The sequence below is a fragment of the Streptomyces sp. NRRL B-1140 genome, from assembly GCF_001280065.1.
Taxonomy (GTDB): Bacteria; Actinomycetota; Actinomycetes; order Streptomycetales; family Streptomycetaceae; genus Streptomyces.
This window is the reverse complement of the sequence record NZ_LGEA01000095.1, coordinates 57,672-115,342: the sequence shown is the minus strand read 5'-3', so window position 1 is coordinate 115,342 and position 57,671 is coordinate 57,672. Positions and strand designations below refer to the sequence as shown.

Below are 57,671 nucleotides of genomic sequence, written 5' to 3'. Positions count from 1 at the left end.
CGCCCCGGCGACATCCTCGCCGAGATCGAGGCGCTGGTCGCCGAGGGCGTCTCCGAGATCACGCTGCTCGGGCAGAACGTCAACGCCTACGGCTCCGACATCGGCGACCGCGAGGCCTTCAGCAAGCTGCTGCGCGCCTGCGGCAAGATCGACGGGCTGGAGCGCGTCCGCTTCACCTCCCCGCACCCGCGGGACTTCACCGACGACGTCATCGCCGCCATGGCCGAGACGCCGAACGTCATGCCGCAGCTGCACATGCCGCTCCAGTCCGGCTCCGACCCGGTCCTGAAGGCGATGCGCCGCTCCTACCGCCAGGAGCGCTTCCTGGGGATCATCGAGAAGGTCCGCGCCGCCATCCCGCACGCCGCGATCAGCACGGACATCATCGTGGGCTTCCCCGGCGAGACCGAGGAGGACTTCGAGCAGACGCTGCACGTGGTGCGCGAGGCCCGCTTCGCCCAGGCCTTCACGTTCCAGTACTCCAAGCGTCCCGGCACCCCGGCCGCCGAGATGGACGGACAGGTCCCCAAGAAGGTCGTCCAGGAGCGTTACGAGCGGCTCGTCGCCCTTCAGGAGGAGATCTCCTGGGAGGAGAACAAGAAGCAGGTCGGCCGCACGCTGGAGTTGATGGTCGCCGAGGGCGAGGGCCGCAAGGACGACACCACCCACCGCCTGTCCGGCCGCGCCCCCGACAACCGCCTCGTCCACTTCACCAAGCCGGACCTGGAGGTCCGCCCCGGCGACGTGGTCACCGTGGAGATCACCTACGCCGCCCCGCACCACCTTCTCGCCGAGGGCCCGGTGCTGGACGTGCGTCGTACGCGCGCGGGCGACGCCTGGGAGAAGCGGAACGCGGCCGAGAAGGCCAAGCCCGTCGGCGTGATGCTGGGCCTGCCGAAGATCGGTGCGCCCGAGCCTCTGCCGGCCGTGGCGAGCGGCTGCGGCTGCGACTGAGCAGGGTCGCTGCCGCGCCTGCCTTGCCGGTCGTGGTGAGCGGGCGTGGCCGCGAATGAGTCCGACCGCTGCCACACCCATCTCGCCGGTCGTGGTGATCGGGCATGGCCGCGTCTGAGTCGGGTCGCTGCGGCCCTGTGCGGTGGCAGCGGCTCCTGAGAGTTACCCTGCCGATCATGCTTGTCGCCGCCGCTGCCTGCCCCTGTCCGCCCCTCCTGGTCCCGGAGGTCGCCGCGGGCGCCGCCCCGGAGCTGGATGTCGCGCGGGCCGCCTGCACGGACGCGCTGGGCGTGCTGGCCGCCGCCCGGCCGGGACGGCTCGTGGTCGTCGGGCCGGTCGGCGGAGCGGGAGTCGGGCATCACCCGGCGGGAACGACGGGGTCCTTTCGGGGCTTCGGCGTCGGCCTCGACGTGCGGCTGGGAGAGGGCGAGGGCGAGGACGCGGAAGCGCGCCTGCCGTACTCGCTCGCTGTCGGCGCCTGGCTTCTGGAGCGGACCGGGTGGTCCGACGCGCCGGTCGAGGGATTCGGGGTGGGGGAGTCCTCGACGACCGAGCAGTGCTTGCGGTCCGGGAGGGAGCTCGCCGCCCGGGACGAGCGGGTGGCGCTGCTGGTGATGGGGGACGCCAGTGCCTGCCGGACGCTCAAGGCCCCTGGCTACCTGGACGAACGGGCGGCGCCCTTCGACGCGCAGGTCGCACGAGCGCTCGGCGCTGCGGACCTGGCGGCCCTCACCACGCTGGACGCGGGGCTGGCCCACGAGCTGAAGGTGTCCGGCCGGGCACCGTGGCAGGTCCTGGCGGGCGCGGCCGAGGGCGCTGACCTCGGCGGCTCACTGCTGTACGAGGACGCTCCGTACGGAGTGGGTTACGTCGTCGCAGCCTGGTCGTAGCCCTGGCCGCAGAGGCCGGGGCGTGGCGCGGGCCGCAGGGGTGCGGGACGGGGCGTCACGCGCTCGTGGGACGAGGCGCGGGCCGCGGGAACGGTTGTGGCCCGCCCGGTCGCACGCCTCGCGGAAACGGCGGACGGCCGGGAGCCCTCGCGCTCCGCGGCCCTCCGCCGATGTGCCCTTCGGTGTGCAGACGCTCGCTCGGGCCATGGGCGCCGAAGCGGGCTCAGGACGTGGGCGGTGGTGTCCCCGGAGGCGGAGTGCCGCCCGTGTCCGTCGGCGGAGCCGCGTCCGGGGGAGCCGCGTCCCGGGATGGTGCCGTCCGGCCTGTGCCGGGCGGCTTCGTCATGCCGGCCGCGCCGGGCGTCGTCGTGGCGCCCGTCTCCGGTGTGCCGTCGTCATGGTGCGTGAGACGGCCCATGGCGCCCTTGGCCCGGCCCGTGCCCGACTGGATCCTGTCGCTGTACTTGCCCTTGGTCCTCTTGTCGACCGCCTGCGCGGCCCTGTCGAGACCGTGATGGATCTTGCCCTCGTGCCGCTGTGCGAGGTCGGAGACCTTGCCCTTGGCCGGGCCCAGCTTGGCTTTCACGTTGTCCATGAGACCCATGGCTCACCTTCCCTCGCACGGGGCGGTCACTTACGGGCGCCCTCACCGGCCTCGTTGTCGGCCGCCTTCTCGGTGGACTGCTGCTGGGGGATGTCCACGCCCTCGGACTCGGCGACCGAGGCGGTGGACTCGGCAGCCGGTTCCGCCGCTTCCGGGGCTTCGTCGTCGCCCTTCGCCCCGGCGGTCGGTGCGGCCTGGGCCGTCTGCGCCTCGGTCGTGTCCGCCTCGGTTCCGGCCTTCGCCGTCTCGGGCTGAGCCTCGGCTGCAGGCGTCTCCGCCGTGGCCTTCGACCGCCGGAGAAGTCGTGCAAAAACGCCCATATCCACTCCATACGTTACTCGTGCGGGCGAAATCCCGCGTTGCCCGGTGCGTCACTTTGCGCGGCCCGGGCTACCGCCTCTGCGATCCGGCGGCAGGAACCTCGCAACGGGCAACGACCTCGCGTCCGTCCCGTCACGTAACTCGTTCGAGACCACGGTTCGAGGTTTGCGAGACTGGGGCGGTGAGCAGTGCACCCCCCGCCCCCCGCGTCATCGCCGTCGTCGGACCGACTGCGGCCGGAAAGTCCGATCTGGGCGTCTTTCTGGCCCAGCGTCTCGGCGGCGAGGTCGTCAACGCCGACTCCATGCAGCTCTACCGAGGGATGGACATCGGCACCGCCAAGCTGACGCCCGAGGAGCGCGACGGCGTCCCCCACCACCTGCTGGACATCTGGGACGTGACCGTCACGGCGTCCGTCGCCGAGTACCAGCGCCTGGCCCGCGAGCGGATCGAGGCGTTGCTCGCCGAGGGGCGCTGGCCGATCCTGGTCGGCGGCTCCGGACTGTACGTCCGCGGGGCCGTCGACAACCTGGAGTTCCCCGGCACCGACCCCGAGGTCCGCGCCCGCCTGGAGGAGGAGCTCGTGCTGCGCGGCTCCGGTGCGCTGCACGCCCGTCTGGCCGCCGCCGATCCCGAGGCGGCCCGCGCGATCCTGCCGAGCAACGGCCGCCGGGTCGTCCGAGCCCTCGAGGTGATCGAGATCACCGGCAGGCCCTTCACGGCCAATCTCCCCGGCCACGACTCGGTCTACGACACCCTCCAGATCGGCGTCGACGTGGCCCGCCCCGAACTCGACGAGCGCATCGCGCGCCGGGTCGACCGGATGTGGGACGCGGGCCTGGTGGACGAGGTGCGCGCGCTCGAGGCGCAGGGGTTGCGCGAAGGGCGTACGGCCTCGCGCGCGCTCGGCTACCAGCAGGTGCTCGCGGCGCTCGCCGGGGAGTGCACGCTCGACGACGCGCGGGCCGAGACCGTACGTGCCACCAAGCGCTTCGCGCGCCGCCAGGATTCATGGTTCAGGCGTGACCCGCGGGTGCACTGGTTGAGTGGGGCGGCGGCCGATCTCACGGAACTTCCGCAGCTCGCGCTGTCCTTGGTCGAACGACCGGTCACAGCCTGATCACGTCATGGCATCGGGACGCCCAGGCCGTCATCCGGTGCTTCGGCGGCGTGCCATCATCGAGCTTCGATCGACCGAGCTGAGTCCTAGTTGGGAGGGCGCGTGGCGATGGAGGCCGGCCCTCGCGACACCGCACGAAGCACCGATCACATCACCGCCGAGCGGGATGGGACGGGGCGCGGGGACGCGTCGGAGCAGAACGTAGCGGAGCCGGACGCACCGGATCAGGAGGCGGAGCACCTCAGCTCCGACGGGCCCGACGAGACACAGGGTGTGACGGACGACGGTCCCGAGCCGGGCGAGATGTTCGCCGACGAGGTCGAGGTCGAGCTGCGCCCGCAGCGTCGGCTCCGGATCTGGCAGCTGGCTCCCATCGTGAGCCTCGCGGCACTCGGCTCCTTGATGTTCGCCTTCCCCCTCGCCTTCGACTTCGGCGACAGCGGGGCCGTCATCGCCATGCTGGGCCTGCTGATCTGCTCGTGCGCGGCCGGGTGGGGCATGATGGCCGCCCGCCGCGTCGGCTACACCTGGCCGGGCCTGCCGGCCCGCGGCTCCGGCCGCAGACCCGACTGGCGGGTCGTCCTCGCCTACGCCCTGGTCGTGGCCGTCGTGGTGGTCCTCGCCGTGTGGCGTGTGGCGCGGCTGCGCTGACCCCCGCGGGGCGGCCGGAGCGCTGCCACCGGCACGCCGAGGCGTTGTGGCAGGCACCGCTTACGATCGAGGCATGAGCACGCGGATCGCCTTCCTCAAGGGACACGGGACCGAGAACGACTTCGTGATCGTCCCGGACCCCGAGAACACCATCGACCTGTCCCCGGCCGCCGTCGCAGCGCTGTGCGACCGGCGCGCGGGCATCGGCGGTGACGGGCTGCTGCACGTGGTGCGGTCCGCCGCGCACCCGGAGGCGACGGGTATGGCGGCCGAGGCGGAGTGGTTCATGGACTACCGCAACGGCGACGGTTCGGTCGCGGAGATGTGCGGCAACGGCGTGCGGGTGTTCGCGCGCTACCTCCAGCGCGCCGGTCACGTGACCGAGGGGGACCTCGCGGTCGCCACGCGCGGGGGCGTGAAGACCGTGCACATCGCCAAGGACGGTGACGTGACCGTCGGCATGGGCCGCGCGGTGCTCCCCGAGGGTGAGGTCACGGTGAGCGTCGGCGAGCGCAGCTGGCCCGCGCGCAACGTCAACATGGGCAACCCGCACGCGGTCGCCTTCGTGGACGATTTGGCGCACGCCGGTGACCTGCTCTCCCCGCCGCCCTTCAGCCCGGCGACCGCATACCCGGACGGCGTGAACGTCGAGTTCGTGGTCGACCGCGGTCCCGGGCACGTGGCGCTGCGGGTGCACGAGCGCGGCTCCGGTGAGACCCGCTCGTGCGGCACGGGCGCGTGCGCCGTCGCCGTGGCCGCCGCCCGCCGCGACGGCGCCGACCCGAAGGCCACCGGCGCCCCCGTGACCTACACCGTCGACGTCCCCGGCGGCACGCTGGTCATCACCGAGCGGCCCGACGGCGAGATCGAGATGACCGGCCCGGCCGTGATCGTGGCCGAGGGCGAGATCGACACGGACTGGCTGGAGACGGCGACGTCCGTGTGAGCCCGGGGCCGATGTCCTGATACCACCCGGGCGCCTTCGGCCGGCGATCCGAAATCGCCGTTGATATTCGGCCACTTGGCGAGATCCGCATCACGGAGCCCGCTCAGTACAGGGGTACAAACCTCACATTCGTCCCTCGAATGGGTGATCAGTTTCACGCTCGGCGAGAGGCGGTCGGTCGGGCGTGGTGGGCTCGGTAGCATCAAGCACCGGCCCGGACGGGGGACCGAAGCCGCCCCCTGAGCCATGTCCGCTCGGGGGCGCCCGTCCGCCGGTTGACGCAGCCGGAGGTGCCCATGAGTGCGGAGGCCACGAATTCCGTGACCCCAGGCCAGATGCCGGGCGCGGTGTCGGGAGCGGTGACGCCGACAGCCACCCGCAGAAAGGCCCGCCCCCGGATCGACCTGCGCCGCCTGGGGCGCGCGGCCCTGCTCGGCCCGGCCGCCCGGGGCCGGCTGCCCGACGCCATCAGCCATGTCGTCGAGGCCCATCGCGCCCGCCACCCCGAAGCGGACCTCGAGCCCCTGCGCCACGCCTACATCCTGGCCGAGTCCTCGCACCGCGGCCAGATGCGCAAGAGCGGCGAGCCGTACATCACCCACCCCCTCGCCGTGACCCTGATCCTCGCCGAACTCGGCGCCGAGACCACCACGTTGACCGCGTCACTGCTGCACGACACGGTCGAGGACACGGACGTGACGCTCGAGCAGGTCCGCGACCAGTTCGGTGAGGAGGTCCGCTACCTCGTCGACGGCGTCACCAAACTCGAGAAGGTCGACTACGGCGCCGCCGCCGAGCCCGAGACCTTCCGCAAGATGCTCGTGGCCACCGGCAACGACGTCCGCGTCATGTCGATCAAACTCGCCGACCGGCTGCACAACATGCGCACCCTCGGCGTCATGCGCCCCGAGAAACAGGAGCGCATCGCCAAGGTGACACGTGACGTGCTCATCCCGCTCGCCGAACGGCTCGGCGTCCAGGCGCTCAAGACCGAACTGGAAGACCTGGTCTTCGCGATCCTGCACCCCGAGGAATACGCGCACACCCGGGAGTTGATCGTCCGCAACGCGGCCCGCGCGGACGACCCGCTCGCCGAGGTCGCCGACGAGGTGCGGGGGGTGCTGCGCGAGGCGGACATCCCCGCCGAAGTCCTCATCCGCCCGCGCCACTTCGTCTCGGTGCACCGCGTCTCCCGCAAACGCGGGCGGCTCCGCGGCTCCGACTTCGGCCGCGTCCTGGTCCTGGTGAACGAGGACGCCGACTGCTACGCCGTCCTGGGCGAACTGCACACCTGTATGAAGCCGGTGGTCTCGGAGTTCAAGGACTTCATCGCGGTACCGAAGTTCAACCTCTACCAGTCGCTGCACACGGCCGTGGCGCGTGAGGACGGCCAGGTCGTCGAGGTCCTCATCCGCACGCACCAGATGCACAAGGTCGCCGAGGCCGGCGTCGTCGCCCTCGGCAACCCGTACGCACCGGCCCCCGACGACCCGGCCGACGGCGAGCGCGTCGACCCCACCCGTCCCGGCTGGCTCTCCAGGCTCCTCGACTGGCAGGAGGCGGCGCCCGACCCCGACCACTTCTGGTCGACCCTGCGCGAGGACCTCGCCCAGGACCGCGAGATCACCGTCTTCCGCCCCGACGGCGGCACCCTCGGCCTGCCCGAGGGCGCGACCTGCGTGGACGCGGCGTACGCGCAGTACGGTGAGGACGCGCACGCCTGCATCGGGGCCCGGGTGAACGGCCGCCTGGCGACGCTGAGCACCGTGCTCAAGGACGGCGACACCGTTCAGCTCCTCATGGGCCAGGACCCGGCGTCGGAGCCCTCGCGGGAGTGGTTGGATCACGCGCACACCCCCGCGGCCCGGATCGCCATCCAGCGGTGGCTGACCGCCCATCCGGCGCAGGCGGAGTCCCAGCAGCAGAGCGAGGCACGTCTCGCGGAGAACCGGACCGGCGTCCGGCCGTCCGACGTACCCGAGCCGGAGGCGGCGCCCGACCAGCCCGCAGGCCGCTCCGCCACCGGCCACGTCCTCGCCGACCTGCCCGGCGCGGCCGTACGGCTCGCCCGCTGCTGTACGCCCGTACCGCCCGACGAGATCACCGGCTTCGCCGTACGCGGGGGAGCGGTCACCGTGCACCGTGCGGGGTGCGCCGCGGTAGCGCGCATGAAGGACGGGGGGCGTGCGGAGGTCGGCGTGCGCTGGGGAGAGGCCGCCGAGTGCAGAGTCACGCTGGTCGCCGAATCGTTCGTCCGTCCGCATCTGCTGGCCGACCTCACCGAGGCCATGGCCTCCGAGGGGGCCGAGATCGTCTCCGCGACCGTCGAGCCTCCCACGCAGCAGCAGGTACGGCACACCTACACCGTGCAGCTCCCCGACGCCGGCCATCTGCCCGGCCTGATGCGCGCGATGCGCGACGTGGCCGGGGTGTACGACGTCAGCAGGGCACAGCCGCAACCGCAGGGCGATTGACACGGTCGCTGCCGGTGAACGGCCTCCTGGAAGGGGGGACCGTCGGCCAGGCGCCGTCGACGTCCCCGGTCAGGGCCGCCCCGAGCCGGGCCGTCCTGACATCGGGCATCGTGGTGCCGATCTCGTGTGTGGAGCCGGGGCCGACCTGCGACGGCCTGCCCGGGAGGCCGGGACGGCATGGGGTCTCGCGGCCCAGGCCCTGGCGCCGACCGGTGTGCGGACGGTCATCGCGTCCAGCCGCGCCGACCCGCTGAAGGAACCGCCCAACCGCTGAACCGCCGGGGCGGCACCCGGCGCGGGCGCGCACCTACATACCCGACCGGCCGGGGCGGTGCGGGCAGAGCACCCGGCGCATGCCCTGATCCCCGGTTCGGGTGGGGCGGAAGCGCGCCGTCCGCGACGTTCCCCCGCGCGCTGATAGCCATGGGCCATGCTCCTGACCCCCCACAGCCCGGGCTCCGACACCGCCCGGCGGCGTCGGACCGCAGCCGCCCTGCTCACGTCGGCCGTCTCCGTCTGCCTCGTCGCCGCGACCGCCCCGGCCGTCCCTCTCGGAGTCGGTGACCGGCTCTTCCCGTACCTCGGCAACCCGGGCTACGACGTGGCGTCGTACGACCTCTCCTTCACCTACCCGGGCAGCAACAGCCGGCCGCTCGGGGCCGTCACGACCATCGACGCCTGGACGACCGCCGACCTGGACCGCGTCAACCTGGACTTCGCCCACGGCACGGTCCAGTCGGTCGAGGTCGACGGCGACCCGGCGGAGTTCCAGACCGCCGGCGAAGACCTGGTGATCACGCCCGAGAAGCCGGTGCCGGACGGCAGATGGATGCGGATCACCGTGCGGCACACCAGTGATCCCGTGCCCGCCGAGGGCCGCGAGGGCGGCTGGGTACGCACCGCGGACGGCCTCGCCATGGCCAACCAGGCCGACGCCGCGCACCTGGTGTTCCCGTGCAACGACCACCCCTCCGACAAGGCGATGTTCACCATCCGGGTGACGGCACCCGACGGGCACACGGCCGTCGCCAACGGTCTGGCCGCCGGAACGGAGAAGTCCCGCGGGACGACGACGTGGACCTACCGCACCCGGCACCCCATGGCCACGGAACTCGCCCAGATCTCCATCGGCCGCTCCACCGTGCTGCACCGCACCGGCCCCCACGGGCTTCCCGTACGGGACGTCGTCCCGACGCAGCACCGCAAGGCGCTCGAGCCCTGGCTGGAGAAGACCCCCGGCCAGATCACCTGGATGGAGAACAAGGTCGGCCGCTACCCCTTCGAGACGTACGGCCTGCTGATGGCCGACGCCTCCACCGGCTTCGAACTCGAGACCCAGACGCTCTCGCTCTTCGAGCGGGAACTGTTCACCGACCGCGTCCACCCCTCGTGGTACGTCGAGTCGATCATGGTCCATGAGCTGGCCCACCAGTGGTTCGGCAACAGCGTCAGCCCCCGCACCTGGTCCGACCTGTGGCTCAACGAAGGGCACGCCACCTGGTACGAGGCGCTGTACGCCGAGGAACAGGCAGGCAAGCCGATGCGGGACCGGATGAAGACCGCCTACGGTTCCTCCGACCGCTGGCGTGCCACCGGCGGACCCCCCGCCGCGCCCAAGGCGCCCGACGCCGACCGTAAGACCGACATCTTCCGCCCCAACGTCTACGACGGGGCGGCGCTGATCCTGTACGCCCTGCGCCAGGAGATCGGCCGACCGGCCTTCGAACGCCTGGAACGCGCCTGGGTCGAGCGTCACCAGGACAGCACGGCCACGACGGACGATTTCGTCCGGCTCGCCACCGAGATCTCCGGGCGCGATTTGAACGGCTTCTTCCGGGGCTGGCTGTACGGCGAGAAGACCCCGCCGATGCCGGGCCACCCGGACTGGAAGCCGGCGGCACCCGCGACATCGCGGACCCCCGCGGAGCCGAGGACCGCCTGAAGCGGGCCCCGGCGAGGCCGCAGGCCCGCTGGATCGGGCCCTGGGAAGCGGGCCGGGCCGGCGAAGACAGCCGTCCGATAACACGGTGACGAGACGCCCCGTGCCGTGCGACCATCTTCAGGTCGGCGCGGCGCGAGGCCCCGGGAATCTCCCGGACCGCCCGTGCGTTGCAGACTGTGAACGGTTTCCCACCAACGTAAGGATCCAATGACCTCCTCTTCTTCCTTTTCCCAGGACTCCCAGCGCTTCGCGCACAGCCACCCCGAGGGTCTTCGGGCCGATGCCCTGATGGAAGAGGACGTCGCCTGGAGCCACGAGATCGACGGAGAGCGGGACGGCGACCAGTTCGACCGCTCCGACCGCGCGGCTCTGCGCCGTGTGGCGGGCCTCTCCACCGAACTCGAGGACGTCACCGAGGTCGAGTACCGCCAGCTCCGCCTGGAGCGGGTCGTCCTCGTCGGCGTCTGGACCTCGGGAACCGTGCAGGACGCGGAGAACTCCCTCGCGGAGCTCGCCGCCCTCGCCGAGACGGCCGGCGCGCTGGTGCTCGACGGAGTGACCCAGCGCCGCGACAAGCCCGACGCGGCCACCTACATCGGCTCCGGAAAGGCCGAGGAACTGCGCGACATCGTCGTCGAGACGGGCGCGGACACCGTCATCTGCGACGGTGAGCTCAGCCCGGGCCAGCTGATCCACCTCGAGGACGTCGTCAAGGTCAAGGTCATCGACCGCACAGCCCTGATCCTGGACATCTTCGCCCAGCACGCCAAGTCCCGAGAGGGCAAGGCGCAGGTCGCCCTCGCACAGATGCAGTACATGCTGCCGCGACTGCGCGGCTGGGGTCAGTCGCTGTCCCGGCAGATGGGCGGCGGCAAGGGCGGCGGCCTCGCCACCCGTGGTCCCGGTGAGACCAAGATCGAGACGGACCGGCGCCGGATCCGCGAGAAGATGGCGAAGATGCGCCGGGAGATCGCGGAGATGAAGACCGGGCGCGAGATCAAGCGCCAGGAGCGCAAGCGTCACAAGGTGCCGTCCGTGGCCATCGCGGGCTACACCAACGCCGGCAAGTCCTCGCTGCTCAACCGCCTCACGGGCGCGGGCGTGCTGGTCGAGAACGCCCTGTTCGCGACCCTCGACCCGACCGTGCGCCGGGCCGAGACGCCGAGCGGACGGCTGTACACGCTGGCCGACACGGTCGGGTTCGTGCGCCACCTGCCCCACCACCTGGTCGAGGCGTTCCGCTCCACGATGGAGGAGGTCGGCGAGTCCGACCTGATCCTGCACGTGGTCGACGGTGCGCACCCGTTCCCGGAGGAGCAGCTGGCCGCCGTGCGCGAGGTGGTCCGGGACGTCGGCGCCACCGACGTGCCCGAGATCGTCGTGATCAACAAGGCGGACGCGGCCGACCCGCTGACACTCCAGCGGCTGCTGCGTGTCGAGAAGCGGTCCATCGCGGTCTCGGCCCGCACCGGTCAGGGCATCGAGGAACTGCTCGCGCTCATCGACAACGAGCTGCCGCGCCCGTCGGTCGAGGTCGAGGCGCTCGTGCCGTACACGCACGGCAAGCTGGTCGCCCGTGCGCACGACGAGGGCGAGGTGATCTCCGAGGAGCACACCGCGGAGGGCACCCTGCTCAAGGTGCGGGTCCACGAGGAACTGGCGGCGGAGCTCACGCCGTACGCTCCGGCACCGGCGCTCTGAGTCACACCTGAGGGCGCGCCTCGCCTGAACTCGAGTAGCCCGCACGAGAAGGGCCGCCGAGAAGGCCACGCGAGAAGGCCTGCCCCCTGTCTCAGGGGGCGGGCCTTCAGCATGCACGGATCACTGACCGCCGTAGGTCTTGCTCATGTTCTGGTAGAGCGCTTCGGCGTCGCGGCCCAGCTGCGGACCCGCCAGCCAGGTGTTGTCGGCCGGGCCGATCGAGGTGTTGGAGACCAGCACCGACTTGCCGTTCAGGACCCGGAACCAGCCGCCGCCGGAGGAACCGCCGGTCATGTCGCAGCCGATGCGGTACATCGTCGGCAGGGACGGGCTGAGCGAGAACCGGCCGGGGACGTCGATGCACCTGAACATCTTCTCGCCGTTGTAGGGCGGCGCGGCCGGGTAACCCCATGCGCCCATCTTGGCGGCCTCGGCCGCGGAGGGGGCGGAGAAGTCCACGTCCAGCGCGGCGCCGACCGTCTCCTCCAGGGACTTGGCGCCCTGCTCCGGCTTCACGTGCAGCACGGCGTAGTCGTACGGGGCGCCGTCGCCGCCGCTCTCCGAACCGCCCTGGATCCACTGGTTCGATGTCGAGGCCCAGTTCGCCCACCAGTTGCCGTACGGGGCGATCTCCGTCGGGTCGGCGTCGGTCAACTCCGCCTCGGACCTGCCGCGGTCGTTGTAGGCCGGGACGAACACGATGTTGCGGTACCAGCCGCCGTTGCCGCCGGCGTGCACGCAGTGGCCCGCCGTCCACACCAGGTTGGACTTGCCCGGGTGGTTGACGTCCTTGACGACCGTGCCGGAGCAGACGGCCGGGCCGTCGGGGGAGTCGAAGAAGACCTTGCCGACCGGTGCCGCGTTGCGGTGGTACGGCGTCTTCTCGGCCTGCGCCCGCACCGGTGCGGGATCCGGATCGCCGGCGCCCTGACCGGCCGACGCGTCCTTCGTCGTGACCCTCTTGTCGGCCTCGTCGGCGGACTGCATCCGCTCCGGCTTCCAGAGGCCCTTGATCACCGGGTTGACGAAGTCCTTGGCGTCACTGAGCCACTTGTCCTTGTCCCAGTCCTTCCAGCGGTCGACGTCGATCCCGTGCTCCTTGAGCCTGCCCGCGAGATCGGCCGGAATCCTTGCCTTGCCGCCGCCGTTCGCGGCGGCCTGGGAGCTGGTGGCATCGGGCTGGTCACTCGCCGAGTCCCCGGAACCCTCACAGGCGGTCGCGGTGAGCGCGAGGGCGGCGACGAGCCCGGCGGCGGCGAGGACGGTGCGCCGTCCGCGCCTCGGTGCGGGCACAGGTGTGGAACGCATGGTGCGATGACCCCCGTCGGTACGTACTGAGTGGTACTGGTCCTGCTCAGTGCAGGTGCCGCGTGTGCACGGCATGGGCGCGGGACCGGTGGCGCCGCGCGACACCCCACTATGCCCGGGGAGTTGGGGGCGTACCGGGGTGAGCCGGTGAAGGTTTCCGAGAACCCCGGGGGTTGATGTCATGCGCCCTCCGGGGCCCCGCTGCACCGGGCACGCCATGGGTGCGGCGCAGCCCCGAGCGTTGCGGTGCGGACTGCGCCATGCCATGCAGAGCGAGGATCTGCCGGCCGTCACGGACCGGCGGCATCCTCAGCGGGCCGTCACCGGCCGGCGAACTTCTTGCTGACCGAGTCGTACACGCCCTCGGCCACGTCACCCAGGCGCGGTCCGGCCAGCCAGCCCGAGGTCACCGGGCCGATCGAGGTGTTGGACACCAGCGCCGGCTTGCCGTTCCAACCGGTCGCGACCCAGCCGCCGCCGGAGGAACCGCCGGTCATGCTGCAGCCGATGCGGTACATCGTCGGATCCGACGCGTTGACCGACAGCCGTCCGGGCCGGCTTTCGCACTCATACTGCTTCTGTCCGTCGTAGGGCTTCGCGGCCGGGTAGCCCATCGCCACGACACGCTTCACCCGGGGCACCGCCGGCGCCTTGAACTCGACCGGCAGTGCCGAACCGACCGTTTCCTCCAGCGACTTGCCGCCACTGCCCTTCTCCGGCGTGACATGGATGACCGCGAAGTCGTACGGTGCGCCGTCACCGCCTGTCGAACCGCCCTGCTCGATCCACTGGTCCGAGGTCTGCGCCCAGTCGCCCCACCAGACACCGTAGGGAGCGACGTCCTCGCGGGTGGCGTTCTCCAGCTCCGCCACCGGCTTGCCGTCGTCGTTGTACGACGGCACGAACGCGATGTTGCGGTACCAGCCGCCCTTCTTGCCCGCGTGCACGCAGTGGCCCGCCGTCCACACCAAGTTGGACTTGCCCGGGTGCGCAGGGTCCTTCACGACGGTCGCCGAGCAGACCGCCGAGCCCTCGGGGGAGTCGAAGAACACCTTGCCTGCCGTGGGGGCGTTGGCGTGGTACGACGGCGGCACGGCCCGCGCCTGGACGGGAGCGGGCGTCGGGTCGGTCTTGCCCTGGTCCTCGGCGATCTCGCCCTCGTCGACGTCCTGGCCAGGCTCCTCGGCCTCCCGCATGCGGTCCGGGTTCCAGAGCCCCTCGATGATCGGGTTGACGTACTCGTTCGCCTCGCGCAGCCAGTCGTCCCGGTCCCAGTTCTTCCAGGCGCCGTTCTTCCACTTGTCGATGTCTATCCCGTGCTCACGGAGCCGGTCCCTGATGTCGGCCGGGATCTTGAGCTTCCCGTCGTCGGAGGCGGTGGCGGACGCGGAGGCCTGACCGTCGGCCGTCGCATCGCCCGACTCGCAGGCGGTGGTGGTCAGGGCGAGTGCCGAGGCGAGAGCCACGGCTGCCAGGGCGGGGGACTTCCTGCGGCGCCGCCCGGCCCCTCGGACGGTATGGGACGACGGCCGTGTGGATCGCATGATCTGACTCCCCCTGGTGCGGAACGAACGTGGTCGGACCGGCGCTGCGGCCCCGATGGCCGCCGCCTGGCGGGAAGTTCGGGGGACCGCGCGGTGTCCGGGAACGGCATCACACACTATGCGGTGGCTGTGGGGGCGATCCGACGGGCCCGCAACAGTTCCGTCACGGAAAGGATCTTGAGGCAACCCGTAACCCGATGCGGTGTCCGGGGTTGGTAGCGGTGGGGGGCCTGCTGTCTGTGCGCGGTCCTCCGTGCCCGTGCGCAGTGGGAGGTCGGGGAAGTCGTGGCGGAATCCACCCGTGGGGGTTGTGCATCAGAGGAAGCTGTTGTGGGACACCCGCACACAGCGTCTCTCCCCGACGGAACGCTCGAAGACACTGGTCCGGCCCAGCGCTTCGCGCACGAGGGATTCCTGCGCCGCCAATCCGCGCGCGACTCCGCCGCCCGGACCTACGCCCGGGCCCTGCCGATCGTTCCGGTGCGGGCCCGGGGACTCACCATCGAGGGCGCGGACGGACGCCGGTACCTGGACTGCCTCTCCGGCGCCGGAACCCTGGCCCTCGGTCACAACCACCCGGTCGTCCTGGAATCCCTCCGCAGGGTGCTCGACTCCGGCGCCCCTCTGAACGCCCTCGATCTGGCGACACCCGTCAAGGACGCCTTCCTCGCCGAACTGTTCCGCACCCTGCCGCCGGGCCTCGCGCACCGCGCGCACGTGCGGTTCTGCGGGCCGGCCGGCAGCGAAGCCGTCGAGACCGCCTACGGGCTCGTCCGCGCGGCGACCGGCCGGAGCGGTCTTCTGGCCTTCCCCGGCGCCCATGACACGAGTGCCGGCAGGGCCCTCGACACCACGTCCGCGGTGATTCCTGGCGCGGGGATCGCTCGACTGTCCCACCCGCAGCACCACCGCTGCCCCTCCGGTGTCGGCGGTGAGCGAAGGGCCGACCTCGCCGCCCGCTGGACCGAGTTCCTCCCCGACGGCCCCGCATCCGGAGTGCCGCTGCCCGCCGGGGTGATCGTCGAGCCCGTCCGGAGTGAGGGCGGGGTGGTCCCCGTCCCCGACACCTGGCTGCGGCGCATGCGACAGCTCACCGCCGACCGGTCCGTCCCGCTGATCGCCGACGAGATCCGGACCGGTGTGGGCCGGACGGGTGCCTTCTGGGCGATCGAGCACAGTGGCGTGACCCCCGACGTGATGGTCCTCTCCGACGCCATCGGCGGCAGCCTGCCGCTGGCCCTCGTGGTCTACCGCGACGATCTCGATCCCGGACACCCCGGCACCCCCGCCGCGTCCTTCCCATGCAACCAGCTCGCGATGGCCGCCGGCACGGCGACCCTCGCCCACGTCCGCGAGAACGCCCTCGCCGAGCGCGCGGCAACTCTCGGAGCACGCATGCTGCACCAACTCAGGCAGCTCGTCTCCGAGTTCCCCTGCGTCGGCGATGTGCGGGGGAGAGGGCTCATGATCGGCGTGGAGCTGGTGGAGCCGGAGGGGGATGGGAAACCCGGCTGTTCCGGTGCCACACGGGCTGCGGAGTGCGGCTGGGAGGCGTCGGTGCGGCCGGGCAGCGGGCCCCGGCTCCTGCCCGCCGCTCCGGAACTCGCTGCCGCGGTCCAGCGGGAGTGCCTGCGGCGCGGCCTCATCGTCGGAGTAGGCGGCCTGCGCGCAAGCGTCGTCCAACTGCTGCCGCCCCTGACCATCACCGAGGAACAGGCGGCCGCCGTAATGGACCGCTTGGCCGACGCGGTCCGGGCCGCGGCTCGGTGCCGTAGTGGCGGCACGGCAGCCGCACCGTGAGCGCGGTGAAGCCACACGACGGGCGGGGGAGAGCGCAGCATGCCCGCACACCAAAGACGCGCCATCGGTCCCCGGGCGCCCACGCGCCGTGGTCCATGACCCCCGCGGCCATCAGCCCTGCATGCCGCACACCATGAGCTCTCCCGGGCCATGAGCCCCGCACCCGGATCCCATGAGGTACCTGCCGTGAATTCCACCCCCCGCCCCGACGACCGCGCCCCCACCTCGGAAGAAGGCTCCGCCTGGGCCTGGCCACCGGCGACATCGACGAGCCCTGGGATCCCTCATCAGCGGCCGACGGCGAAACCCGCCCAGGGGTCGAGCACACGCCAGGACAGCGATCCACTGGAGCATCCCGACCCGTACGCCGTCGCCCATGCCGCGGCCGTGGAGAACCTGCTCCGCTGCTGGGCACGTGAGACCGACGCGCCCGCCCCGGACGACGACGTCCTGCGCATCCCCCTTCCCGCCAGCGGTACGAGCCTGCACGCACCGGTGCGCTACTGGTCCCCGACGGGCTGGCACCGCTTCGGCCCTCCTCGTCTCGCGGATGCCCCCGAGACCGCCCCACCCGCCGACGCCGCCACGATCGCCGCCCTGCTCGCCAGGGAGACGGCCGACCACTCCTCCGGCATCAGCCCTGCCCACGCTTCCTTGCCGACGCACCTCCCCAGCTCCGCCCCGTCCGGAGGCGTCGACGGCGTCGGGTTCGTCGCAGGAGTCGCCGACTCCCTCCGACGCGCCGCCCGCTTCCTCACCGCCCGCAGGGAACGCCCGGCCGACGGCCCCGACCTCTTCCTGTCCGCGGAACAGGCACTCGTCCTCGGACACCCCCTGCACCCCACACCGAAGAGCCGCGAAGGACTCACGGAGGCAGAAGCCCCGCTGTACTCACCCGAGTTGCGCGGCTCCTTTCCCTTGCACTGGATGGCTGTCGCTCCCTCCGTCCTCGCCACCGACTCCTCCTGGACCGAGCGCGGCCGTCCGGTTGCCGCACCCCTGCTCACCGCCCGGCTCGCCGGGACCGGAGCGCGGTTGCCGGAGGGATACGCCCTCCTGCCCCTGCACCCCTGGCAGGCACAAGATGTCCGGCGCCGTCCACCGATTGCTGCCCTGCTGGACACCGGACTGCTCCGGGACCTCGGCACCCACGGCCCTGACTGGCACCCCACCTCCTCCGTACGAACCGTCTACCGAACCCATGCCACCGCGATGCTCAAGCTCTCGCTGGGCCTGCGCATCACCAACTCCCGCCGCGAGAACCTCCGCAAGGAACTGCACCGCGGCGTCGAGGTCCACCGCCTTCTCCGCAGCGGCCTCGGGCAGCAGTGGCGCGCCGTGCACCCGGGCTTCGACATCGTCCGGGACCCGGCCTGGCTCGCCGTGGACACCCCCGACGGCGATCCGGTGCCCGGACTGGACGTGGTGATCCGCCACAATCCGTTCAGCCCCTCCGACGACGTTTCGTGCCTCGCCGGCCTCCTGTCGCCGCGACCGTGCACCCCGACCCCGCCGGAGGGGGCTTCGGAGGGCTCCGACCGACACGGCCCGGCCCTGCGGTCCCGCCTGGCCGAGGTGATCACGCGTCTCGCCCGCCGCACGGGCCGACCCCGCGGGGCCGTCGCCGCCGAGTGGTTCCTCCGCTACCTGGCCCACGTGGTCCGCCCCGTCCTCTGGCTGGACGGCGAGGCCGGCGTCGCGCTGGAAGCGCACCAGCAGAACACCCTGCTCCTGCTGGACGCCGACGGCTGGCCCACAGGTGGCCGGTACCGCGACAACCAGGGCTACTACTTCCGGGAGTCCCGGCGCCAGGACCTCGACGACCGGTTGCCCGGTATCGGGGAGCGGAGCGACACGTTCGTCCGCGACCAGGTGACCGATGAGCGGCTCCTGTACTACCTGGTGATCAACAACGTGTTCGGTCTGATCGGCGCGTTCGGCTCCCAAGGGCTCGTCGACGAGCGGCTGCTGTTTGCCGCCTTCCGGCGATTCCTCGGACATCTCGCCTCCGGCCCGGCCCGGCTGCGCACCCGGCTGCCCGCACTGCTGCTCGACTCACCCGTCCTGCGCTGCAAGGCCAACCTGCTGACCCGGCTGCACGGCCTCGACGAACTCGTCGGCCCGGTCGACACCCAGTCCGTCTACGTCACCATCGCCAACCCCCTGCACCACTGACCCCTCTGACCGACCCTGGCCACAACTGACCTGCCTCCTTCCTCGCTGACAACATGCCGCCCCCTACCTGAGAGGAGCGTCCGGTGCCTCCCGCCGACCCGATCGCCGAGGCCGGTATCGCAGCTCCGGTCATGGCCGCCGTCCCCGTCACGGCCACAGCCCCCGTCACGGCCACAGCCCCCGTCACGGCCGCTGTGGCCTCAGGTGCCGGGCCCCGAGGCAACCCCGATGCCGGGCAGAGTGCCGACTCCCATGCCGGGCGGGGCGCCGGCTCCGGGACCAGTGCCCGGCCGGGTCGAGCCTTCGGTGCCAAGCCCTCGAGCGGCCCGGGCGCGGAGGCCGGTCCCGGGCCGGGTACGAGTCCCGGTCACGAGCCCGCCGTCGGCTTGGGTGCCGTAGCGGACACGCCGACGACCGGCCGGCGCGGCCCCGGCTCACCGGCGGTGCCGCACCGCCCGCCGCAGGTGCTCACCGGTGGCGTCACTCCTGGAGAGCCGGACACCCCCGCCGGTGATCCCGCCGCGGTGGACGCAGTCGACGATCACGCACCCCGAAGGCGGGGCCTGGAGACGGCGCAGCCCTCCGTCCCCATCGCCGCGACCGTCGCGCCCACCCGTCCTGATGCGGTCCCGCGCCATGACGACCCCCTCGACGGCATCGACGCATGGGGCCCCGCAGACACACCCGCGGGTTGGTTCCACCTCGTCCCCGCGTGCATCGAACGCGACCTGGCGCTCATCAGCCGCTGGATGAACGACCCCGCCGCCGCTGAATTCTGGGAGCTGGCCGGACCGCGGGAGGTGACGCGGGACCACCTGCGCGCCCAGTTGGCCGGAGACGGGCGCAGCGTGCCCTGTCTCGGCCTGCTGGAGGGGGTACCGATGAGCTACTGGGAGATCTACCGGGCGGATCTCGACCCACTGGCCCGGCATTACCCCGCCCGGCCTCATGACACCGGGCTCCACCTCCTGCTCGGCAGAGTCGCCGACCGGGGGCGCGGCCTGGGCGGACTGCTGCTCCGGGCCGTGGCCGATCTCGTTCTCGCGCAGCGGCCCTCCTGCGCACGTGTCATCGCGGAACCCGACATTCGCAACACCCCCTCCGTCGCTGCTTTCCTGACCGCCGGCTTCCGGTTCTCCGCGGAAGCCGACCTGACCGCCAAGCGAGCCGCTCTCATGGTCCGAGACCGGTCCCTCCGGCATTTGTTGTAGCGCTGTGTCACCGCGTCATCACTCATTGAACGCCGTCCGTGCCAGGACAGTTCCCGCCCACCGCGCCGTTTTCCCGGGCAGCCGCGCCACGACTCACCGTCCGAGCCGGTTGTCCCTCGTCACCTCCCACACCGAGGAGCCCACGGTCGTGATCCCGTCCCCCGTACCCGCCTTGATCGCCCGTTTGTCAGTGCAGGGTCGTAGGGTGGTCGCGCTATGACGAAGTCCTCACTCCCCGAACTCCTGCATGCCGCCGTCACTGCCGTCGGCGGTACGGAGCGCCCCGGTCAGGTGGCCATGGCCCAAGCCGTCGAGGAAGCGATCGACGACGGCTCCCACCTGCTCGTCCAGGCGGGTACCGGTACCGGCAAGTCGCTGGGCTACCTGGTGCCCGCGCTGGCGCACGGGGAGCGTGTGGTCGTCGCGACCGCCACCCTCGCCCTGCAGCGCCAGCTGGTGGAACGCGACCTGCCGAGAACGGTCGAGTCGTTGCACCCCCTGCTGCGCCGTCGCCCGGAGTTCGCGATGCTCAAGGGCCGGTCGAACTACCTGTGCCTGCACCGGCTGCACGAGGGTGTCCCGCAGGACGAGGAGGAGGGCCTCTTCGACCAGTTCGAGGCCGCCGCGCCCACCAGCAAGCTGGGCCAGGACCTGCTGAGAGTGCGCGACTGGGCCGACGAGACCGAGACCGGCGACCGTGACGACCTCACGCCCGGTATCTCGGACCGGGCCTGGGGCCAGGTGTCGGTGTCCTCCAGGGAGTGCCTGGGCGCCTCGAAGTGCGCGTACGGCGCCGAGTGCTTCGCCGAGATGGCCCGTGAGCGGGCGAAGCTCGCCGAGGTCGTCGTCACCAACCACGCGCTGCTCGCGATCGACGCCATCGAGGGCGCCCCGGTCCTCCCGCAGCACGAGGTGCTGATCGTCGACGAGGCGCACGAGCTGGTCTCCCGGGTCACCGGAGTCGCCACCGGCGAGCTCACCCCCGGCCAGGTCAACCGCGCGGTGCGCCGGGCCGCGAAACTCGTCAACGAGAAGGCCGCCGACCAGCTCCAGACCGCCGCCGAGGGCTTCGAGCGGCTGATGGAGCTGGCGCTGCCGGGCCGCCTGGAGGAGATCCCAGAGGATCTCGGGTACGCCCTCATGGCGCTGCGCGACGCGTGCCGCACGGTCATCTCCGCGATCGGCGCGACCCGCGACAAGTCGGTCCAGGACGAGGACGCCGTCCGCAAGCAGGCCCTGGCGTCCGTGGAAAATGTGCACGACGTGGCGGAGCGCATCACGAACGGCTCCGAGTGGGACGTGGTCTGGTACGAGCGCCACGACCGTTTCGGTGCCTCTCTGCGTGTCGCCCCCATGTCCGTCTCCGGGCTGCTGCGCGAGAAGCTCTTCGCGGACCGTTCGGTGGTCCTGACGTCCGCGACGCTGAAGCTGGGCGGTGACTTCAACGGCGTCGGCGCCTCCCTGGGCCTCGCCCCCGAGGGCACGGAGGGTGATGACGTCCCGAAGTGGAAGGGCATCGACGTCGGCTCGCCCTTCGACTACCGCAAGCAAGGCATCCTGTACGTCGCCAAACACCTGGCGCGTCCGGCGCGGGACGGCGACCGCGCGGACATGCTCGACGAACTCACGGAGTTGATCCAAGCGGCAGGCGGCCGCACCCTCGGCTTGTTCTCCTCCATGAGAGGCGCCCAGCTGGCCGCCGAGGACCTGCGCTCCCGGATCCCCGAGTTCCCGATCCTGCTCCAGGGCGAGGAGACGCTCGGCGAGCTCATCAAGAATTTCGCGGCCGACCCGAAAACCTGCCTCTTCGGCACGCTGTCACTCTGGCAGGGCGTGGACGTCCCGGGCCCCAGCTGCCAGCTGGTCGTCATGGACAAGATTCCGTTCCCGCGCCCGGACGATCCTCTGATGAGCGCCCGGCAGAAGGCCGTGGAGGACGCCGGAGGCAATGGCTTCATGGCGGTCGCCGCCACCCACGCCGCGCTCCTCATGGCCCAGGGTGCCGGCCGGCTCGTGCGGGCATCGGGGGACCGGGGCGTGGTAGCCGTCCTCGATCAGCGTCTGGCGACGGCCCGGTACGGCAGCTATCTGAAGGCATCGCTGCCCGACTTCTGGTTCACGACGGACCGGAACCAGGTGCGCAAATCGCTCGCGGCGATCGACGCTGCGGCCCTCAAGGCGGAGGAAGCCTGAGCCGGGGTGGGCCGTCGGCCCACCCTCACGTGCCCGGGCTGCTGGGCCCCGAGGTGCGGTATCCACTCCGGACAGCACAGGGCCCCGGAACCGGCGCAGGGGTTCCGGGGCCCGGTCAAGGGGTGGGCCCGTTGGGCCCGCCCGACGCGGTGCGCGCTGTCAGACGCGGCGCAGCACGGCCACCACCTTGCCGAGGATGGTCGCATCGTCGCCGGGGATCGGCTCGTAGGACGCGTTGTGCGGGAGGAGCCAGACATGGCCGTCCTCGCGCTTGAAGCGCTTGACGGTGGCCTCGCCGTCGAGCATCGCCGCCACGATGTCGCCGTTCTCGGCGACCGGCTGGCGACGCACCGTGACCCAGTCGCCGTCGCAGATCGCGGCCTCGATCATCGAGTCACCGACGACCTTGAGGACGAACAGCTCACCGTCGCCGACGAGCTGGCGGGGGAGAGGGAAGACGTCCTCGACGGACTCCTCGGCGAGGATCGGGCCACCGGCGGCGATCCGGCCGACCAGCGGCACGTAGGACGCGGCGGGCTTGCCCGCGGTGTCCGTGGGCTGCACCGAGGCGGCCTGGTCGGAGCCGCGCACTTCATAGGCGCGTGGGCGGTGCGGGTCGCGGCGCAGGAAGCCCTTGCGCTCCAGTGCCATCAGCTGGTGTGCGACCGAGGAGGTGCTGGACAGGCCGACGGCCTGGCCGATCTCCCGCATCGACGGGGGATAGCCCCGACGCTGGACGGAGTCCCTGATGACTTCGATCACCCGGCGCTGACGGTCGGTGAGTCCCGAGCTGTCCGCCCGGATGCCGGGAGGTCGGCCCGGCAGGGAGCGCTTGTGCCCCTCAGGGTTCGTGGCTTCGTTCATCGCATGCACCGGCTCCAGTCGGCCCTGGGAGCGGTCCTGGGCAGCGATGGCGGCACTGTCTGCGGTGGTGGTCACGTCGGCCCCTCTCGATGGTCTCCCTGCTGGACAACGGTAGTTGCTTTCGAAAGGTTGCGCCAAACACACGTTCGAGTGAAAAAACGTGAATCATCGGACGCGATCATGTGTCCGGGTGTATTGGCAGCCGCGCCACCTGGCAGGCAAAAGGGCTCATTGCTGTACTCTTCACCGCCGGGATGATCGCCTCGTGGACTGTGCCCCAGTCTGCCATCCGGCATTCCCTCGCCCGGGGACCAGCCTTCATCTGCGCGGGAGCCCCACCTCCCCTCCTCGCGGCGCCCACGGTATCTCCGCATGCGCCGTGGCGATACGGCCATGCGGGGACGGATGCGGCCGCGCCCGGAGCGAGGCCGTCGGAGGTGGCGCCCGCGAGGCGTAACGGCTCGTGCGGCAAGGCTCGTCGTACGTCACCTGCGCCTTCGCGTGCGACACGCGAGATGGAGCTGGATGTATGAGCCAATCCCCACATCTAGTGGTTGGATTGCATCAGCAGCCCAGAAGTTGTGGTCCCCCGGGTCTCGAGGCTCATGGTCATCCCCTATGCTTGGGGCTGCTTCGTGGGGCGCAAGATGCCCGGCGAGGCTATTGAGTCTGCTGTGAGGAGGGTTGGGAGTTCATGCACTGCCCCTTCTGCAGGCACCCCGACAGCCGTGTCGTGGACAGTCGTACGACCGACGACGGCACGTCGATCCGCAGGCGCCGCCAGTGTCCTGACTGCTCCCGTCGTTTCACGACCGTGGAGACGTGCTCGCTCATGGTGGTGAAGCGGTCCGGAGTCACCGAGCCCTTCAGTCGTACGAAGATCATCAACGGTGTGCGCAAGGCGTGTCAGGGGCGGCCTGTCACCGAGGACGCGCTCGCCCAGCTCGGCCAGCGGGTCGAGGAGGCGGTGCGGGCCACCGGAAGTGCCGAGCTGACCACCCATGACGTGGGGCTGGCCATACTCGGCCCGTTGCAGGAACTCGATCTCGTCGCCTACCTGCGGTTCGCCTCCGTCTACCGGGCGTTCGACTCGCTCGACGACTTCGAGGCGGCCATCGAGGAACTCAGGGCGCAGACGGGACGCACCGGCGGGGACGACCCGGACCGCAAGGGGGCGGCTGCGGGGAGCCAGGAAGACGACCGCGGGCCCGGAGGGACCAGGCAGGTTCCCGAGCCCGCAGGCGCCGCCGACTGACCGGCGGGCCGGACCCGGAACGGCAGCTCCGGGGCCCGGCCGGGCGGCGGCGTGAGAAGACCTGTTGCGGGCGCGTGAGTGGATGCCCGCAACACCAGACAGAACACCGTGCACCGGGAACAACGGGGCACTTCAGGGCGTTTTCGCCCGTACAGGGAGGCGGCATGACAGAGACGGCGAGCGGTCCGGCACGGAGTTCCCGCGCCAAGAGCGCCAAGGCGAGCAAGGGCCTGCGTGTCGAGCGCGTCCACACCACCCCCGGGGTCCACCCCTATGACGAGGTGGCCTGGGAGAGCCGTGACGTCGTCATGACCAACTGGCGCGACGGCTCGGTCAACTTCGAGCAGCGCGGCGTGGAGTTCCCCGACTTCTGGTCGGTGAACGCGGTCAACATCGTCACCAGCAAGTACTTCCGCGGCGCCGTGGGCACTCCGCAGCGCGAGACCAGCCTCAAGCAGCTGATCGACCGCATTGTGAAGACCTACCGGAAGGCCGGGGAGGACCACAGGTACTTCGCCTCGCCCGCCGACGCCGAGATCTTCGAGCACGAGCTGGCGTACGCCCTCCTGCACCAGATCTTCAGCTTCAACAGCCCTGTCTGGTTCAACGTCGGCACCAAGCAGCCCCAGCAGGTCTCCGCCTGTTTCATCCTGTCCGTCGACGACTCCATGGAGTCGATCCTCGACTGGTACAAGGAAGAGGGCATGATCTTCAAGGGCGGCTCCGGCGCCGGCCTGAACCTCTCCCGGATCCGCTCCTCCAAGGAGCTGCTGTCCTCCGGCGGCAACGCCTCGGGACCGGTCTCCTTCATGCGTGGCGCGGACGCCTCCGCAGGAACGATCAAGTCCGGTGGCGCCACCCGCCGTGCCGCCAAGATGGTCGTCCTCGATGTGGACCACCCGGACATCGAGGACTTCATCGAGACCAAGGTCAAGGAAGAAGAGAAGATCCGCGTCCTGCGCGACGCCGGCTTCGACATGGACCTGGGCGGCGACGACATCACGTCCGTCCAGTACCAGAACGCCAACAACTCGGTCCGCGTGAACGACGAGTTCATGCAGGCTGTCGAGCAGGGCGGCAAGTTCGGCCTGCGCGGGCGGATGACCGGAGAGGTGATCGAGGAGGTCGACGCCAAGGCGCTCTTCCGCCGGATCGCCGAGGCCGCGTGGGCCTGCGCCGACCCCGGCATCCAGTACGACGGCGTCATCAACAACTGGCACACCTGCCCCGAGTCCGGCCGGATCACCGCGTCGAACCCGTGCAGCGAGTACATGCACCTGGACAACACGTCCTGCAACCTCGCCTCGCTGAACCTCATGAAGTTCCTCAAGGACGACGGCAAGGGCAACCAGTCCTTCGAGGCCGAGCGCTTCCAGAAGGTCGTCGAGCTGGTCATCACCGCGATGGACATCTCGATCTGCTTCGCGGACTTCCCGACGCAGAAGATCGGCGAGAACACGCGCGCGTTCCGCCAGCTCGGCATCGGCTACGCCAACCTCGGCGCCCTGCTGATGGCCACCGGTCACGCCTACGACTCCGACGGCGGCCGCGCCCTCGCCGGCGCCATCACTTCCCTGATGACCGGTACGGCGTACCGCCGCTCCGCCGAACTCGCCTCGGTCGTCGGCCCGTACGACGGGTACGCCCGCAACGCCGACGCCCACAAGCGCGTCATGAAGCAGCACTCCGACGCCAACGACAAGGCCGTCCGCATGGACGACCTGGACACCCCGGTGTGGGCCGCCGCCAGCGAGGCCTGGGGCGACGTCCTGCGCATCGGTGAGAAGAACGGTTTCCGTAACTCTCAGGCGTCCGTGCTCGCCCCGACCGGCACCATCGGCCTGGCCATGTCCTGCGACACCACCGGCGTCGAGCCCGACCTCGCGCTGGTCAAGTTCAAGAAGCTGGTCGGCGGCGGCTCGATGCAGATCGTCAACGGCACGGTCCCGCAGGCCCTGCGCCGCCTGGGCTACCTGGAAGAGCAGATCGAGGCGATCGTCGCCCACATCGCCGACCACGGCAACGTGATCGACGCCCCCGGTCTCAAGCCCGAGCACTACGAGGTGTTCGACTGCGCCATGGGTGAGCGGGCCATCTCCCCGATGGGTCACGTCCGCATGATGGCCGCCATCCAGCCCTGGATCTCCGGCGCCATCTCCAAGACGGTCAACATGCCGGAGACGGCGACCGTCGAGGAGGTCGAGGAGATCTACTTCGAGGCCTGGAAGCTCGGCGTCAAGGCGCTCGCGATCTACCGCGACAACTGCAAGGTCGGCCAGCCGCTCTCCGCCAAGACCAAGGAGAAGGAGAAGGCTGAGATCACGGAGAAGGCCGAGGACACGATCCGCACCGCGGTCGAGAAGGTCGTCGAGTACCGCCCGGTCCGCAAGCGCCTGCCGAAGGGGCGTCCCGGCATCACCACGTCCTTCACCGTCGGCGGTGCCGAGGGCTACATGACCGCCAACTCCTACCCGGACGACGGTCTCGGTGAGGTCTTCCTCAAGATGTCCAAGCAGGGCTCGACCCTCGCGGGCATGATGGACGCCTTCTCCATCGCGGTCTCCGTCGGCCTCCAGTACGGCGTGCCGCTGGAGACGTACGTCTCCAAGTTCACCAACATGCGCTTCGAGCCGGCCGGCATGACGGACGACCCGGACGTGCGGATGGCGCAGTCGATCGTCGACTACATCTTCCGCCGCCTGGCGCTGGACTTCCTGCCCTTCGAGACCCGCTCCGCGCTCGGCATCCACTCCGCCGAGGAGCGTCAGCGTCACCTCGAGACCGGTTCGTACGAGCCGAGCGAGGACGAGGTCGACGTCGAGGGGCTGGCCCAGTCGGCGCCGCGCGCCCAGGAGCTGAAGGCCGTTTCCGCTCCGAAGGCCGAGGAAGCGGTCAAGCCCGCCCCGCAGCAGGCCCACACCAGCGCCGAACTGGTGGAGATGCAGCTGGGCATCCAGGCCGACGCCCCGCTCTGCTTCTCCTGCGGCACGAAGATGCAGCGTGCCGGGTCCTGCTACATCTGCGAGGGCTGCGGCTCGACCAGCGGCTGCAGCTGACGCCGAGCCCCTGAGCCGATGACGGAGGGGCACCGCCTGCGGGCGGTGCCCCTCTCGTCATAGGTGCCTCGTCGGTGGAGAGGTCAGGGACGGTCTGCCGAACCCATCGTTCCGGTGAAGTCCACGGGGTCGCCCTCGAAGCCGCGGAGGCCGGCGCGGAACTCCCACGGGCCCGAGCCGTCCCGGGCGAACTCCGCGACCGTCGCCGCGGTCGCACCCAGGACACCGCCGAAGTCATCCTCCGCGAGGACGGTGTACCCCTCACGGATACGCAGTCCGGGGTTGCGCACACTGACGAACGTGCGTTCCGCCGGCCGCTGCTGGATGACGACACCTACGACCACGCGCGCGTACCGGACGTCGAGCCGGTCCAGTTCCAGCGTCATGACTTCGTCGTAGCCGAAGCCCTGGCCGTCCTTGCTGTCCCGGTTGAGAGTGATGGTGCCGTCGGGGGAGCGGCTGTCGAAGTGCACCACGTATGCGGGATCGCCGTGCGGGGCGTCCGCCAGGTAGGTCGCGGCGACCAGGTCCAGGTCGGTGGACGGCTGCCCCGCCGGGCTGGGATCCCACCGCACCGCGATCTCGACCTTGCGAAGCCCCTTGCTGAGCCCGTCCACCAGAGTCCCCTTCCCCGTACCGACCGTCCGCCGGCCCAACTGCCGGGCGCGCACGACTGCTTGTCCATCCTGCCACGCGCGCGGGCGCGTGCGAGGAGGAGCGGTCCAGCCGAGAGTGACCGACGCCACGCTCGGTGGCCTTACCATGGCGCGGTGCTGGTCAAGTGGATTCGCTGCACCGTGGTGGACCGCCGCGGTTTCGAGCGGGGGCAGCGGAAGTGGGCGGGGCTTCTGGGGGAGCCGGGGTTTCGCGGGCAGGGGGGTGGCTGGAGCCGGGGGCGGCCGGACGTGGCGCACATCTTCGCGTTCTGGGAGAGCCGCGCCTTCTACGACTCGTTCATGGCACGGTCCCACGACCGGCTCGCATCGTCCCAGGCGGGCACGTTCAAGGACGCCCAGGTCAGACTCTTCGACTACCGCTTCGACGTGAAGACCGGCTTCGAACCGCGGTTCACGGACGCCGACCTGCTCCGGGTGGCGCTCTGCCGTATCCACGAGGCGCGGGCCGAGCACTTCGTGCTGATGCAGGAGAAGGTCTGGAACCCGGCGATGGCCGGCTCGCCCGGCATGGTGCGCGGGCTCTTCGGTGAGGCACCCGGGAACGAGTTCATGGTGCTGTCGATGTGGCGCTCGGCCGCAGAGCACGGCAAGTACCGCACGGAACGCGTGGAGCGGCTGGCCCTGAGGGCGCAGACGGAGGCGGACGTGGCGGCACTCACCGGGGACGTCGTGGACATGGAGTCGAGCTGGACGGTGTGATCCCGGGGACTCGACTCCGGTGGTGTGACCCGAGGGGCGTGACCGTGAGGGACTGGCGGCGCGACTCCAGTGCTTTCCCTTGCGTGCCGGACGCAGCGGTTCCGATCGCACAAGTGTGTGACCGGAGTGATCTGTGGTGCACGAATCGTGTGACCTACGCGGTATGGGTGCGGTGTGAGTGCTCCACGGGCCCCCGCTCGATCTAGGGTCTTGGCATGGCACGACCACGGCGCATCGTCCTTGTCCGGCACGGCGAGTCAACGGGCAATGTTGATGACTCCGTCTACGAGCGTGAACCCGACCACGCCCTGGCACTGACCGCGCGCGGTCGACGGCAGGCTGCGGCGACGGGCGAGCAGCTGCGCGAGCTCTTCGGTGAGGAGCGCGTCAGCGTCTACGTCTCCCCGTACCGCCGTACACACGAGACGTTGCGCGCGTTCCGCCTGGACACCGGTCTCATACGGGTGCGCGAGGAACCCAGGCTGCGCGAGCAGGACTGGGGCAACTGGCAGGACCGGGACGAGGTCCGCCTGCAGAAGGCCTACCGGGACGCCTACGGCCATTTCTTCTACCGCTTCGCCCAGGGCGAGTCCGGCGCCGACGTCTACGACCGGGTCGGAGGTTTCCTGGAGAGCCTCTTCCGCAGTTTCGAGGACCCGGACCACCCGCCGAACGTCCTCATCGTCACGCACGGCCTGGCCATGCGGCTGTTCTGCATGCGGTGGTTCCACTGGACCGTCGCGGAGTTCGAGTCGCTGTCGAACCCGGGGAACGGCGAGGTGCGGATGCTCGTTCTGGGGGACGACGGCAAGTACACGCTCGACCGGCCCTTCGACCGCTGGCGAGACCCCGAGCCGTACGAGATCACCGGATAGAGTGGCAGGGCGATGACCGCTGATTCCTCCCCCGATGTGCGCCTGGACCGCGCCCTGGCCTGTCTGCGCGGACTGTCCGTCGGGGACGCCCTGGGCTCCCAGTACTTCGTCCTGGTGAACTACCCGCTGCTGAAGCGGCGCGAGGTGCCGTCCGGGGCATGGCAGTGGACGGACGACACGGAGATGGCCGCCTCGGTCGTCGCCGTCCTGGTCGCCCACCACCGCATCGACCAGGACGCCCTGGCCCATTCCTTCGCCGAGCACCACGACTTCGACCGAGGCTACGGCCCCGCTGTCAATCGCCTCTTGCGCCTCGTCCGAGAGGGCGGCGACTGGCGGGAACTGGCCGCCGCGCTCTTCAACGGGCAGGGATCGTGGGGCAACGGCGCCGCCATGCGCATCGCCCCGCTGGGTGCCTGGTACGCCGGCGATCCCGAGCAGGCGACGCATCAGGCGGAGATCTCGGCCTACACCACCCACCAGCACCGCGAGGCGGTCGTCGGGGCCATGGCGGTCGCCGCGGCGACCGCCTTCGCCGCCGCTCCCGATGGACCCCCCGGCGCCGAAGCACTCCTCGACGGGGTCATCGATCTGGTGCCGAAGAGCGCCGTGGGTGCGGGGCTGCGCCGGGCCCGGGACATGCTCGACTACGACGACCCGGGTACGGTCGCGGCGGTGCTGGGGTGCGGGCGGCGAACGACCGCCCACGACACCGTGCCCTTCGCCCTCTGGTCGGCCGCGAGGAGCCTCGGCGACTACGAGCGGGCGTTCTGGACGACCGCCCAGGTGGGCGGTGACGTCGACACCACGTGCGCCATCGTGGGTGGGGTGGTCGCCGCAGGGAAGGCGGGGGTGCCGCCCGCCGACTGGGTCGAGCGGACGGAGCCGCTTCCGGATTGGGTGCCCCTGTCCGCATGAGGGCGAAGACTCTCACACAGGGGAAACTCTCCTACTCTCCGTACATTTCGGGAACTCTCTGTAATCGCTCGCCCGTTGTCCTGATATCCGCCGTGTCGGCTGCCGGGGCGGGCGCCGGATGTCCGGTGAGCGCCGAGGAGGGGTGTCATGGGGCTGTTCGCGATGTTGATCCGTCGGTGGGGCGCTGTCACGCCTCGTATGGGAGGTGTGCGGTTGGCTGCGCTGCCGGCCTCGCCTGCTTTTCCCGTGACGTGGCCCGCGCACCCGCAGGCGGCTGGGAAACGGCTCGACGGCCGTCGGCGAGTCTGTGCCGTGCCCGCCGACGGGCCGCCGGAACCGGTTCGAGATGCCCGGCGATCAGCCGAGGCCCGGACCGGCAGAGCCGGAGAGCGCCTCCAGGTCGCTCTTGCGGACCCGGATCACCAGCCAGGCCGTGACCAGAGCGAGGAGGGCCATCGCAGCGGCCGGGATGAAGGCCGTCGATATGCCCTGCGCCAACACCTCGTGTCCCCACGGCGCGGGCAGTTGCTGTGTCCTGGCGAACTCCGCCTTCTGCTCGGCGGAGCCGTCGGCCATGAACTCGGGAATCTGCTTCTCCGCCTCGTCCTTGGTCGCCGTGCCGAAGACCGTCGTCAGGATGGAGAGGCCCAGCGATCCGCCCACCTGCTGTGTCGTGTTCAGCAGCCCGGACGCCGCACCCGCCTCGTGCGGAGCGACGCCGGAGACCGCGGTGAGCGTCAATGTCACGAAATTCAGCCCCATACCGAAGCCGAACACCAGCATCGGGCCGAGGACCCCGCCGGCGTACGAACTGTCGGAGCTGATGAGCGCCTGCCAGGCCAGTCCGGTCATCGCGAGGGCCGAGCCCGCCAGCATGAAGGGCTTGGGACCCAGCACCGGCAGGAACCGCTGCGACAGGCCCGCGCCGAGTGCGATCACGACCGTCACGGGCAGGAAGGCGAGTCCTGCCTCGATCGGGCTGTAGCCGAGCACGTTCTGCACGAACAGCACGATGTAGAAGAACATGCCGAACATCGCCGCGGCCAGGCTCAGCATGATCACGTACGTGCCCGAGCGGTTGCGGTCGGCGAACATCCGCAGCGGGGTGATCGGCTCCCTGGCCCGGGACTCGATGATCGCGAAGGCCAGCAGCAGCACCACGGCGGCAGCGAAGGAGCCGACGGTGAGGCTGTCCCGCCATCCCTCGTCCGCAGCGCGGATGAAGCCGTAGACGAGCAGCGCCATGCCCGCGGTCGAGGTCACCGCGCCCGCGATGTCGAAACGGCCCGTGTGCCGTTCGGACTCGCTGATGTACAGCGGAGTGAGCACGGCTATCAGCACGCCGATCGGCACGTTCACGAAGAGCACCCACCGCCAGTCGAGCCACTCGGTGAGCATGCCGCCGGCGAGCAGGCCGATGGCGCCACCACCGGCGGAGACCGCGGCGAACACACCAAAGGCCCGGTTGCGCTCCGGACCCTCGGGGAACGTGGTGGTGATGAGCGCGAGCGAGGTGGGCGAGGCGATCGCACCCCCCACTCCCTGCAGGACCCGGGCGGCCAGCAACTGCCACGGCTCCTGGGCCAGCCCGCCGAGCAGCGAGGCGAAGGTGAACAGCAGGATGCCGGTCATGAAGACCCGGCGCCGTCCGAGGATGTCACCGGCGCGGCCGCCGAGGAGCAGCAGGCCGCCAAAGGTGAGTGTGTAGGAGCTGACGACCCAGGTGAGGTCGGTGGTGCTGAACTCGAGCGCGTCTTGAATGTGCGGGAGCGCGATGTTCACAATCGTCGCGTCGAGTACCACCATGAGCTGGCAGGCCGCGATGACGGTGAGCGCGATACCGGGGCGTCCCTCCCGGCGTGCCGCGCCCGGCTTGCGATCTTGGAGCAATGGAGAGGTGGTCACAATGGGTCCCCCACGAGTGCGTTAGTGAACGCTGGCGTTCACTGCCGCGTCAACGGTAGTGACTCCCCGACAGTGAACGCAAGCGTTCACTTATGGCGTCGTCGTTCGGCACGTCCCCCTTGTGTGGCCGTGCGGCGCGTCTCCCATCCCCGAAATGCCCGCTTCCTCTGCTCCTTGGAGAGAGTCAGATGGTTACCCCCAGCTGGGCGGATGCTCCCGCTCGGACGGCCGCTCGCCGCCGAGGCGCGGTCCTCGAACGCGCCATCCTCGAAGCCGCCCTGGATCAGCTCAGCACCGTGGGCTGGAGTGGCCTGACCATGGAGGGCGTCGCAGCCGGCGCCCAGACCGGCAAGGCTGCGGTCTACCGGCGTTGGCCGTCCAAGGAGGATCTCGTCGCCGACGCCCTGCGTGCCGGGCTGCCGCAGTTCGATGCGGTCCCGGATGAAGGGCGTGTGCGTGACGACCTCTTGGTGCTGTGCTTGCGAGCCCGTGACGCGATGTTCTCCCGTCCGGGTTCCGCGCTTCGCTCAGTGATTCACGAGTGCGACACGGCGCAGGCCGAACGCTTCCACGCCGTGATCTTCGAGGGGGTTGTCGAGCCCACCATGGAGATGCTGCGCGAGGTTGTCGACCGAGGTGTCAAGCGGGGCGAGGTGCGTCCCGAGGCTGCGAACGGTTACGTCTACGACGCCATACCGGCGATGATGATGTATCGCTCCAAGATGTGCGGCTGTGAATGGCAGGATCGCGAAGTCGAGGAGATGATCGACCAGTTGATGGTTCCGCTGTTGCGGCCGCACGGTTCCTGAGGTCCCGGCCGAGAGATCTGTCGCCCCCTGCGGGAGGTGAGGCACTGTCGCGTCGGCCGAGCGCCGCGGTCGCGCCGAACGCCGGGGCATGCTCACGTTCAACAGTGCGCCGCGCTGGTGCTGCACGGTGCTCGGCGGGGGCTTGCGAGGGTGGCGAGCCCGCTGTGGCGGACCGGGGTGTCGCGGACGCAGAAGGGCGGCGTAATCTAGGTGCGCCATGCCGTACGAACCACCTACTCACACCGTCGAGCGCTCCCTTCGAGCCACGACCGGAGCGAAGATCGTTGCAGGTGTCGACGAGGTGGGGCGCGGCGCGTGGGCCGGTCCCGTCACCGTCTGCGCGGCGATCACCGGACTGCGCCGTCCACCCGAGGGGCTCACGGACTCCAAGCTGCTCACCATCAAACGACGCACCGCCCTCGCCGAGGAACTGCGGACCTGGGTGACGTCGTACGCCCTGGGTCATGCCTCTCCGGAGGAGATAGACGCCCTGGGCATGACGGCCGCGCTGCGGCTCGCGGCGGGGCGTGCGCTGGACGCACTGCCGGTACGTCCCGATGCGGTCATCCTCGATGGCAAGCACGACTACCTCGGTACCCCCTGGCGGGTCCGTACGGTCATCAAGGGCGACCAGTCCTGCGTCGCGGTCGCGGCGGCCTCGGTGATCGCCAAGGTCCAGCGCGACAAAATGATGGCCGAACTGGGTATCGACCATGCAGACTTCGGTTTTGCGGACAACGCCGGGTATCCCTCACCCGTGCACAAGGCCGCACTGGCGGAGCGGGGCCCCACCCCCTACCACCGCTTGTCGTGGGCGTATCTTGATGCGTTGCCCCAGTGGCGGCACCTCAAGAAGGTCCGCAGCTGGGCGGACGGAAACGTTCCGGAGATCGAGGGTCAGCTCGGCTTCGATTTCTGACAGTTTCGTTCGCGCACATGCGCCACCCGCCGAAGCGGGCCGTACTAGCGTTTGATAAATATCAACTCATGCCTCTCATTCCCGAGGAGCCTCAGATTCACGAGAGTGCCCAGGGTCCCCGCGCCACTCCGGCCAGCGGCCGAATCGCGCCGACCCCCCGTCCCGTACCAGGCCCCCGTCCCGCGGCCCCGTCGCGTCCCGGTCGCCCCGGCCCTCTCCGGCCGGCGCCGCCGGTGCAACGCACGCCGCGCGATGTGGCCGCAAAGCCCGCTCCGTCGGGCCCTGCCGCCGGTGCCGCCCCGGTCACCCCGCAGATCCAGCTGATCCCGGCTTCAGCGGAGGGGGCGCTCGACGCCGCCGAAGAAGCCGTCGACCTGCTCTTGGACTCCGGTCGTGCCCCCGGTGATGTTCTGGTGATCACGACCGGGGAGCAGCACCCGTGGGCCGCCCACGAGCTGTCCTTCGGAGAAACCGCCTACTGGGCCCAGCACGACGCCGGCGACGACGTCTTCTACACGGACGCCACCATCGCGGAACGCGTCGCGTCGCGTCCGGTGGTCGTGGTCGCCGTCAATGGCGGTCCCGAGGCCGCGGCCGTGAGTGCCCTGTCCTTGGCCCACTCCCGGGCAGGCGCCCTGCTGATCGTCTGCGGTGACCCGCAGCGGATCAACTCGGTGCTGGGCGCGGGCGTTTGAGCCAGTGCCGTAGCGCCCGGCAGGGTGCTGGTGCGACTCCGCACGCCGTTGCCGCGGCGCCGCACGGCGGGCGCTTCACCCTGCCCGACTGAGGGGGAGACCTTGACCGTGTGCGGCCTCGCCCGGTCCGGAGCACGCCTGCGGCGGACGACTGTGCCTGCGGCTCGGGCAGAGCAGGGTTCGGAGTGCTCGTTCCTGTTGCCCGTCGTCGGGACCTCGCTGTGCCGGGCGGCAAGGCGCCGTAGTTGCCGGGGCCGTGTTGAGCGGTCGGCCGGGACTCAGCGTGCCGCCGCCGCGCGGCGCAGTACCTCGGAGGCGCCACCGGTGCGCGGTATGGGCGGCGGTGCCTCCGACGTGGAGAACGGCTCCGGTGCCGAGGCCGAGTGAGGGCGGCGTCCACCGCGGCCCTCGCCCAGGACCTGCCAGCCGTCACGGGTCAGCGTGATGTACGCCCCGCAACGCAGCCCGTGCAGGGTGCACGCGTCGCGCAGCCCCCACATCCACGCGCCGTCCTCCTCCGTCCAACGCGCGTCGCCCTCACGGCAGTAGAGCAGCACCGCGGTGCGTACCGGTGTCCGGCGGCGCAGGTCGTGCGGGATGACCCGCCGCAGTTGCGCGAGCAGCGCGTTGCGGAACATCCAGCCGTCGGCCGGAGCCGAACGGCGCACGAACGAGGCGCTCGCCCGCAGCCGCTCGTCCGAGTCGAGCACGGCGACGACAGCGGTCGCCGGCTGAGGGTGGTGCCGAGCGTGCAGTCCGCTGACGATCTCACGGGGGTTGCGCAGGAGTGGGATCCCGGCGGCGGCCCATTCCGCGGGTTCGAGCAGGCGGTTGGCGGAAGCGACGGACGTCGACGCCGCTGCCGAGGCCGGAGCGAATCCGAAGGTCACGGTCCTCCCTTCGGCTACGCGCCCACACTGCGGGCGGGGTCGGATTCTGGGAGCGCGCACCGCGGCAAAGCCCTACCGGAGCGGCAGGCGAGCCGTGCGGGGAGCGGACCTCAATTCTTCCTGTCGAACTTGAATGCGGCAACGAGCAATTGAGGCAGCCGACCGGTATCGGATGATGCGCGGCTAATATCCCCGCCGCGGGTGTCGCCGGACCACCCACGGGGGCGTTCGAGCCCGACACGTTCGTACGGCATGAGGAGGGGCGGCGTCCAGAGGGTGCGCCGGAACGACAGCCCCGGGCGTCGTCACCCCTGCACGGCCAGCACCAGCGGCAACACCCCCTGTGCGCCGGAGCGCCGGAGCATGCGGGTCGCGACCGCGAGAGTCCAGCCGGTCTCCGTGAAGTCGTCCACCAGGAGGACCGGTCCCTGGGCCCTGGCGAGAGCGGCGGCGAGGGCGGGCTGCACGGTCAGTGCTCCATCGAGCGCCTTGAGTCGCTGGGCGCTGTTGCTCCGGGAGCCCGGGTAGGCGTCGCCGGTGTACTCGACGGCTCCCAGCAGCGGCAGCCGGCCGATGTCCGCGATGTGCGCCGCCAATGAGTTGATCAGCTGCGGTCGCGTACGCGAGGCGATGGTGACGACGCCGGCCGGGCGCGAGTGGCCCTCCGGTGCGCCCGGGGCCCAGCCGCCTGGGCCCTTGGCCCAGTCGGCCAGGACGTCCACCACCGCCCTGGCCACATCGTCGGGCACGGGGAGATCGGGGGCCTGGGGCGCGAGCATGGGCCGCAGTCGGTTGCCCCATCCGATGTCCGACAGGCGCCCCAGGGCGCGCCCGGGCGCGGCCTGTTCACCGGCGGGGATGCGCCCCTTGAGGTCCACTCCGATCGCCGCCAGGCCGGTGGGCCACATCCGCCGGGGCTCCACTTCGACACCTGCCCGGCCCAAGTCCACGCGCGCGGCGTCGAGCGCCTCCTCGGACGTGTCGGCGGTGAAGCGCGGCCCGGCGCAGTTGTCGCAGCGACCGCACGGCTTTGCCGCCTCGTCGTCCAGCTGGCGCTGCAGGAACTCCATACGGCAATCCGTTGTCGACGTGTACGCGCGCATGGCCTGCTGCTCGGCCTCGCGCTGACGCGCCACCCAGGCGTACCGCTCGGTGTCGTAGGTCCACGATTGCCCGGTGGCGATCCAGCCGCCCTTGACCCGCTTGACCGCCCCGTCCACGTCGAGGACTTTGAGCATGGTCTCCAGACGGGAGCGGCGCAGCTCCACCAGGGGCTCCAGGGCAGGCAACGACAGGGGCTTCTCCGCCTGCGCGAGGAGGTCGAGCGTACGGCGCACCATGTCTTCCGGAGGGAAGGCGAGCGATGCGAAGTACTTCCAGATCGCCTCGTCCTCCGGGCCCGGAAGCAGGAGCACCTCGGCATGCTCCACGCCGCGTCCCGCGCGCCCCACCTGCTGGTAGTAGGCGATGGGGGACGAGGGGGAGCCCAGGTGCACCACGAAGCCCAAGTCGGGCTTGTCGAAGCCCATACCGAGCGCCGAGGTGGCGACCAGCGCCTTAACCTTGTTGCCGAGAAGATCCTCCTCGGCCTGCTGACGATCGGCGTTCTCCGTCTTGCCCGTGTACGACGAGACCGTGTGGCCGCGCTGCCGGAGGAAGGCGGTGACCTCTTCGGCGGCGGCCACCGTGAGGGTGTAGATGATTCCGGACCCCGGCAGCTCGTCGAGGTGTTCGGCGAGCCAGGCCATCCGGTGCGCGGAGTCCGGCAGGCGCAGCACGCTCAGGCTCAGGCTGTCCCGGTCGAGCGGGCCCCTCAGGACGAGGGCGTCCGAGCTGCCGCCGGTGCCGAGCTGTTCAGCCACGTCGGCGGTCACGCGCGCATTGGCCGTGGCGGTGGTCGCGAGCACTGGCACACCGGGCGGGAGATCGGCGAGCATCGTGCGCAGCCTGCGGTAGTCCGGGCGGAAGTCGTGACCCCAGTCGGACACGCAGTGAGCCTCGTCCACCACCAGGAGCCCAGTGGCGGCCGCGAGCCGAGGGAGCACCTGGTCGCGGAAATCGGGGTTGTTGAGCCGTTCGGGACTCACCAGCAGGACGTCCACCTCGCCCGCGGCGATCTCGTCCTGAACCGCATCCCATTCCTCGGTGTTGGACGAGTTGATGGTCCGGGCGTGGATGCCGGCCCGGGCCGCCGCCTCGACCTGGTTGCGCATGAGCGCGAGCAGCGGGGACACGATCACGGTGGGTCCGCTGCCCCGCGCCCGCAGCAGCGAGGTCGCCACGAAGTACACCGCGGACTTGCCCCAGCCCGTGCGCTGGACGACAAGGGCACGGCGTCTGTCGGCGACCAGCGCCTCGATCGCCAGCCACTGGTCCTCGCGCAGCCGGGCCTCTCCCGAGACGTCCCCGACGAGACGGGTGAGGACGGCGTCGGCGGCCGCCCGGAGTTCCGCGTTGCTCGTGTGCTCCATGCGTTCCATACAACAGGACGGCACTGACATGCGGAGCCGCGCACCGGCTCCTGTGGACGCAGCGACTGTGGATGACGCGTCCCTGATCAGACTTATCCACAGGCTCAAGCGGAGGTTCGGGTTCCGCGAGATCGTCTTCGCATGACGAACCACAGCGAAACGACCGGATCCCCTGAGAACGGTGACATCACCGGGCCCGAGACACCGAGCGGGCACAAGAGCAGCAAGCAGGAGAGGAAGGGAGACGCCCCGTCCGGGCCGCACGCCACCAGTCCGCCGTACGCCGGTCACGGAGGTGAGCACCAGGTCACTCTGCGGACCCCGGCCGAGCTGGCCGACGCCCTGCCTTACCTGCTCGGATACCGCCCCGAGGACAGCATCGTGCTGGTCGCGCTCCACGACAGCAACGGACGCGGGCGGTTCGGAGGCCGGGCCCGGCTCGGTATCCCCGCGAACGCGGACGACTGGCCGTCAGCCGCCCGGCAGCTGTCCCACGGCCTCGTGACGGGCAGCGAGCGCCGAGGGGCCCGGCCCGAGTCGATGGTCGCCTTCCTGTGCCAGGAACCGGGGAAGGGACAGACCGGCCGCCAGGTGATGGAGCGGCTGCGGCCCCTGGCCCAGAGCCTGCGGGTCGAGTGCGGTTCGCTGGACGTGGTGGTCGTCGAGGCACTGTGCATCTCGGAGGGCCGCTACTGGTCGTACTGCTGTGACAACGAGGCATGTTGCTCCTCCGAGGGAGCCCCCATGGGCCTCCCCGGCACCTCCGTGCTGGCGGCAGCCGCCACCTACGCCGGTATCCAGGTGCGCGGCACACTGCGGGAACTCCGGGCCCGGTTGCTGCCCTGGGAGAACGCCGCGGCCCTCGAGCAGGAGGCCGCCCTGGACACCGCCAGCATGGCGCTGGTGCCGAGGATTCTCGACGACGCGGGCCGCGCCGCCGTGGCCGACGAGACGCTGGAACTCGCCGGCAGGATCCTGGACCGTTTCGCCGAAGCACAGCCGGTTTCCGGCATGCTCCTCGCGGACCTTCGCGACGACGAACTGCTCGGCTGCGAGGAGGCCGCCCGGCTGATCCTCGGTCTCCAGGACCGAGCGACCCGCGACCGCGCGGCCGCGTGGATGGAGGGCGACGAAGCCGGACGCGCCCTTCGCCTCTGGCGGACCCTGGCCCGCCGCTGTGTGGGTCCCTACGGTGAACACGCCGCCGCGCCACTCACCCTCGCCGGGTGGGTCGCCTGGTCCACCGGGGACGAACTGGAGGCCCGCGAAGCCCTCGCCATGGCCTTGGCCGCCGACCCCGACTACCTGTTCGCCCGCCTCCTGCACCAGGCCTGCAACGAAGGCCTCGACCCCGAGTCGATCCGCAGGTGCCTTCGGGCGGGGAGGGAAGACCGTGGGCGCTCGGCCCCGGGCCAGGAAACGCGGGCGGACCGTGCCGAGCCCGCCGAACGCGACACCACCACGGCGACCGAGATCGAGCCATACGGCAATTCCCCACAAGCTGCGGCGCCCAAGATCGGACCATCCGGTGACTCCGCGCCGGCAACGGCGCCGCCTGAGGCCAAGCCGCACGAAAGGCCCTCTCGGCCAGCGGCGCCGTCCCGCCGACGCCGCCGCATTCGTCCGGCCGCATCCACCGGTGCAGCATCCGGCGGTACCCGCCCGGACGACCGTGCAGGCGGAGCCCACATCCCTGACGCACGCACGCCGAGGGGCACCACACGCTCCGCCGGCACCACACGCCCGGCCGGCACCACACGCCCGGCCGGCACCACACGCCCGGCTCGCACGACGCGCCCGGCCGGCACCGCCCCTCCCGCAGCAACCACACGCCCTGCCGGCGCTACCGAATCCGGCCTTTCGACAACGGCGGGCGCCGTCCGGCCCGGCAGCGGACGAACGGGCGACGAGCGTACGCGTGCGCCGAAGAAGGCAGCCGCGCCCCGCCGGGACAGGGGTGAGGAAGACGCGCAGTCCGGCCGCGGCGTGAGCGGTGGGGAGTGATCTTGCTGCGGAGACTCCGAGGCGCATCGGGCCGGACCGGGGGCGTGACCCGGAGGACGCCCGCAGCGTTCACCTGAGTGGCGGAACGGCCGCACGCGCCCCTGAGGCCGCACTGCCCCTGCTCCGTCGAAGCCGTCCGGCACCCGCGCTGAACCCGATCGCGGCGCCCGAGCGCAGAGGAAGCCGTCCCATGCACCAGCCGACTCCGCCCGCCGCCGACGACCGTCGCCCCCGAGGTGGCCGCCCACTGCCCCTCGGGCCGGGCCTCGCCCCGCCGGGAGCGCGGGCACCGAGAGCAGGGGGACAGGGCGTTCCTACCCAGCCGACCGCGCAGGGCGACGCTCACGGGCAGAGGTCGCCCGGCAGCACGTCCTCCTTTTCGACACCTCCCGGTGGCGACTCCCGTCCGCCCTCGTCGTCGGGCCAGGGCCGGCCCTCCGCACGGTGGGCGGGCCAGAGCCGCCGTCCCGGCACGGCCCCGGGACGCGGATCAGCCGCATCGCCAGTCGCTCAAGGGCGGACACCGTCCCCCTCGGGGCACACATCCCCACCCCGCCGTGCCACGCTCCCAGGACCGCGCCGGTCCGCCGGTCTGCCCCCCGCGCACACGGCGATGATCTGTGTCGCCCTTCCCGGTCTGGCCATCTCGACCGAGGAAGGACAGCTGACCGGCCGCGGACTGGAGGGCTTCTACCGCGCCGGCCGCCGCGTGCTCTCCCGGTGCGAGATCCGCGTCGCCGGACGGGAACCACTCCCGGTACAGGCCCGCATGGCCTCGGCCGACCGCGCCCGGTTCGTGGGCACACTCCGCACGTCACCGCAGACGGGCCCGGATCCCGACGTGATCGTGGAGCGTCACCGCTTCGCCGACGGCACGGAGCGGATCACCCTGCACAGCGCGGCTCCGCGCGCCCTGCGGCTGCCGGTCGAGATCACCCTGGGCACCGATCTGGCCGACCTCGGCGCGATCGCCTCCGGCAGCGCGGGCCCCGAACTCCCTGCCAGCGTCCATGGCCCCGGCCTGCGCTGGTCCTGCGCCACCGGCAACGCCTCCGTCACGGCCGAACCGCCTCCCTCGGACGCCCTGGCCTCGGCCGGGCTGCTGCGGTGGGAGCTCGACCTGCCGCCAGGGGGCACCAGAACCGTCGAACTGCGGGTGCGGCCGGACGGCGCGGGGCCCCTCCGAACCGCAGGACGAGCGGCGACCAGCCCGCTGGCCGCCGCGTGTGCCGAGGGTGACGACCCGAGGGTTCCCACCCTCCTGCGGACGAGCATCGAGGACCTCCAGGCTCTCCTCCTGCGTGACTCCGCGCACCCCGCCGACACCCACCTCGCGGCCGGGGCACCCTGGCGCTGCGGTTTGGCGCCTGCCGATGCGCTGGCCGCCGCCCGGATGGTGCTGCCGCTGGGCACCGGCCTCGCCGCGGGAACGCTGCGGATCCTCGCGCGAACCCAACTCACCGGCCCCCGAGCGCAGTCCGGAATGATCCCCGGCCCCATACGGGACGCGGGGCCCCACCTTCCACCGCAGTGCACCGGAACGGAGGCCACGCTGCTCTTCCCCACCCTGCTGGCAGAGGCCCGCCGCTGGGGCCTCCCCGATCGGGAAACGGAAGCGCTGCTGCCCGCCGCCGAGCGCTGTCTGAACTGGCTGCGAGACGCCGTGGGAGATGGCACCTACCTGCGCGATCCGAACCCGGGCGGGCCCGTCCGTTGCGAGACACAGGCCCACGCCCATCGCGCCGCCCTGCTCGGCGCCGACCTGCTCGACGCCTGTGGCCGGACGGGGGCAGCGGCGCTCCGGGAATGGGCGCAGACCTTGCGGACCGCGTTCCGGGAGCACTTCTGGGTCGAGGACCGGGGAGGCGGCCGACCCGCCGCGGCCGTTGCGCCGGACGGCAGTCCGGTGCCCCACCTGGGCGCCGCTGCCGTGCACCTCCTCGACACAGGCCTGCTGGGCGGTGGCGAGCTGGCGCCCGGGCTGCTCGACAAGGTCCGGACCGAGCACCTCGCCCGCCTGCTGGGCAGCCCCGTCATGGACTCGGGCTGGGGCCTGCGCGGACTGGGCTTGAAGGAGGCGGGATTCAATCCGTTCGGCCACCGCGCAGGAGCCGTACGGACCCATGAGACGGCCCTCGCAGCCGCGGGACTCGCCGCCGCGGGCTACGAGAAAGAGGCAAGCTCACTGGTGCGCGGCGTGCTCGCGGCCGCCGAGCCCTTTGGCTACCGGCTACCCGAGATGTACGCGGGGGAGCAGCGCACGGAAGGAAGCGCTCCGCTCCCACATCCGGCCGCATGCCGCCCCGCGGCCACCGCGGCGGCAGCAGGAGTCATGCTGCTGACCACCCTCGCAGGCATCCGTCCCGATGCCCCGGCAGGCACGGTCACCCTGCGCCCCATGCGCAGTGCACCCCTCGGGGAGATCGGATTCACCGGACTGCGCGTCGCGGGTGCGCGGTTCTCCGTGCGGGTCGGCCGGCTGGGTCTGGCCATGGTCGAGGAGGCGGCCGACGGACTGCAATTGGGGGTGTGACGTGCAGCGACGTGTCATTTCCTGACCAGGTGCAGGAAGCGGAGCCCCTCAGCGGACCGACGTGGATCACTGGGCGGACGGACCGGCGAAGGAGGTGTTTATCGTCAGGCAGACGACTATGATCGCCGCATGCCCTACGACCCGTCAGCGTTTCCGCCCTTCGCCGTCACCGTGGACCTGGTCGTGCTGACCGTGCGCCGCCATGCCCTGTGTGCGCTGGCGGTGCGCAGGGGCGAACCGCCGTTCCAGGGCCGCTGGGCGCTGCCCGGCGGCTTCGTACGGGCCGACGAAGACCTGGCGCAGGCGGCGGCGCGCGAGCTGGCCGAGGAGACGGGACTGCGGGTCCACGACCCCTCCGTCCCGGCGCAGGACAACGGCGCACACCTGGAGCAGCTCGCCACCTACGGAGATCCCAAGCGGGACCCCAGGATGCGGGTCGTCAGCGTCGCCCACCTCGCCCTCGCCCCCGATCTGCCTCCGCCCAGGGCGGGCGGAGACGCCAGCAACGCGCGCTGGGCCCCGGTCGAGGAACTGCTGCAGCAGGGCGGTTACGGGCGTGAGGCCGAGCCGGTCGCGCCGCTGGCCTTCGACCACGCGCAGATATTGGCGGACGGAGTGGAGCGCGCCCGCTCCAAGATCGAGTACTCATCACTGGCCACCGCCTTCTGCCCACCCGAGTTCACCGTGGGGGAGCTGCGCCGTGTCTACGAGGCGGTGTGGGGCGTGGCGCTCGACCCGCGCAACTTCCACCGCAAGGTCACGGGCACGCCCGGCTTCCTGGTTCCCACCGGAGGGACGACGACTCGCCAGGGGGGACGCCCGGCCCAGCTCTTCCGCGCCGGTGGCGCGACATTGCTCAACCCCCCGATGCTGCGTCCCGAGGTGTGAGTGGCCGGCCGGGTGCGGTCGGCGCCCGGCCGGGAACTGAGCCTGCCGGCAGTCCGGTCATTGCGCCGGGCCTTGCGGAGGCGGATCTCGGCAAGGCCTGGGGTGCCCGGAAAATCGGACATAGCGCGCTATCTTGCTGTGAGTGATCCAGGCCTTCGGACTGACCAGCAACCCCCGCAAAGAGCTTCCGCCCGCAGTCGACGACGTCTCGTTCGAAGCGCGAGCGGGCCGCGTCACCGCGCTGCTCGGCGCACCGGGCGCCGGCAAGACGACGGTTCTCAGACTGATGCTCGAACTCCAACAGGGGCGCGGCATCACCCACTTCCGGGGCCGTCCGCTGCACCGTATCGCCCACCCGTCGCGCGAGGTCGGCGTATTGCTGGGTGACGTGCCCGGGCATCCCGCCCGCTCGGTCCGAGGCCATCTGCGCATGCTCTGTGCAGCCGCAGGGGTTCCGGTTCGGCGGGCCGACGAGATGCTCGAGGCGGTCGGGATCGTGAGCCTGCGCGAGGAGCGCCTCGGCGCTCTCTCCCGCGGCATGGACCGGCGCCTCGGCCTGGCCTGCGTCCTCCTGGCCGACCCGCACACCCTCGTCCTCGACGACCCGGCCGCCGGTCTCTCCACCGGTGAGAGCGCCTGGTTGCACGGCATGCTGCGTGCTCACGCCGCCCAGGGCGGCACGGTCCTGCTCACCACCGCCGACCCCAAGGAGGCCGCGCGCGTCGCCGACCGCGTCGTCACGCTGGAACGGGGCAGGCTCGTGGCCGACCAGGAGGCAGCGGAGTACGCGCGCACGCGCCTGCGTCCCCGTGTCGCGGTGCGCAGTCCGCACGCGGCCCGTCTGGCGGTTCTCCTGGCCAAACAGGCCCGCACCTCGCAGCGCTCCCTCGAAGTCGTCCGAGAGGGCGGCAACCGCCTTTCGGTGTACGGCGGGACCTGTGCGGAGATCGGCGAGATCGCGTTTCGCCACGGCATCGTCGTCCACCAACTCGCCGACGAGATCGGTGACATGGGACCCGGTGCGGATTTCGCCCACGCGACCGGGCCGGGTGAGCGGATTCTGGCCGAGCCGGTGCGCGTCACGGACACGCACGAGACGGCCCGGACGGCCCTCACGCCCTGGTCCGAAGAGCCGCCACCGCCTTCCGGCCCGTCGGGGCACTTCGCAACGGGTGCCCAGGCCCCCACCACCGAGCCGCCATCCGCGCTCGATCCGGGATCCCCGTCCGACGCAGGGGAGCCGGTCACCAGAGAGCCGTCCTTGTCCTTCGGGCAACCGCAACTGTCCGAGGCCGAGCCACGCACACTCCTGGATCTCTCCCCGGTCGGCCGGTCCGACGGGGGCTCCACATCAGTGACCGCGCTCTCCGGGCCCCGGGCGCCGCACGCGACCGGAACCCTGACCGCCCACACGCTCGACGTGCTGCCTCCTCCGCCGCCCCCCATCTCCGTCCGTCCTGCCCCCAGCCCGCTCCGCCCCCTGCGTTACGAGATCCGCCGTGCCACCGGGACCGGCACCGGGTTCCTGACCGGGGCCGTTGTCATCGCCGTGTCCGTCGTGACCGCCGTAGTGCTCGCACGCATCGGGCACACCCCGCAGCCGCGTCTGCTGGCCGCTTGGCCGCGAGAGCTGCCCCTGCCGCCCGCGGCGCTCGGCGCGGGCCTGCTCGGCGCGCTGGCCTCCGGTGACGAGTTCCGCCACCCCGCCCTGGCCGCGGACCGCGGTACTGTGCCCCGCCGGCTGGGGCTGCTGGCCGCCAAACTGCTCGTCTCCTCGACCGCCGCGCTGGTGCTGGCCGTCCTCACCGTCGGATGCGACGCCGAAGTGCTCTATCTCGTCTACGGACGGCAGCTCGCACAGGTTCCCGCCGACTGGTTCCCGCTGATGACCAGTTGGTTCGGGCTCGTCGTCGGCTGCGCCTGGGCCGGTGTACTCGCCGGAGGTGTCTTCCGGTCCACCACAGCCGGGCTCGCCGCCGTGGCCGCCGTTCCCCTCCTCGTCGTGCCCGTCGTGCACAGGCTCGTGAACGGCCAGTCTGTGCGAACCGCGGCCGGTCTCCCCGTACGGCTGAGGGAGACGCTCCTGCCGAGGTGGCCCTTCGGGGGAGAGCGCCACCTGGAGGCCGCGCTCGAGATGATGTCCCAACCCGTGGGCGGCGCGCTGACGTTGTCGTTGGCCGTGCTGCTCTGCGCGTATCTGCTCACCACCCTGCGTGGCAGCTTCCGGTGACGACTGTCCGTAACCCTCAGTTCGGCCATGCGCACAACTCCCCGCAGAACGCCCATTTCTTTCCGATAAGGCGTCAATTGCGACGGGGTGAGCGATCACCCTTTCGTGTGCTTTTCACCAAAGACCTCAAGGGAGTTGGAGACGGCGCCGACAAATGATGCGTGAGTACCGTTGCGCACACCATGATGACCGCCGCCCGCTCCGCCGACTCCGGCCTCGCGAGCCCGGGCGAACTCGACCGCTACCCGTACGCCGAGGCGCCCGCCGTCGACCGCGTCGGGATCCCTGCCTGGGACGGCGGAGACCCCGAGCTGGGCCGGGTGGGCCGCCGCGCCGCGGGCAGCCGCGGACGCGGGCTGCACGGCCAACTCGTTCAACAGCTGGGCCAGATGATCGTCTCCGGCGACCTGGGTGCCGACCGGCCGCTGGTGCCCGAGGAGATCGGTCAGCGATTCGAGGTCTCCCGCACCGTCGTCCGCGAGTCGCTCCGGGTCCTGGAGGCAAAGGGTCTGGTGAGCGCCCGCCCGAACGTCGGCACGCGCGTGCGCCCCGTCAGCGACTGGAACCTCCTCGATCCGGACATTATCGAGTGGCGGGCCTTCGGACCGCAGCGCGACGACCAGCGCCGCGAGCTGAGCGAGCTGCGGTGGACGATCGAGCCGCTCGCAGCCCGCCTCGCCGCCGGGCACGGCCGGGAGGACGTCCAGCAGCGCCTCGCGGACATGGTCGAGATCATGGGGCACGCGATGGCACAGGGCGATGCGCTCACGTTCTCCCGCGCCGACTCCGAGTTCCACTCGCTGCTCATCCAGGTCGCGGGCAACCGCATGCTGGAACACCTGTCCGGCATCGTGTCCGCGGCCCTCCAGGTCTCGGGCGGCCCGGTCACGGGCTGTGACCGACCGAACGAGACCTCCCTCGGGCACCACGGCCGCATCTGTGACGCCCTCGCCGCCGGTGACGGAGCTGCGGCCGAGGCGGCCATGCGTCAACTCCTCACAGTCCACCCCGAGGTGGAACGGGTGGTGCCCGCCCCGCGCGAGCACTGACCGCGTTCCGCGGGCGGCGCGGCCGGGCGTGCCACCCCCCTCCTGTGGCAGTGCCTGATCGGTGATCCGCCTCCCGTCGGACCCCGTGGGATCCTGGTGATCCGGCGGGGTCCGACGGCGCGAAGGGGGCCGGTATCCGGTGGCGTGGTGGGGTCGGTGCTGTCTGTGACCCGTTCTGTTCATGTTCGACCGTTTCCGTTCGCTTACGGGGTGTGACTCGGGCCACGCAGATTCGGCGTAACGCTCGCGGGAAGAACGCGATGACCTAAGAGGTGACAGCCGCGGAGGGAATACGGACGCCGTTCACGGCGCTGTGCATCTTCCCGGCCCCCGCCCGCGCCGTCGGCCCATCCCCAAGCCGGCGGTCGGCTCCTGTCCACCCTGGACGGGGCCGGAAGCCGTTTTCCAACGTTCCGAGAGGTTGTTCGTGTCGGCCAGCACATCCCGTACGCTCCCGCCGGAGATCGCCGAGTCCGTCTCTGTCATGGCGCTCATTGAGCGGGGAAAGGCTGAGGGGCAGATCGCCGGCGATGACGTGCGTCGGGCCTTCGAAGCTGACCAGATTCCGGCCACTCAGTGGAAGAACGTACTGCGCAGCCTCAACCAGATCCTCGAGGAAGAGGGTGTGACGCTGATGGTCAGTGCCGCAGAGCCCAAGCGCACCCGAAAGAGCGTCGCAGCGAAGAGTCCCGCCAAGCGCACCGCCACCAAGACGGTCGCGGCCAAGGCGGTGACCACCCGGAAGGCCACCACCACCGCCACGCCGGCGGCGCCCGCCGCCGACCCCGCCGCCGAGGAGGAGGCGCCCGCCAAGAAGGCGGCTGCCAAGAAGACAACCGCCAAGAAGGCGGCCGCGAAAAAGACGGTCGCCAAGAAGACCGCGGCCAAGAAGACCAGCGCCAAGAAGGACGACGCCGAGATCCTCGAGGAGGAAGTGCTCGAGGAGGCAGCCCCCGGCAAGGCCGGCGAGGAGCCCGAGGCCACCCCCGAGAACGCGGGCTTCGTGCTTTCCGACGAGGACGAGGACGACGCGCCCGCCCAGCAGGTCGCCGCCGCTGGCGCCACTGCCGACCCGGTCAAGGACTATCTCAAGCAGATCGGTAAGGTCCCCCTGCTCAACGCCGAGCAGGAGGTCGAGCTCGCCAAGCGCATCGAGGCGGGTCTCTTCGCCGAGGACAAGCTGGCGAACGCCGACAAGCTGGCCCCGAAGCTCAAGCGCGAGCTGGAGATCATCGCCGAGGACGGCCGCCGCGCCAAGAACCACCTCCTGGAGGCCAACCTCCGTCTGGTGGTCTCCCTGGCCAAGCGCTACACCGGCCGCGGAATGCTGTTCCTGGACCTCATCCAGGAGGGCAACCTCGGTCTGATCCGCGCGGTCGAGAAGTTCGACTACACCAAGGGCTACAAGTTCTCCACGTACGCCACCTGGTGGATCCGTCAGGCGATCACCCGCGCCATGGCCGACCAGGCCCGCACCATCCGTATCCCGGTGCACATGGTCGAGGTCATCAACAAGCTCGCGCGTGTGCAGCGCCAGATGCTCCAGGACCTGGGTCGCGAGCCCACCCCGGAGGAGCTGGCCAAGGAACTCGACATGACCCCCGAGAAGGTCATCGAGGTCCAGAAGTACGGCCGCGAGCCGATCTCGCTGCACACCCCGCTCGGCGAGGACGGCGACAGCGAGTTCGGTGACCTCATCGAGGACTCCGAGGCAGTCGTCCCGGCCGACGCGGTCAGCTTCACGCTTCTGCAGGAGCAGCTGCACTCCGTCCTGGACACCCTCTCGGAGCGCGAGGCGGGCGTCGTCTCGATGCGCTTCGGCCTCACCGACGGTCAGCCGAAGACCCTCGACGAGATCGGCAAGGTCTACGGCGTCACGCGTGAGCGCATCCGCCAGATCGAGTCCAAGACCATGTCGAAGCTGCGCCACCCGTCCCGTTCCCAGGTGCTCCGCGACTACCTGGACTGAGCGGAGTCGTAGACGCGGAAGGTCCGGTTCCCCGAGGGGAGCCGGACCTTCGCTGTGCCGCTTCCGCCGCGGGTGCACGGTCGGGCGCCGTGAATCACTCTGGGTGTCTCATGGACACCACGGAGTGAGGAGCGCGAATGCGTCGTCTGGCACGAGCTCTGTTCCTGCCGCTGGCCCTGGCGGCCGCGATACCCGCCCTGTCAATGGGCTCCAGTGCCCCTGTCGCCGCCGACAGCGTCGTCATAGGCGGATTCCCCGTCGAGATATCCCAGAGCCCGTGGACGGTGGCGCTGTCCAGTCGTGACCGGTTCGGGCGTACGCGAGCGGGTCAGTTCTGCGGCGGTGTGGCCGTCGGCCGCACGACCGTCCTCACCGCGGCCCACTGCCTGGAAGAGAGCAATCTGGGCGTGCCGCTGGGGCGCGTACGGGACCTCAAGGTCATAGCCGGGCGCACGAACTTGCTTGCGGGCCGGGCCGGTCAGGAGATCGCCGTGCGCCGCTCATGGGTGAACCCGGCCTACGACGAGGACAGCAACGACGGGGACTTCGCCGTGCTCACTCTCACCGAACCCCTGCCAGGGGGAACGGCCATCACCATGGCAGCCGACGGTGACCCTGCGTACACGCCGGGCGGGACAGCGACGGTCTACGGATGGGGCGACACCTCGGGTGCCGGCGATTACTCGGACAGTCTGCGGGCCGCACGCGTGCGTGTGCTCCCCGATGTGCTGTGCGAGGAGGCGTATCCGGGCGGTTCCGAAGGAACCTACGACGGTACGAGCATGCTGTGCGCCGGGGAGACGGCGGGAGGCCGGGACGCCTGCCAGGGCGACAGCGGAGGACCACTGGTGGCCAAGGGGAGGTTGATCGGACTCGTGTCCTGGGGGGCCGGCTGTGGTGAGGAGGGCAACCCCGGGGTGTACATGCGTGTGTCCGACATCATGCGGACGCTGGGCTGGACGCAGTCGGCTTCCGTAGGCGTCTGAGGCGCCCGGCCGAGCCTGCGCGGGGTTGGTGGACGAGGACGGGCGGCTGCCTCTGGTGACCAGAGGCAGCCGCCCGTCCACCGGCCTGTGCCGGGCTGGCTCGTCGTCGGACGCGAGGTGTCAGCGCTCTTCTTCGGCGGCGTTCGCGGGAACGGACGTGAGCCGCTCCGTCTCGTCCTGTATCTCAGCGGCGATCTTCTTGAGTTCCGGCTCGAACTTGCGACCGTGGTGGGCGCAGAAGAGCAGTTCTCCGCCGCTCAGCAGGACGACGCGCAGGTACGCCTGGGCGCCGCAGCGGTCGCAGCGATCAGCGGCCGTCAGCGGGCTCGCGGGGGTCAGAACAGTAGTCACGTCGCCTCTTCTCTAGCTCGACGAGCTGTCGTACCAGGGTCAACATCCAACCAGCCCCAAAACGTTCCCGCTCGTGGCTTTTCCTCGAAAGAATCTTTCCGAGGCGGCTGTCTGCTGCCGGTTGGCGGCGAATGTGCCGTATTGCGTTTCTATGTGTCTTACGGGGCTTCGCGTTGTATCGGTGGTCGGTCCTCCCGGCTGGGTTGCCGGTTGTTCATGAGGACGTGCCCGGAGCCTAAATGGTTCATGCCTCGAAGGGAACGTGATGTGTACTTCACTCCAACGAGGGATCGAACACTCATGCGAGTGTGGACTAGTGTGAGTTTTCGACGAGGGTGGCGTTACAACGGCTCTACCAGGCCTCGGTACCCTCTCACCGGTGACTGAAGCCGGGCCCTTACCCACGAGGGCCCCATCCGAAATTCAGCGAGGAGCGAACCGCGTGACCGCCGAGACGTCCGTGCCGTCCACAGCTCTGCTGGCAGGAGCAGATCGGGACGGATCCAACTACACCGCGCGGCACCTGCTCGTCCTCGAGGGGCTCGAGGCCGTACGCAAGCGCCCGGGCATGTACATCGGGTCGACCGACAGCCGTGGTCTGATGCACTGCGTCTGGGAGATCATCGACAACTCCGTCGACGAGGCCCTGGGCGGGTACTGCGACCACATCGAGGTGATCCTCCAGGACGACGGATCGGTCGAGGTCCGGGACAACGGCCGGGGCATCCCGATCGACGTCGAGCCCAAGACCGGCCTCTCCGGTGTCGAGGTCGTCATGACCAAGCTGCACGCCGGCGGCAAGTTCGGAGGCGGCTCCTACGCCGCCTCCGGAGGTCTGCACGGCGTCGGCGCCTCCGTCGTGAACGCGCTGTCCGCCCGGCTGGACGTCGAGGTGGACCGCGGTGGTCACACCCACGCGATCAGCTTCCGGCGCGGGGTGCCCGGGGCCTTCGCAGGGAACGGTCCCGACGCCAAGTTCGAGGCCAAGGGCGGCCTGCGCAAGGCCAAGAAGATCCCGAAGACCCGCACCGGCACGCGCGTGCGGTACTGGGCCGACCGCCAGATCTTCCTCAAGGACGCCAAGCTCAACCTGGAGACCCTGCACCAGCGCGCCCGCCAGACGGCGTTCCTGGTGCCAGGCCTGACCATCGTCGTGCGTGACGAGTACGGGCTCGGCGAGGGCGGCAGCAAGGGCGAGGAGTCCTTCCGTTTCGACGGCGGCATCAGCGAGTTCTGCGAGTACCTGGCCAACGACAAGCCGGTCTGCGACGTGCTCCGCTTCTCCGGGCAGGGCACCTTCAAGGAGACCGTCCCCGTCCTCGACGACCACGGCCAGATGACGCCCACCGAGGTCACTCGCGAGCTGGGCGTCGACATCGCACTGCGTTGGGGGACGGGCTACGACACGACCCTCCGGTCGTTCGTCAACATCATCGCCACGCCCAAGGGCGGTACTCACGTCGCCGGCTTCGAACAGGCCGTCGCCAAGACGATGAACGAGGTGCTGCGCACCAAGAAGCTCCTTCGCGTCGCCGAGGACGACATCGTCAAGGATGACGCCCTGGAGGGCCTGACCGCGGTCGTCACCGTGCGCCTCGCCGAGCCGCAGTTCGAGGGCCAGACCAAGGAGGTCCTCGGGACCTCGGCGGCTCGCCGCATCGTGAACAACGTGGTCACCAAGGAGCTCAAGGCGTTCCTGACGTCCACGAAGCGGGACGCCGCGCAGCAAGCCCGGGTCGTGATGGAGAAGGCGGTCGCCGCGGCCCGTACGCGCATCGCCGCCCGGCAGCACAAGGACGCGCAGCGCCGCAAGACGGCCCTGGAGTCCTCCTCGCTGCCGGCCAAGCTGGCCGACTGCCGCAGCGACGACGTCGACCGCAGCGAGCTGTTCATCGTCGAGGGCGACTCCGCGCTCGGTACGGCGAAGCTCGCCCGGAACTCCGAGTTCCAGGCGCTGCTTCCGATCCGCGGCAAGATCCTCAACGTGCAGAAGTCGTCCGTGACGGACATGTTGAAGAACGTCGAGTGCGGCGCGATCATCCAGGTCATAGGGGCCGGCTCGGGTCGGACGTTCGACATCGACACGGCGCGCTACGGCAAGATCATCATGATGACCGACGCCGACGTCGACGGTTCGCACATCCGTACACTGCTGCTGACACTGTTCCACCGCTACATGCGGCCCATGGTCGAGGCCGGCCGGGTCTTCGCGGCGGTCCCGCCGCTGCATCGCATCGAGATCGTCCAGCCGAAGAAGGGTCAGGACAAGTACGTCTACACGTACTCGGACCGCGAACTGCGAGACAAGCTGATGGACTTGCAGAGCAAGGGCATCCGCTACAAGGACTCCATCCAGCGCTACAAGGGCCTCGGCGAGATGGACGCCGACCAGCTGGCGGAGACGACGATGGACCCGCGTCACCGCACCCTGCGCCGGATCAACCTGTCCGACCTCGAGGCCGCCGAGCAGGTATTCGATCTGCTGATGGGCAACGACGTGGCGCCGCGCAAGGAGTTCATCTCCAACTCGGCGGCCACGCTGGACCGGTCACGCATCGACGCGTAGCCGTCGCGGTGGGAAATAGCCGGTACGGACCGGTGCGAGTGCGACGACCAGGTAGGTGCCGGCGTCCGGCCTGCGTGAGGCGCCTGGCCACCGTCTGAGCAAGGTCACCGTGCGGTATGCCTGGTCACCGTGCGGTGTGCCTGGTCGCGTCCGGAGCGTCCGCTCCCGTTCGGCCGGGGAAGACGAAGGCGCTTCTCCACCCCCGGGTGGAGAAGCGCACGGCCGGGAATCAACCCGTGATCCACCCAGGATCCGATCTCATGGCCTGGCCAATTCCGTAGCGTCGAAGGCGTCGGCAGCACCCGCTGCCGAAACCCCTGCTCGTTCACGGAGGCCGTGATGCCCGGGCTCGTCGACTTGTTGCTGATCGCGCTCGTCGCGGTCGTGGTGACAGTCCGGCAGTTCCGGGCGCGCCCGATCGACAGCGAGCGCCGCTGGCGGCTCCTGCCCGGGCTCCTGGTCGTGCTCGCATTGCGCGAACCCGGAATGATCGACGCGCATCACCCCACGGCCTCTGCGCTTCTGCTGGGCGCCGAATTGCTCGTCGGCCTGGCCACGGGTGCCGGCTGGGCCTGGACCACCCGCATATGGGCGGAGCCGGACGGCACGGTCTGGAGCAGGAGCGGCACCGCGAGCGTCGCCGTCTGGGCTGTCGGCATCGGCCTTCGGACCGGACTCTTCGCACTCGGTACAGCGGTGGGCGTTCACCAGGACAGCTCGGCCCTTCTGCTGGGGTTCGCCGGCACTCTTCTCGTCCGGGCCGGGATCCTCGCCGGGCGCGGACAGTCCGCTCGCCGTGGCGCGACGCTGAGCCGGGCGTACGGTGACGGCAAGACCCGGCCCCGGGGGAGGGAACGCGTGTGAGGGAGAACGCCTGGACGCGCTGGCCCTCCCGGGAGGCGCTCAGCCGTGAGGGGCTCTCACGCTCCCGGTGCTTGCTGGCCTGGGCGGTGCGGACGCTGGTCCTCGGACTGCTGCTGTGGGGTGCTTTCTCCGACAGCAACGCGAGCGGCTGGAAGGCGGTGGCCGGCGCCGCAGGAGTGCTGTTGGCCGCCGTGCTGGCCTGGGCCTTCTTCCGGACCACGCTCCGGCATCGGCTGTGGCCGTCGCTGACCTCGCTCGCCCTGCTGCAGGTCATCGCCGTCGCAGCCCAGTTGTCCGGCTTCAGCGTCGCCGCTCTGGTCATGCTGTGCGGCTGTGCCGTCTCGGCGCTGGAGCGGCTGCCGTCGGCCGCCGCCGTGAGCGCCGCGGGCGTGGCCCTCGGCGCCTATGGGGTCGTCCAGCACGACGACGCGCTGACGACCGTGGTCACCGGCACCGGCATCGCCCTGGCCGGCTACACCCTGCGCCTCGACGCCGAGGCCCGCGGCAGTGCCCTGCGGCTCCTCGCCCAGGAGCGGGCAGCGCGTGCCGCCGAGGCAGAGACGGCGGCGCTCGCGGAGCGGGCCCGCATAGCACGGGAGATACACGACGTGCTGGCCCACAGCCTGTCGGCCCAGCTGGTGCACCTGGAGGCGGCGAGGCTGTTGATCGAGCGGGGCGGGGAGCGGGAGCAGATCCATGAACGCGTGGTGGCGGCACGGGAGATGGCGCGGGGCGGCCTCGCGGAGACCCGGCAGGCACTCTCCGCTCTGCGTGGGGAGCTGACGCCGCTGGAGGACTTCCTGGGCGGCCTGGTCGGTACGGCGGACGGCGCCGAGGTCACCATCACGGGTGAACGGAGGCCGTTGCCGGCCGAGGCTTCCCAGGCCGTGCGCCGAGCGGCCCAGGAGGCTCTGACGAACGTCCGCAAGCACGCCCCGGGCGCCAAGGTCCACCTCACGCTCGATTACCGTCCGCACGAAGTGACCCTGGACGTGCGCGACTCGGGCGGTTCGCCGGGCGAACTGACCGGGACGGGCGCCGGGTACGGTCTGCTGGGCATGCGGGAGCGGGCCGAGCTGCTGGGCGGTTCCCTCGAGGCCGGGCCGGGCGAGGAGGGGTTCGTGGTGACGTTGAAGGTGCCGGTATGACGCGGGATGCCGAGCCGAAGCCCGCTCGGGTGGTGGTGGCGGACGACCAGACCGTGGTGCGAGAGGGCATCGTGATGCTGCTCGGTCTGCTGCCCGGGATCGAGGTCGTCGGCGCGGCGGGAGACGGGGAGGAGGCGGTGGCGCTCGTCGCCGGGCTGGCTCCGGACGTGGTGCTGATGGACCTGCGCATGCCCCGCTGCGACGGCGTGGAGGCGACCCGCAGGATCCGCGCGGAGTACCCCGGGACCCAGGTCGTGGTGCTCACGACGTTCGCGGACGACGAGTCGCTGTTCCCGGCGCTGGCCGCGGGGGCGCGCGGCTATCTCACCAAGGACGCGGACGGTGACGAGATCGTGCGGGCCGTGCACAGTGTGCTGTCCGGCGACGCGGGCTTTTCGCCGGGCATTCAGAGACGTCTGCTGGAGCGCCTCACCGAGCCGGAGACCGGGCCGGCCGCTCCTCCCGAGCCGCCGGACGGGCTCACCGCCCGGGAGACGGAGGTGCTCCTCCTCATCGCCGAGGGGCTCAGCAACCCGGAGATCGCCCGGCGGTTGCACGTCTCCACGGCGACTGTGAAGACCCACATCAACAACCTCTTCACCAAGACCGGACTCAAGGACCGTGCCCAGGCGGTGCGTTACGCCTTCGGGAAGGGACTCGTGCGGCCACCAGCGGGTTAGTCACCTGATGGGGTGAAGAGCGAAGGGAAGAAGAGTCGGGGATCCTCCTGATCTGTCCATCCTTGGACATGCAGCAAAGCAAGGGCCGTCCCCGCGGCGTCGGATCGGGCCAGGAGAGTCGGGCCGAGCCCCTCCACGATCACGATCCGGTCCCGCCCGAGGAGGCCGGACAGCTCAGGTACGACGATCCCTGGTACGACGCCCTCGCCTCCGGCTGGGGCGAGTCGGCCGGGGACGGGGCGCAGGTCCAGGCGCTGGTTCCGCCTGTGGGGGGAGAGGACGGGACGGGGGCGGCGGCCGATGTGTATCTGGAAGTGCAGCGCAGTGCCTCCTTTCAGGAGGTGCGGCGGCGGTACCGGAGGTTCGTGGTGCCGGCGTTCGCGGCCTTCTTCGCCTGGTACGTGGGCTATGTCGTGGCCGCCACGACAGTGCCGGAGCTGATGGCGCGGCCCGTCGCGGGGGCGGTGAACGTGGCGATGGTGGCGGGGCTGGGACAGTTCCTGTCCACGTTTCTGCTCACCTGGGCGTACGCACGGCACGCGCGGCTGCGCAGGGACCGGGCCGCGCTCGAACTGCGGTGGGACACACAGGAACTGACGCGCGGTGTGAACGGTGGTAGGTCGTGACGGAGGAACACCAGACGCTGGCGCTGCTGCTCTTCAGCGCGTTCGTCGCGGTCACACTGGGGATCACCACCTGGGTCAGCCGCAACAGGCGCGGCTCGGCGGAGGAGTTCTACGCGGGCGGGCGGCTCTTCTCACCCATGGAGAACGGTTTTGCCATCGCGGGCGACTACATGTCGGCCGCCTCCTTCCTGGGAGTCACCGGGCTCATCGCGCTGTTCGGTTACGACGGGCTGCTGTATGTCGTCGGGTTCCTGGTGGCATGGCTCGTCGTGCTGTTCCTGGCCGCCGAACTGGTCCGCAACTGCGGCCGGTTCACACTCGCCGACGTCGTGGCGTCACGGATGAGGGAGCGGCCGGTGAGGATCGCGGCGGGAACCTCCTCGGTCACGGTGTCCGTTCTGTATCTGGTGGCGCAGATGGTCGGCGCGGGGAGCCTGGTGGCGCTGCTGCTCGGCGGTACGAGCGACGCGGCGCGGTCCTGGACCGTCATCGGGGTGGGGGCGCTCATGGTCGTCTACGTGTCCATGGGAGGGATGCGGGCGACCACCTGGATCCAGATCGTCAAGGCCGTCCTGCTGCTGGGGGGCACCGTCGTGCTGACGGTGCTGGTCCTGGTGCGCTTCCACGGCGACGTGGACCGGCTGCTGATCACGGCGGCTGAGCGCAGCGGGCACGGCGCGGCGTTTCTGGCACCGGGGCTGAAGTACGGCGGGGACTGGACCGCCCGCTTCGACCTGATCAGTCTGGGGCTGGCGTTGGTGCTGGGCACGGCGGGGCTTCCGCACATCCTGTCGCGTTTCTACACCGTGCCGACGGCGCGCGCCGCCCGCCGCTCGGTCGTCTGGGCCGTCGGGCTCATCGGCGGCTTCTACCTCATGACGATCGTGCTCGGGTTCGGCGCGGCCGCCATTCTGGGACCGGAGGCGGTGCACGGGTCGAACGCGGCCGGGAACACGGCGGTGCCGTTGCTGGCGCTCGATCTGGGAGGTGGGGCGGGGTCCACGGGCGGGACGGTTCTCTTCGCAGTCGTCGCCGCGGTCGCCTTCGCGACGATCCTCGCCGTGGTCGCCGGTATCACGCTCGCGTCCTCGGCTTCCGTGGCCCACGACCTGTACGCCTCCCTGCGGCGTCGGGGCGGTAAGCCGCGCAGCGAGGTGGCCGTGGCCCGTGTCGCGGCCGTCGGCGTCGGCGCGGTGGCGATCGCACTCGGTCTGCTGGCGCGGGATCTCAATGTGGCGTTCCTCGTGGGCCTGGCCTTCGCCGTCGCCGCGTCGGCGAACCTGCCGGTGCTGCTCTACTCCCTCTTCTGGCCGGGCTTCACCACGCGGGGCGCCGTCTGGGCCGTCTACGGCGGTCTGATCCCGGCGGTGGTGCTCGTGGTGCTGTCCCCGGTGGTCTCCGGCAGCCCCGACTCGCTCTTCCCGGGCATCGACCTGCAGTACTTCCCGTTGCAGAACCCGGGCCTGGTCTCGATTCCCCTCGGCTTCCTGGCGGGCTGGCTGGGCACGGTCACCTCGGCGGAGGTCCCGGACGAGGCCAAGCACGCGGAGACCGAGGTGCGGTCGCTGACGGGTGCGGGAGCGGCGTAGGGGTGCTGCCTGCGGTGCCGTGACCCGGACGGCGAGACCGTCATCGGTGCTTCCGGCGCCAAGCGGCTGACGGTCCTAGCCGCGGGTCGCCCACACGTAACGGTGTTCCGGGCGGCCCGCGTCGCCGTACTTGAGGGTGAGCCTGGCCCGGCCCGTGCGTTCGAGGAGCTTCAGATAGCGCTGGGCGGTCTGGCGGCTCACCCCGGTCCGCTCGGCGATCTCCTGGGCGGACAGGGGCCCGTTCGCGTGCATGAGGCACTGGCGGACCAGCTCAGCGGTGGTGGGGGAGTGCCCTTTGGGCAGGTCTGGCTCCGATGGTGC

At 70.8% G+C, this 57,671-nt stretch carries 45 protein-coding genes (2 of these 45 cut by a window edge); 34 read left to right on the top strand and 11 right to left on the bottom strand.

Features of this window, described 5'->3' with window-relative positions; translation table 11 throughout:
* A protein-coding gene (gene miaB / locus ADK65_RS17190) for a tRNA (N6-isopentenyl adenosine(37)-C2)-methylthiotransferase MiaB (protein ID WP_053671038.1) crosses the window boundary here: on the top strand, positions 1 to 954 show its 3' portion. Its footprint begins 570 nt before the window's first position; 954 of the gene's 1,524 nt are visible here — the last part of the coding sequence; the start codon falls outside the window, past its left edge; it ends in the stop codon at positions 952 to 954.
* A gap of 176 nt (positions 955 to 1,130) precedes the next feature.
* Positions 1,131 to 1,844, top strand: coding sequence for a class III extradiol dioxygenase subunit B-like domain-containing protein (locus ADK65_RS17185; RefSeq protein ID WP_053671037.1), 714 nt, complete (start codon positions 1,131 to 1,133; stop codon positions 1,842 to 1,844).
* A 223-nt stretch (positions 1,845 to 2,067) separates the two neighbouring features.
* On the opposite strand, the gene ADK65_RS17180 is transcribed toward ADK65_RS17185, so the two are convergent.
* Together ADK65_RS17180 and ADK65_RS17175 are read right to left on the bottom strand one after the other, a co-directional pair.
* Positions 2,068 to 2,448 (bottom strand): antitoxin, encoded by a 381-nt coding sequence (locus tag ADK65_RS17180; RefSeq protein WP_053671036.1) that lies wholly within the window; start codon positions 2,446 to 2,448, stop codon positions 2,068 to 2,070.
* 26 nt (positions 2,449 to 2,474) lie between these two features.
* On the bottom strand, positions 2,475 to 2,768 hold the full coding sequence (locus ADK65_RS17175) for a hypothetical protein (RefSeq protein WP_053671035.1): 294 nt from the start codon (positions 2,766 to 2,768) through the stop codon (positions 2,475 to 2,477).
* A gap of 182 nt (positions 2,769 to 2,950) precedes the next feature.
* Between ADK65_RS17175 and miaA the strand changes: the two genes are divergently transcribed.
* The 7 genes from miaA (at position 2,951) to hflX (ending at position 11,603) form a co-directional block, all read left to right on the top strand.
* The gene (gene miaA / locus ADK65_RS17170) at positions 2,951 to 3,889 is read left to right on the top strand and encodes a tRNA (adenosine(37)-N6)-dimethylallyltransferase MiaA (RefSeq protein ID WP_053671034.1); all 939 of its coding nucleotides are present in this window, start codon (positions 2,951 to 2,953) and stop codon (positions 3,887 to 3,889) included.
* Between the two features lie 108 nt (positions 3,890 to 3,997).
* Positions 3,998 to 4,540 (top strand): hypothetical protein, encoded by a 543-nt coding sequence (locus tag ADK65_RS17165; protein WP_053671033.1) that lies wholly within the window; start codon positions 3,998 to 4,000, stop codon positions 4,538 to 4,540.
* Between the two features lie 73 nt (positions 4,541 to 4,613).
* On the top strand, positions 4,614 to 5,486 hold the full coding sequence (gene dapF / locus ADK65_RS17160) for a diaminopimelate epimerase (RefSeq protein ID WP_053671032.1): 873 nt from the start codon (positions 4,614 to 4,616) through the stop codon (positions 5,484 to 5,486).
* Positions 5,487 to 5,782: 296 nt separating this feature from the next.
* The gene (locus tag ADK65_RS17155; protein ID WP_053671031.1) at positions 5,783 to 7,960 is read left to right on the top strand and encodes a RelA/SpoT family protein; all 2,178 of its coding nucleotides are present in this window, start codon (positions 5,783 to 5,785) and stop codon (positions 7,958 to 7,960) included.
* A 124-nt stretch (positions 7,961 to 8,084) separates the two neighbouring features.
* Positions 8,085 to 8,234, top strand: coding sequence for a hypothetical protein (locus tag ADK65_RS38575; RefSeq protein WP_159038796.1), 150 nt, complete (start codon positions 8,085 to 8,087; stop codon positions 8,232 to 8,234).
* A gap of 156 nt (positions 8,235 to 8,390) precedes the next feature.
* Positions 8,391 to 9,902 (top strand): M1 family metallopeptidase, encoded by a 1,512-nt coding sequence (locus ADK65_RS17150; protein ID WP_053671030.1) that lies wholly within the window; start codon positions 8,391 to 8,393, stop codon positions 9,900 to 9,902.
* 207 nt (positions 9,903 to 10,109) lie between these two features.
* Complete coding sequence (gene hflX, locus ADK65_RS17145; RefSeq protein WP_053671029.1) at positions 10,110 to 11,603, top strand: GTPase HflX; 1,494 nt, start codon at positions 10,110 to 10,112, stop codon at positions 11,601 to 11,603.
* 120 nt (positions 11,604 to 11,723) lie between these two features.
* Here hflX and ADK65_RS17140 read toward each other — a convergent pair whose 3' ends face one another.
* Together ADK65_RS17140 and ADK65_RS17135 are read right to left on the bottom strand one after the other, a co-directional pair.
* Positions 11,724 to 12,911 carry a trypsin-like serine peptidase gene (locus ADK65_RS17140; protein WP_053671028.1) on the bottom strand — a complete coding sequence of 396 codons (1,188 nt, stop codon included), beginning with the start codon at positions 12,909 to 12,911 and terminating at the stop codon, positions 11,724 to 11,726.
* Positions 12,912 to 13,231: 320 nt separating this feature from the next.
* Positions 13,232 to 14,455 carry a trypsin-like serine peptidase gene (locus ADK65_RS17135; RefSeq protein WP_053671027.1) on the bottom strand — a complete coding sequence of 408 codons (1,224 nt, stop codon included), beginning with the start codon at positions 14,453 to 14,455 and terminating at the stop codon, positions 13,232 to 13,234.
* Positions 14,456 to 14,785: 330 nt separating this feature from the next.
* On the opposite strand from ADK65_RS17135, the gene ADK65_RS17130 reads away from it, so the two are divergent.
* From ADK65_RS17130 to ADK65_RS17115, 4 genes are all read left to right on the top strand, one after another.
* Positions 14,786 to 16,255 carry an aminotransferase class III-fold pyridoxal phosphate-dependent enzyme gene (locus ADK65_RS17130; protein WP_053671026.1) on the top strand — a complete coding sequence of 490 codons (1,470 nt, stop codon included), beginning with the start codon at positions 14,786 to 14,788 and terminating at the stop codon, positions 16,253 to 16,255.
* Between the two features lie 186 nt (positions 16,256 to 16,441).
* On the top strand, positions 16,442 to 18,430 hold the full coding sequence (locus ADK65_RS17125) for an IucA/IucC family protein (RefSeq protein WP_420709043.1): 1,989 nt from the start codon (positions 16,442 to 16,444) through the stop codon (positions 18,428 to 18,430).
* 443 nt (positions 18,431 to 18,873) lie between these two features.
* The gene (locus ADK65_RS37200; protein ID WP_420709045.1) at positions 18,874 to 19,641 is read left to right on the top strand and encodes a GNAT family N-acetyltransferase; all 768 of its coding nucleotides are present in this window, start codon (positions 18,874 to 18,876) and stop codon (positions 19,639 to 19,641) included.
* Positions 19,642 to 19,857: 216 nt separating this feature from the next.
* Positions 19,858 to 21,834: an ATP-dependent DNA helicase gene (locus tag ADK65_RS17115; protein ID WP_053671025.1), complete on the top strand. Its 1,977-nt coding sequence runs from the start codon at positions 19,858 to 19,860 to the stop codon at positions 21,832 to 21,834.
* A gap of 159 nt (positions 21,835 to 21,993) precedes the next feature.
* Here the strand turns inward: ADK65_RS17115 and lexA are convergent, their stop codons facing one another.
* Positions 21,994 to 22,773, bottom strand: a complete 780-nt coding sequence (gene lexA, locus ADK65_RS17110; RefSeq protein ID WP_053671024.1) for a transcriptional repressor LexA — start codon at positions 22,771 to 22,773, stop codon at positions 21,994 to 21,996.
* A 619-nt stretch (positions 22,774 to 23,392) separates the two neighbouring features.
* Here lexA and nrdR point away from each other — a divergent pair.
* Entirely contained in the window at positions 23,393 to 23,953 is a 561-nt protein-coding gene (gene nrdR / locus ADK65_RS17105; RefSeq protein WP_053671023.1) for a transcriptional regulator NrdR, read from the top strand.
* Between the two features lie 164 nt (positions 23,954 to 24,117).
* Positions 24,118 to 27,009: a vitamin B12-dependent ribonucleotide reductase gene (locus tag ADK65_RS17100; RefSeq protein WP_053671022.1), complete on the top strand. Its 2,892-nt coding sequence runs from the start codon at positions 24,118 to 24,120 to the stop codon at positions 27,007 to 27,009.
* 83 nt (positions 27,010 to 27,092) lie between these two features.
* Here ADK65_RS17100 and ADK65_RS17095 read toward each other — a convergent pair whose 3' ends face one another.
* Positions 27,093 to 27,626, bottom strand: a complete 534-nt coding sequence (locus tag ADK65_RS17095) for a TerD family protein (protein WP_053671021.1) — start codon at positions 27,624 to 27,626, stop codon at positions 27,093 to 27,095.
* 153 nt (positions 27,627 to 27,779) lie between these two features.
* Here ADK65_RS17095 and ADK65_RS17090 point away from each other — a divergent pair, with 153 nt between their 5' ends.
* The 3 genes from ADK65_RS17090 to ADK65_RS17080 all read left to right on the top strand — a co-directional run bounded on the left by ADK65_RS17090 (position 27,780) and on the right by ADK65_RS17080 (position 30,178).
* Entirely contained in the window at positions 27,780 to 28,385 is a 606-nt protein-coding gene (locus ADK65_RS17090) for a YdbC family protein (protein ID WP_053671020.1), read from the top strand.
* A 215-nt stretch (positions 28,386 to 28,600) separates the two neighbouring features.
* Positions 28,601 to 29,260 (top strand): histidine phosphatase family protein, encoded by a 660-nt coding sequence (locus ADK65_RS17085; protein WP_053671019.1) that lies wholly within the window; start codon positions 28,601 to 28,603, stop codon positions 29,258 to 29,260.
* A 12-nt stretch (positions 29,261 to 29,272) separates the two neighbouring features.
* The gene (locus tag ADK65_RS17080; protein ID WP_053671018.1) at positions 29,273 to 30,178 is read left to right on the top strand and encodes an ADP-ribosylglycohydrolase family protein; all 906 of its coding nucleotides are present in this window, start codon (positions 29,273 to 29,275) and stop codon (positions 30,176 to 30,178) included.
* 357 nt (positions 30,179 to 30,535) lie between these two features.
* Here the strand turns inward: ADK65_RS17080 and ADK65_RS17075 are convergent, their stop codons facing one another.
* A complete protein-coding gene (locus tag ADK65_RS17075; RefSeq protein ID WP_053671017.1) occupies positions 30,536 to 32,083 on the bottom strand; it encodes an MFS transporter in 1,548 nt (515 codons plus the stop codon).
* 188 nt (positions 32,084 to 32,271) lie between these two features.
* Here ADK65_RS17075 and ADK65_RS17070 point away from each other — a divergent pair, with 188 nt between their 5' ends.
* The 3 genes from ADK65_RS17070 (at position 32,272) to ADK65_RS17060 (ending at position 34,506) form a co-directional block, all read left to right on the top strand.
* A complete protein-coding gene (locus tag ADK65_RS17070; RefSeq protein ID WP_053671016.1) occupies positions 32,272 to 32,892 on the top strand; it encodes a TetR/AcrR family transcriptional regulator in 621 nt (206 codons plus the stop codon).
* Positions 32,893 to 33,109: 217 nt separating this feature from the next.
* Entirely contained in the window at positions 33,110 to 33,811 is a 702-nt protein-coding gene (locus tag ADK65_RS17065) for a ribonuclease HII (RefSeq protein ID WP_053671015.1), read from the top strand.
* 68 nt (positions 33,812 to 33,879) lie between these two features.
* On the top strand, positions 33,880 to 34,506 hold the full coding sequence (locus ADK65_RS17060; protein ID WP_078956013.1) for a hypothetical protein: 627 nt from the start codon (positions 33,880 to 33,882) through the stop codon (positions 34,504 to 34,506).
* Between the two features lie 278 nt (positions 34,507 to 34,784).
* Here the strand turns inward: ADK65_RS17060 and ADK65_RS17055 are convergent, their stop codons facing one another.
* Both ADK65_RS17055 and ADK65_RS17050 read right to left on the bottom strand, forming a co-directional pair.
* Positions 34,785 to 35,396 (bottom strand): hypothetical protein, encoded by a 612-nt coding sequence (locus tag ADK65_RS17055; RefSeq protein WP_053671013.1) that lies wholly within the window; start codon positions 35,394 to 35,396, stop codon positions 34,785 to 34,787.
* Between the two features lie 305 nt (positions 35,397 to 35,701).
* A complete protein-coding gene (locus ADK65_RS17050; RefSeq protein WP_053671012.1) occupies positions 35,702 to 37,867 on the bottom strand; it encodes a RecQ family ATP-dependent DNA helicase in 2,166 nt (721 codons plus the stop codon).
* A gap of 141 nt (positions 37,868 to 38,008) precedes the next feature.
* Here ADK65_RS17050 and ADK65_RS17045 point away from each other — a divergent pair, with 141 nt between their 5' ends.
* The 7 genes from ADK65_RS17045 to ADK65_RS17015 all read left to right on the top strand — a co-directional run bounded on the left by ADK65_RS17045 (position 38,009) and on the right by ADK65_RS17015 (position 49,526).
* Positions 38,009 to 39,871, top strand: a complete 1,863-nt coding sequence (locus ADK65_RS17045) for a DUF4192 domain-containing protein (protein WP_053671011.1) — start codon at positions 38,009 to 38,011, stop codon at positions 39,869 to 39,871.
* 613 nt (positions 39,872 to 40,484) lie between these two features.
* Positions 40,485 to 42,404, top strand: coding sequence for a glycogen debranching N-terminal domain-containing protein (locus ADK65_RS17040; RefSeq protein WP_053671010.1), 1,920 nt, complete (start codon positions 40,485 to 40,487; stop codon positions 42,402 to 42,404).
* Between the two features lie 129 nt (positions 42,405 to 42,533).
* The gene (locus tag ADK65_RS17035; protein WP_053671009.1) at positions 42,534 to 43,292 is read left to right on the top strand and encodes an NUDIX hydrolase; all 759 of its coding nucleotides are present in this window, start codon (positions 42,534 to 42,536) and stop codon (positions 43,290 to 43,292) included.
* A 142-nt stretch (positions 43,293 to 43,434) separates the two neighbouring features.
* Positions 43,435 to 45,522 carry an ATP-binding cassette domain-containing protein gene (locus ADK65_RS17030; protein ID WP_053671008.1) on the top strand — a complete coding sequence of 696 codons (2,088 nt, stop codon included), beginning with the start codon at positions 43,435 to 43,437 and terminating at the stop codon, positions 45,520 to 45,522.
* Between the two features lie 161 nt (positions 45,523 to 45,683).
* The gene (locus tag ADK65_RS17025; RefSeq protein ID WP_159038795.1) at positions 45,684 to 46,571 is read left to right on the top strand and encodes a FadR/GntR family transcriptional regulator; all 888 of its coding nucleotides are present in this window, start codon (positions 45,684 to 45,686) and stop codon (positions 46,569 to 46,571) included.
* A 427-nt stretch (positions 46,572 to 46,998) separates the two neighbouring features.
* The gene (locus ADK65_RS17020; protein WP_053671071.1) at positions 46,999 to 48,540 is read left to right on the top strand and encodes an RNA polymerase sigma factor; all 1,542 of its coding nucleotides are present in this window, start codon (positions 46,999 to 47,001) and stop codon (positions 48,538 to 48,540) included.
* A gap of 137 nt (positions 48,541 to 48,677) precedes the next feature.
* Positions 48,678 to 49,526, top strand: a complete 849-nt coding sequence (locus ADK65_RS17015; RefSeq protein ID WP_053671006.1) for a serine protease — start codon at positions 48,678 to 48,680, stop codon at positions 49,524 to 49,526.
* A 120-nt stretch (positions 49,527 to 49,646) separates the two neighbouring features.
* Here ADK65_RS17015 and ADK65_RS17010 read toward each other — a convergent pair whose 3' ends face one another.
* The gene (locus ADK65_RS17010) at positions 49,647 to 49,877 is read right to left on the bottom strand and encodes a DUF7455 domain-containing protein (RefSeq protein WP_053671005.1); all 231 of its coding nucleotides are present in this window, start codon (positions 49,875 to 49,877) and stop codon (positions 49,647 to 49,649) included.
* Between the two features lie 442 nt (positions 49,878 to 50,319).
* Here ADK65_RS17010 and ADK65_RS17005 point away from each other — a divergent pair, with 442 nt between their 5' ends.
* The 6 genes from ADK65_RS17005 to ADK65_RS16980 all read left to right on the top strand — a co-directional run bounded on the left by ADK65_RS17005 (position 50,320) and on the right by ADK65_RS16980 (position 57,350).
* Complete coding sequence (locus tag ADK65_RS17005; RefSeq protein ID WP_053671004.1) at positions 50,320 to 52,443, top strand: DNA gyrase/topoisomerase IV subunit B; 2,124 nt, start codon at positions 50,320 to 50,322, stop codon at positions 52,441 to 52,443.
* A gap of 339 nt (positions 52,444 to 52,782) precedes the next feature.
* Positions 52,783 to 53,307 (top strand): hypothetical protein, encoded by a 525-nt coding sequence (locus tag ADK65_RS17000; RefSeq protein WP_053671003.1) that lies wholly within the window; start codon positions 52,783 to 52,785, stop codon positions 53,305 to 53,307.
* Positions 53,304 to 54,455: a sensor histidine kinase gene (locus tag ADK65_RS16995; protein WP_053671002.1), complete on the top strand. Its 1,152-nt coding sequence runs from the start codon at positions 53,304 to 53,306 to the stop codon at positions 54,453 to 54,455. The genes ADK65_RS17000 and ADK65_RS16995 overlap by 4 nt, the downstream gene beginning before the upstream one ends.
* Positions 54,452 to 55,135, top strand: coding sequence for a response regulator transcription factor (locus ADK65_RS16990; protein ID WP_053671001.1), 684 nt, complete (start codon positions 54,452 to 54,454; stop codon positions 55,133 to 55,135). The genes ADK65_RS16995 and ADK65_RS16990 overlap by 4 nt, the downstream gene beginning before the upstream one ends.
* Before the next feature lie 68 nt (positions 55,136 to 55,203).
* Positions 55,204 to 55,761 carry a DUF485 domain-containing protein gene (locus ADK65_RS16985; protein ID WP_053671070.1) on the top strand — a complete coding sequence of 186 codons (558 nt, stop codon included), beginning with the start codon at positions 55,204 to 55,206 and terminating at the stop codon, positions 55,759 to 55,761.
* Positions 55,758 to 57,350 carry a cation acetate symporter gene (locus tag ADK65_RS16980; RefSeq protein ID WP_053671000.1) on the top strand — a complete coding sequence of 531 codons (1,593 nt, stop codon included), beginning with the start codon at positions 55,758 to 55,760 and terminating at the stop codon, positions 57,348 to 57,350. The genes ADK65_RS16985 and ADK65_RS16980 overlap by 4 nt, the downstream gene beginning before the upstream one ends.
* A 75-nt stretch (positions 57,351 to 57,425) precedes the next feature.
* On the opposite strand, the gene ADK65_RS16975 is transcribed toward ADK65_RS16980, so the two are convergent.
* On the bottom strand, positions 57,426 to 57,671 hold the 3' end of the coding sequence (locus ADK65_RS16975) for a response regulator (RefSeq protein WP_053670999.1). It continues 435 nt past the right edge of the window; only the last 246 of its 681 coding nucleotides appear in the window; its start codon lies beyond the right edge, outside the window; it ends in the stop codon at positions 57,426 to 57,428.

What these genes read in the sequence shown, in the direction of transcription:
- ADK65_RS17185 (WP_053671037.1), top strand. Translation starts at nt 1,131, where the DNA reads ATGCTTGTCGCCGCCGCTGCCTGCCCCTGTCCGCCCCTCCTGGTCCCG.
- ADK65_RS17180 (WP_053671036.1), bottom strand. Translation starts at nt 2,448, where the DNA reads ATGGGTCTCATGGACAACGTGAAAGCCAAGCTGGGCCCGGCCAAGGGC.
- ADK65_RS17175 (WP_053671035.1), bottom strand. Translation starts at nt 2,768, where the DNA reads ATGGGCGTTTTTGCACGACTTCTCCGGCGGTCGAAGGCCACGGCGGAG.
- ADK65_RS17165 (WP_053671033.1), top strand. Translation starts at nt 3,998, where the DNA reads ATGGAGGCCGGCCCTCGCGACACCGCACGAAGCACCGATCACATCACC.
- dapF (WP_053671032.1), top strand. Translation starts at nt 4,614, where the DNA reads ATGAGCACGCGGATCGCCTTCCTCAAGGGACACGGGACCGAGAACGAC.
- ADK65_RS17155 (WP_053671031.1), top strand. Translation starts at nt 5,783, where the DNA reads ATGAGTGCGGAGGCCACGAATTCCGTGACCCCAGGCCAGATGCCGGGC.
- ADK65_RS17150 (WP_053671030.1), top strand. Translation starts at nt 8,391, where the DNA reads ATGCTCCTGACCCCCCACAGCCCGGGCTCCGACACCGCCCGGCGGCGT.
- hflX (WP_053671029.1), top strand. Translation starts at nt 10,110, where the DNA reads ATGACCTCCTCTTCTTCCTTTTCCCAGGACTCCCAGCGCTTCGCGCAC.
- ADK65_RS17140 (WP_053671028.1), bottom strand. Translation starts at nt 12,911, where the DNA reads ATGCGTTCCACACCTGTGCCCGCACCGAGGCGCGGACGGCGCACCGTC.
- ADK65_RS17135 (WP_053671027.1), bottom strand. Translation starts at nt 14,455, where the DNA reads ATGCGATCCACACGGCCGTCGTCCCATACCGTCCGAGGGGCCGGGCGG.
- ADK65_RS17115 (WP_053671025.1), top strand. Translation starts at nt 19,858, where the DNA reads ATGACGAAGTCCTCACTCCCCGAACTCCTGCATGCCGCCGTCACTGCC.
- nrdR (WP_053671023.1), top strand. Translation starts at nt 23,393, where the DNA reads ATGCACTGCCCCTTCTGCAGGCACCCCGACAGCCGTGTCGTGGACAGT.
- ADK65_RS17100 (WP_053671022.1), top strand. Translation starts at nt 24,118, where the DNA reads ATGACAGAGACGGCGAGCGGTCCGGCACGGAGTTCCCGCGCCAAGAGC.
- ADK65_RS17085 (WP_053671019.1), top strand. Translation starts at nt 28,601, where the DNA reads ATGGCACGACCACGGCGCATCGTCCTTGTCCGGCACGGCGAGTCAACG.
- ADK65_RS17080 (WP_053671018.1), top strand. Translation starts at nt 29,273, where the DNA reads ATGACCGCTGATTCCTCCCCCGATGTGCGCCTGGACCGCGCCCTGGCC.
- ADK65_RS17070 (WP_053671016.1), top strand. Translation starts at nt 32,272, where the DNA reads ATGGTTACCCCCAGCTGGGCGGATGCTCCCGCTCGGACGGCCGCTCGC.
- ADK65_RS17065 (WP_053671015.1), top strand. Translation starts at nt 33,110, where the DNA reads ATGCCGTACGAACCACCTACTCACACCGTCGAGCGCTCCCTTCGAGCC.
- ADK65_RS17060 (WP_078956013.1), top strand. Translation starts at nt 33,880, where the DNA reads ATGCCTCTCATTCCCGAGGAGCCTCAGATTCACGAGAGTGCCCAGGGT.
- ADK65_RS17050 (WP_053671012.1), bottom strand. Translation starts at nt 37,867, where the DNA reads ATGGAGCACACGAGCAACGCGGAACTCCGGGCGGCCGCCGACGCCGTC.
- ADK65_RS17045 (WP_053671011.1), top strand. Translation starts at nt 38,009, where the DNA reads ATGACGAACCACAGCGAAACGACCGGATCCCCTGAGAACGGTGACATC.
- ADK65_RS17040 (WP_053671010.1), top strand. Translation starts at nt 40,485, where the DNA reads ATGATCTGTGTCGCCCTTCCCGGTCTGGCCATCTCGACCGAGGAAGGA.
- ADK65_RS17035 (WP_053671009.1), top strand. Translation starts at nt 42,534, where the DNA reads ATGCCCTACGACCCGTCAGCGTTTCCGCCCTTCGCCGTCACCGTGGAC.
- ADK65_RS17015 (WP_053671006.1), top strand. Translation starts at nt 48,678, where the DNA reads ATGCGTCGTCTGGCACGAGCTCTGTTCCTGCCGCTGGCCCTGGCGGCC.
- ADK65_RS17000 (WP_053671003.1), top strand. Translation starts at nt 52,783, where the DNA reads ATGCCCGGGCTCGTCGACTTGTTGCTGATCGCGCTCGTCGCGGTCGTG.
- ADK65_RS16990 (WP_053671001.1), top strand. Translation starts at nt 54,452, where the DNA reads ATGACGCGGGATGCCGAGCCGAAGCCCGCTCGGGTGGTGGTGGCGGAC.
- ADK65_RS16985 (WP_053671070.1), top strand. Translation starts at nt 55,204, where the DNA reads ATGCAGCAAAGCAAGGGCCGTCCCCGCGGCGTCGGATCGGGCCAGGAG.